The sequence below is a fragment of the Flavobacterium resistens genome (assembly GCF_900182645.1).
GTDB classification, from domain to species: domain Bacteria; phylum Bacteroidota; class Bacteroidia; order Flavobacteriales; family Flavobacteriaceae; genus Flavobacterium; species Flavobacterium resistens.
The window spans coordinates 115343-173013 of record NZ_FXTA01000006.1; the positions used below are offsets into that span (position 1 = coordinate 115343).

37 protein-coding genes (2 of these 37 running past the window's edge) are annotated in these 57671 nt (G+C 34.4%); 31 read left to right on the top strand and 6 right to left on the bottom strand.

All coding sequences use genetic code 11. The features are described 5' to 3' along the window. From FN795_RS19615 to FN795_RS19655, 9 genes are all read left to right on the top strand, one after another. Positions 1-649, top strand: partial view of an MFS transporter gene (locus FN795_RS19615; RefSeq protein ID WP_142452184.1) — the end only. The gene continues 947 nt to the left of window position 1, outside the view; only the last 649 of its 1596 coding nucleotides appear in the window; the start codon falls outside the window, past its left edge; it ends in the stop codon at positions 647-649. A gap of 44 nt (positions 650-693) precedes the next feature. After that, positions 694-2010 carry an MFS transporter gene (locus FN795_RS19620; protein ID WP_142452185.1) on the top strand — a complete coding sequence of 439 codons (1317 nt, stop codon included), beginning with the start codon at positions 694-696 and terminating at the stop codon, positions 2008-2010. A gap of 100 nt (positions 2011-2110) precedes the next feature. Then, the gene (gene kduI / locus FN795_RS19625) at positions 2111-2950 is read left to right on the top strand and encodes a 5-dehydro-4-deoxy-D-glucuronate isomerase (protein ID WP_142452186.1); all 840 of its coding nucleotides are present in this window, start codon (positions 2111-2113) and stop codon (positions 2948-2950) included. A gap of 5 nt (positions 2951-2955) precedes the next feature. Further along, the gene (locus FN795_RS19630; protein WP_142452187.1) at positions 2956-3747 is read left to right on the top strand and encodes a gluconate 5-dehydrogenase; all 792 of its coding nucleotides are present in this window, start codon (positions 2956-2958) and stop codon (positions 3745-3747) included. Positions 3748-3772: 25 nt separating this feature from the next. Continuing rightward, the gene (uxaC, locus tag FN795_RS19635) at positions 3773-5176 is read left to right on the top strand and encodes a glucuronate isomerase (protein WP_142452188.1); all 1404 of its coding nucleotides are present in this window, start codon (positions 3773-3775) and stop codon (positions 5174-5176) included. A gap of 110 nt (positions 5177-5286) precedes the next feature. After that, positions 5287-6309, top strand: coding sequence for a sugar kinase (locus tag FN795_RS19640; protein WP_142452189.1), 1023 nt, complete (start codon positions 5287-5289; stop codon positions 6307-6309). 7 nt (positions 6310-6316) lie between these two features. Further along, a complete protein-coding gene (locus FN795_RS19645; protein ID WP_142452190.1) occupies positions 6317-6988 on the top strand; it encodes a bifunctional 4-hydroxy-2-oxoglutarate aldolase/2-dehydro-3-deoxy-phosphogluconate aldolase in 672 nt (223 codons plus the stop codon). A gap of 215 nt (positions 6989-7203) precedes the next feature. Beyond that, positions 7204-8652, top strand: a complete 1449-nt coding sequence (locus FN795_RS19650) for a tagaturonate reductase (protein ID WP_142452191.1) — start codon at positions 7204-7206, stop codon at positions 8650-8652. Positions 8653-8670: 18 nt separating this feature from the next. Next, positions 8671-10290, top strand: coding sequence for a UxaA family hydrolase (locus tag FN795_RS19655; protein ID WP_142452192.1), 1620 nt, complete (start codon positions 8671-8673; stop codon positions 10288-10290). Positions 10291-10438: 148 nt separating this feature from the next. Here the strand turns inward: FN795_RS19655 and FN795_RS19660 are convergent, their stop codons facing one another. Further along, the gene (locus FN795_RS19660; RefSeq protein ID WP_142452193.1) at positions 10439-11467 is read right to left on the bottom strand and encodes a LacI family DNA-binding transcriptional regulator; all 1029 of its coding nucleotides are present in this window, start codon (positions 11465-11467) and stop codon (positions 10439-10441) included. Positions 11468-11754: 287 nt separating this feature from the next. Here FN795_RS19660 and FN795_RS19665 point away from each other — a divergent pair, with 287 nt between their 5' ends. From FN795_RS19665 to FN795_RS19700, 8 genes are all read left to right on the top strand, one after another. Beyond that, complete coding sequence (locus tag FN795_RS19665; protein ID WP_142452194.1) at positions 11755-13194, top strand: glycoside hydrolase family 28 protein; 1440 nt, start codon at positions 11755-11757, stop codon at positions 13192-13194. A 211-nt stretch (positions 13195-13405) separates the two neighbouring features. Further along, positions 13406-14341 carry an alpha/beta hydrolase gene (locus FN795_RS19670; protein WP_142452195.1) on the top strand — a complete coding sequence of 312 codons (936 nt, stop codon included), beginning with the start codon at positions 13406-13408 and terminating at the stop codon, positions 14339-14341. A 41-nt stretch (positions 14342-14382) separates the two neighbouring features. Further along, positions 14383-15603, top strand: a complete 1221-nt coding sequence (locus FN795_RS19675) for a glycoside hydrolase family 88/105 protein (protein ID WP_142452196.1) — start codon at positions 14383-14385, stop codon at positions 15601-15603. A gap of 170 nt (positions 15604-15773) precedes the next feature. Then, a complete protein-coding gene (locus tag FN795_RS19680) occupies positions 15774-17372 on the top strand; it encodes a glycoside hydrolase family 43 protein (protein WP_142452197.1) in 1599 nt (532 codons plus the stop codon). A gap of 7 nt (positions 17373-17379) precedes the next feature. After that, on the top strand, positions 17380-19380 hold the full coding sequence (gene pelA / locus FN795_RS19685; protein ID WP_142452198.1) for a pectate lyase: 2001 nt from the start codon (positions 17380-17382) through the stop codon (positions 19378-19380). Positions 19381-19404: 24 nt separating this feature from the next. Beyond that, a complete protein-coding gene (locus tag FN795_RS19690; protein WP_142452199.1) occupies positions 19405-20754 on the top strand; it encodes a glycoside hydrolase family 28 protein in 1350 nt (449 codons plus the stop codon). Positions 20755-20823: 69 nt separating this feature from the next. Next, positions 20824-21567, top strand: coding sequence for a rhamnogalacturonan acetylesterase (locus FN795_RS19695; RefSeq protein ID WP_142452200.1), 744 nt, complete (start codon positions 20824-20826; stop codon positions 21565-21567). 404 nt (positions 21568-21971) lie between these two features. After that, on the top strand, positions 21972-22886 hold the full coding sequence (locus FN795_RS19700) for a PorP/SprF family type IX secretion system membrane protein (protein WP_142452201.1): 915 nt from the start codon (positions 21972-21974) through the stop codon (positions 22884-22886). A 283-nt stretch (positions 22887-23169) separates the two neighbouring features. Here the strand turns inward: FN795_RS19700 and FN795_RS19705 are convergent, their stop codons facing one another. From FN795_RS19705 to FN795_RS19720, 4 genes are read right to left on the bottom strand one after another with little or no spacing between them, the layout of a single operon-like run. Beyond that, complete coding sequence (locus FN795_RS19705; RefSeq protein ID WP_142452202.1) at positions 23170-24975, bottom strand: prolyl oligopeptidase family serine peptidase; 1806 nt, start codon at positions 24973-24975, stop codon at positions 23170-23172. Next, positions 24959-27925: a glycoside hydrolase family 2 protein gene (locus FN795_RS19710; protein WP_142452203.1), complete on the bottom strand. Its 2967-nt coding sequence runs from the start codon at positions 27923-27925 to the stop codon at positions 24959-24961. Before FN795_RS19710 ends, FN795_RS19705 begins: the two co-directional genes overlap by 17 nt. Next, positions 27925-29049, bottom strand: a complete 1125-nt coding sequence (locus tag FN795_RS19715; RefSeq protein WP_142452204.1) for a glycoside hydrolase family 88/105 protein — start codon at positions 29047-29049, stop codon at positions 27925-27927. The genes FN795_RS19710 and FN795_RS19715 overlap by 1 nt, the downstream gene beginning before the upstream one ends. 22 nt (positions 29050-29071) lie before the next feature. After that, positions 29072-31870: a glycosyl hydrolase gene (locus tag FN795_RS19720; protein WP_142452205.1), complete on the bottom strand. Its 2799-nt coding sequence runs from the start codon at positions 31868-31870 to the stop codon at positions 29072-29074. Between the two features lie 448 nt (positions 31871-32318). Here FN795_RS19720 and FN795_RS19725 point away from each other — a divergent pair, with 448 nt between their 5' ends. The 14 genes from FN795_RS19725 (at position 32319) to FN795_RS19790 (ending at position 56559) form a co-directional block, all read left to right on the top strand. Beyond that, a complete protein-coding gene (locus FN795_RS19725) occupies positions 32319-35474 on the top strand; it encodes a SusC/RagA family TonB-linked outer membrane protein (RefSeq protein WP_142452206.1) in 3156 nt (1051 codons plus the stop codon). A gap of 41 nt (positions 35475-35515) precedes the next feature. Further along, entirely contained in the window at positions 35516-37615 is a 2100-nt protein-coding gene (locus FN795_RS19730) for a RagB/SusD family nutrient uptake outer membrane protein (RefSeq protein ID WP_142452207.1), read from the top strand. A gap of 453 nt (positions 37616-38068) precedes the next feature. Beyond that, positions 38069-41188, top strand: coding sequence for a SusC/RagA family TonB-linked outer membrane protein (locus FN795_RS19735; RefSeq protein WP_142452208.1), 3120 nt, complete (start codon positions 38069-38071; stop codon positions 41186-41188). 19 nt (positions 41189-41207) lie between these two features. After that, a complete protein-coding gene (locus FN795_RS19740; RefSeq protein ID WP_142452209.1) occupies positions 41208-43151 on the top strand; it encodes a RagB/SusD family nutrient uptake outer membrane protein in 1944 nt (647 codons plus the stop codon). Between the two features lie 315 nt (positions 43152-43466). Beyond that, a complete protein-coding gene (locus tag FN795_RS19745) occupies positions 43467-45002 on the top strand; it encodes a sialate O-acetylesterase (RefSeq protein WP_142452210.1) in 1536 nt (511 codons plus the stop codon). 148 nt (positions 45003-45150) lie between these two features. Next, the gene (locus FN795_RS19750; RefSeq protein ID WP_142452211.1) at positions 45151-46170 is read left to right on the top strand and encodes a family 43 glycosylhydrolase; all 1020 of its coding nucleotides are present in this window, start codon (positions 45151-45153) and stop codon (positions 46168-46170) included. A 2-nt stretch (positions 46171-46172) separates the two neighbouring features. Then, positions 46173-46502: an L-rhamnose mutarotase gene (gene rhaM, locus FN795_RS19755; RefSeq protein WP_142452212.1), complete on the top strand. Its 330-nt coding sequence runs from the start codon at positions 46173-46175 to the stop codon at positions 46500-46502. 42 nt (positions 46503-46544) lie between these two features. After that, positions 46545-47813, top strand: coding sequence for a DUF4861 domain-containing protein (locus FN795_RS19760; protein WP_142452213.1), 1269 nt, complete (start codon positions 46545-46547; stop codon positions 47811-47813). Positions 47814-47843: 30 nt separating this feature from the next. Next, entirely contained in the window at positions 47844-49193 is a 1350-nt protein-coding gene (locus tag FN795_RS19765; protein WP_142452214.1) for a glycoside hydrolase family 88/105 protein, read from the top strand. Positions 49194-49316: 123 nt separating this feature from the next. Further along, positions 49317-50651: a hypothetical protein gene (locus tag FN795_RS19770; protein ID WP_142452215.1), complete on the top strand. Its 1335-nt coding sequence runs from the start codon at positions 49317-49319 to the stop codon at positions 50649-50651. 122 nt (positions 50652-50773) lie between these two features. Beyond that, entirely contained in the window at positions 50774-52108 is a 1335-nt protein-coding gene (locus FN795_RS19775; protein WP_244290010.1) for a family 43 glycosylhydrolase, read from the top strand. 19 nt (positions 52109-52127) lie between these two features. Further along, on the top strand, positions 52128-53456 hold the full coding sequence (locus FN795_RS19780) for a rhamnogalacturonidase (protein WP_142452217.1): 1329 nt from the start codon (positions 52128-52130) through the stop codon (positions 53454-53456). A 261-nt stretch (positions 53457-53717) separates the two neighbouring features. Then, the gene (locus FN795_RS19785) at positions 53718-56159 is read left to right on the top strand and encodes a glycosyl hydrolase 115 family protein (protein ID WP_142452218.1); all 2442 of its coding nucleotides are present in this window, start codon (positions 53718-53720) and stop codon (positions 56157-56159) included. 223 nt (positions 56160-56382) lie between these two features. Next, a complete protein-coding gene (locus FN795_RS19790; RefSeq protein WP_026729959.1) occupies positions 56383-56559 on the top strand; it encodes a histone H1 in 177 nt (58 codons plus the stop codon). A 125-nt stretch (positions 56560-56684) separates the two neighbouring features. Here the strand turns inward: FN795_RS19790 and FN795_RS19795 are convergent, their stop codons facing one another. Further along, a protein-coding gene (locus FN795_RS19795; protein WP_142452219.1) for a rhamnogalacturonan acetylesterase crosses the window boundary here: on the bottom strand, positions 56685-57671 show its 3' portion. The gene runs 522 nt beyond the window's last position; the window shows 987 of its 1509 coding nt (coding positions 523-1509); its start codon lies off the right edge, out of view — the gene reads right to left on this strand; it ends in the stop codon at positions 56685-56687.

A 57671-nucleotide genomic window follows, 5' to 3' on the forward strand; every position in this document is an offset into this window, starting at 1 on the left:
GGCGGCTTGGCCATTGTTTGTTCTTTATGCTATTACGTTGTTGTCAATTATCGGTGGGTGGTTACCGACTTATTTTGTAGAAAAAAAAGGTATGAACCCATATGAAGGAAGGATGAGAGCGATGCTTATTTTTGCCTTTTTCCCTTTATTAGCTTTAGCTGCTCAGCCTTTAGGTTATATTAGTTATTGGGTGCCTGTTATCATTATTGGAATCGCAGGTGCAGCGCATCAGTCTTGGTCAGCAAATATTTTTACTACAGTTGGAGATATGTTTCCAAAGAAAGCAATCGCAACGATTACAGGTATTGGAGGATTAGCAGGAGGAATTGGTTCGACAATTATAAACAAAGGCTCTGGTGTATTATTTGATTTTACACAAAGAAATTGGAGTACTATAAATGGTCAGCCACTATTGGAAAAATATCCGCAATTTCAAAATGCAGTAACAGAAAAGGCTTTTCTGGCTGAAAAAGGAGCAGGAAATTTAGAAGAGTTCTTAAAGTTACTAACAACAGAAGGACAAAATGTTGTAAATGGTATAAACACTGGATATATGATTATTTTTTCAATCTGTGCTGTTTGTTATTTGGCAGGCTGGTTAGTAATGAAATCATTGGTTCCAAAATATAGCCCAATTAAAGATCTTTAAAAAGATTTATACTGACTAACCAACCAACTTAAACCAAACCAACCATGAATCAAGCTAATGCAGCAATAGGAAAATACCGCTGGACTATTTGTAGTTTAGTTTTTTTTGCAACAACTGTCAATTATTTGGACAGGAATGTAATAAGTTACCTTCGACCTTTTTTAGCAGAAGCTTTTCATTGGACACCAGAACAAGAAGTTATTGATTATTCAAATATTGAACTTGCATTTAAAATTGCATATGCTCTGGGAATGCTTGTTGCTGGTGGAATCATTGATAAATTAGGTACAAAATTAGGATATGCAATTGCAACCGGTTTATGGAGTTTGGCAGCAATTGGACACGCATTAGCCACAGGAACAGGAGGTTTTTTAATTGCTCGTGTTTTTTTAGGAGTTACTGAAGCAGGAAATTTTCCGGCGGCAATCAAAGCAACAGCTGAATGGTTTCCTCAGAAAGAAAGGGCTCTTGCAACAGGAATTTTTAATTCAGGAAGTAATATTGGAGCTATAATTGTTCCGTTGACTGTTCCGCATATAGCTGAAAAATACGGTTGGCAATGGGCGTTTATTTTAACGGGTATTGTTGGTTTTATTTGGCTTTTATTATGGTTTTTATTATACGAAGTGCCACAAAAGCAAAAGCGTTTATCTCAAGCTGAGTTAGAATATATTACATCAGATCAAGTTGAAGTTGCTGAAGAAGATTCGAAAGAGAAAGTATCTTGGATAAAATTACTTTCCTTTCGTCAAACATGGGCTTTTGCAATTGGTAAACTGCTGACAGATCCAGTTTGGTGGTTTTATTTATTCTGGCTTCCTGACTTTTTAATGAAACAATACAAACTAACTGCAACTGAGATTATTTGGCCTTGTGCACTTGTATATATGATTGGAAGTGTTGGAAGTATTGGCGGAGGTTGGCTTCCGTTAAAATTAATTAATAATAATTGGCCGGCTTATAAAGCTCGTAAAACAAGTATGTTGCTCTATGCGTTTGCAGTTTTGCCGGTTTTATTTTCACAATATCTTGGAACCATAAATATGTGGTGGGCAATTTTAGTTATTGGTTTAGCAGTTTCTGCACATCAGGCATGGAGCGCAAATATCTTTACAACGGTTTCAGATATGTTTCCCAAAAAAGCCACAGCATCTGTTACCGGAATGGGAGGGATGTTTGGTGCGCTTGGCGGTATATTACTGACTTTATTAGTGCAAAAAAACATGTTCGTTTATTATACTAAAATTGGTAAAATTGAAACGGGATATTTCATTATGTTCTGCATTTGCGGATTCTCTTATTTATTAGCGTGGCTCATCATGCATATATTAGTTCCGAAAATGAAAAAAGTAGAATTATAAAGAAAAAACAACTCTAAGTGAAATATTTTTTTGGTTTCAATTATGGTATTTCAATATAAAAAATTAAATTTGTGCAATCGATTACATTAATTTAGAAATTATGACAAAATATAGTTCAAGATACGCATCAAGCCCCGAAGCAGTAAAAAAATATGATACGCAACAATTGAGAGAAGAATTCTTAATTGACGACTTAATGCAGGAAGATGAAGTGGTGTTGGTTTATTCTCATTACGATAGATACATTGCTGGATCGGCAGTTCCTGTAAAAGGAGATTTGGCTTTAGAAACAATTGATCCGTTGAAAGCACCTTATTTTTTGGAAAGAAGAGAATTAGGAATTATCAATGTTGGAGGAAGCGGTTCTGTTGTTGTTGAAGGAACTACTTATGAGTTAGGTTTTAAAGATGCTTTGTATATCGGTAGCGGAAATAAAGAAGTGATTTTCAAAAGCGCTGATGCTAAAAATCCAGCTAAGTTTTATCTTAATTCGGCGCCAGCTCACACAACTTACCCAACGGTAAAAGTAAGTTTGGCAGAAGCAAACAAACTAAACTTAGGTGCGGTGGAAACTGCAAATCACCGAACAGTAAATCAAATGATTATCGGAAGTGTGGTTACAACTTGCCAATTGCAGATGGGAATGACGGAATTAAATACAGGAAGTGTTTGGAATACTATGCCAGCACACGTACACGATCGTAGAATGGAGGTTTATTTTTATTTAGATATTCCAGAAAATCAGGCGGTTTGTCACTTTATGGGACAGCCACAAGAAACAAGACATATCTGGATGAACAATCATCAGGCAGTTATTTCTCCGCCTTGGTCAATTCACTCTGGTTCAGGAACTAGTAATTATACTTTTATCTGGGGAATGGCTGGTGAGAATTTAGATTACGGAGATATGGATGTTTGTAAAATCACAGATTTAAGATAAGAATTATGACAAACTTATTTGATATAAATGGAAAAGTTGCTTTAATCACAGGAAGTACACATGGACTGGGAATGGCAATGGCAAAAGGATTAGGTCAGGCAGGAGCGACAATTGTGGTGAACGGAAATTCTTCACAGCAAAAAATTGATGATGCTGTTAATGAATTAAAAAGCGAGGGAATAAATGCTGTAGGATATAAATTTAATGTAACTGAAGAAAAAGAAGTTGCAGAAGCAGTTCAAAAAATTGAAAAAGAAGTTGGTCCAATCGCTATATTAATCAACAACGCAGGAATCATTAAAAGAATTCCGCTTCTAGAAATGGAAGTTGCTGATTTTAGAGAAGTGATTGATATTGATTTAGTAAGCCCGTTTATTGTTTCGAAACATGTTGCAAAAGGTATGATCGAAAGAAGGCAAGGCAAGATAATCAACATTTGCTCAATGATGAGTGAGTTAGGAAGAAATACAGTTTCTGCTTACGCTGCTGCAAAAGGTGGTTTAAAAATGCTGACTAAAAATATGGCAACAGAATGGGCAAAATACAATGTTCAAATCAATGGAATTGGCCCAGGATATTTTGCAACAGAACAAACAAAACCTATTCGAGTTGATGGACATCCGTTTAATGATTTTATCATTAGCAGAACTCCTGCAGCAAAATGGGGTGATCCAAGTGATTTGGCTGGAGCAGCTATATTTTTGTCATCAAAAGCTAGTGATTTTGTAAACGGTCACATTTTATACGTTGATGGTGGTATTCTTGCTACTATCGGGAAACCATCAAACGAAGAATAATTCTCAATTTTTATTTAAGAAAGACATGAGCGCGAATACATTCATAAACGATAATTTTTTATTAGAAAATAAATTTGCTGAAGAATTATACCATAATTATTCTAAAAATCAGCCAATTATTGATTACCATAATCATTTAAATCCACAGTTTATTGCAGAAGATAAAATCTTTGACAACATTACTCAGGTTTGGATTAACGGCGATCACTACAAATGGCGTGCAATGCGTACATTAGGAATCAACGAACAGTTTGTAACCGGAAATGGATCAGATAAAGATAAATTCTTAAACTGGGGAAAAACAGTTCCGTACACAATGCGTAATCCTTTGTACCACTGGACACATTTAGAGTTGGCTCGTTATTTTGATATTTACGATTTGTTGAATGAAAAATCGGCTGAGAAAATTTATATCGAAACTTCTGAAAAAATAAATTCGCAAGCATACAGCACGCAAAATCTTCTTAAAAAAGTAAATGCCGAATTAGTTTGTACAACTGAAGATCCAATTGACAATTTGGAATTTCATAAAAAACTGACTCAAAATCCAATTGGAACTAAAATGAGTACAGCTTTCAGACCTGATAAAGCAATTTTAATTTCAAATGACGGATATAATGCTTATGTAGATACTTTAGGAGAAGTGTCTGGCATCGCGATTGAAACTTATACTGATTTACGTGCGGCATTGAGAAAAAGAATTGAATTCTTTAATGAAAACGGATGTAAGTTAAGTGATCACGGACTTGATCAGATTTATTTTGAAAATTTCACTGAAAATGAAGTAAGCGCTATTTTCAAAAAGAAAAGAGAAAACGGAATATTATCTCCAGAAGAAGCATTGAAATTCCAAAGTGCCATTTTATTATTCTTATCTGAAACGTATCATGAATTTGGATGGGTACAACAGTTTCACTTAGGTGCTTTAAGAAATAACAATGCACGTATGCATAGAATTTTAGGCCCAGATACTGGTTGGGATTCTATTGGAGATTATCCGCAAGCGCAAAAATTATCAAGTTTTTTAAATGCTTTAGACAGTAAAGATAAATTATCAAAAACAATTATCTATAATCTAAATCCTGCTGATAATGAAGTAATGGCAACTATGATTGGAAATTTCAATGACGGAAGTGTTCGTGGAAAAGTACAATTTGGTTCTGGATGGTGGTTTTTAGATCAGAAAGATGGGATGACTAAACAGTTAAATGCACTTTCTAACATGGGATTAATCAGCTGTTTTGTTGGAATGCTTACAGACTCTAGAAGTTTTTTATCGTTCCCAAGACATGAATATTTCAGACGTATTTTATGTAATCTTCTTGGAGATGAAATCAAACGTGGTGAACTTCCAAATGATATGGAATGGATTGGGAAATTAGTTTCTGATATTTCATATAACAATGCTAAAGAATATTTTAAATTTTAAATAAAGTCTAACCGCAAGGTTCGCAAAGATTTATGCAATCCCGATAGCTATCGGGAGCAAAAGTAAAATCCTTATAATCTTTGAAATCTTTGGCAAAAAAAATATAAATAATGAGTAAAGTAGTTTCATTTGGAGAAATTATGTTGCGTCTATCGACAGAAAGGCATTTACGTTTTTCGCAATCTACAGCATTTGGTGCTACGTACGGAGGCGGAGAATTTAATGTAGCAGTTTCTTTAGCAAATTATGGAGTGAATGCAGAATTTGTTACAAGATTGCCAGAAAATGAAATTGGTTTTTCGGCATTAAAAGAAATCCGAAAAATGAATGTTGAATCTAAAAACATTGTTTACGGAGGAGAACGTTTAGGGATTTATTTTCTTGAAACAGGTGCAGGAACCCGAGGAAGCAATGTGGTTTACGACCGTGCACACAGTTCGATGGCAACTATTCAAAAAGGAAATATTGATTGGGATAAAGTTTTAGATGGTGCCGAATGGTTTCATTGGAGCGGTATAACGCCAGCAATTTCTGAAAGTGCTGCCGAAGCTTGTTTAGAAGCAATTAAAGTCGCTCACAAAAAAGGAATTACTATTTCATGCGATTTAAATTATAGATCAAAATTGTGGCAATACGGAAAAACGCCAAGCGAAGTAATGCCAGAAATGCTGAAATACAGCAATGTGATTTTAGGAGATATTGATACAGCGTATTTTATGTTGGGAATTCCTAAAGTAAATCCTAATTATCAGGACGAAAAAACACTCCCGGCAGTGTACAATAAATTGTTTGAAGTGATTCCAAATCTTAAAGTTGTGGCAACAACACTGCGTTACTCTGTTAGTGCTTCTCATCAAAGAATTGGTGGGATTTTATATGACGGAAAAGCAATTTATAGTGCAGCAGTTAAAGAAGTAACGCCAGTAGTTGACCGTGTAGGAAGTGGAGATGCTTTTATGGGAGGTTTGATTTATGGTTTGCTTCAGTATAAAAATAATAATCAAAGAGCTTTGGATTTTGCAGTTGCAGCTTGTTGCTTAAAACATACAATTGCCGGTGATTATAACTTGGTAACATTAAAAGAAGTTGAAAATATGATTGATGGCGATGGTTCGGCATTAGTTTCAAGATAAAATAAAAATGGCAAAATATTCAAGAATTGAAGTAGCACAGCAAATGAAAGAAAACGGTATGGTTCCGCTATTTTTTCATTCTGATATAGAATTAAGCAAAAAAGTGCTGAAAGCTTGTTATGACGGTGGTTCACGATTGATGGAATTTACAAGTAGAGGTGATTTTGCTCATGAAGTTTTTGGTGAACTGAACAAATATGCTTTGGCAGAATTGCCAGGAATGATGTTGGGAGTTGGTTCAGTAACAGATGCAGCTTCAGCTTCACTTTATATGAGTTTGGGCGCAAATTTTATTGTAACTCCAGTTTTTAGAGAAGATATTGCAATTGCTTGTAATCGTCGTAAAGTGTTATGGTCGCCAGGTTGCGGAACGCTTACTGAAATTGCAAGAGCAGAAGAATTTGGTTGTGAAATTGTAAAATTATTTCCAGCTGATATTTATGGACCAGAGTTCATCAAAGCGATAAAAGGACCATGTCCGTGGACGAACATTATGCCAACGGGCGGTGTTTATCCAACGGTTGAAAGTTTGAGTTCATGGTTAAATGCTGGAGCAACTTGTGTTGGTTTAGGTTCGCAGTTAATTTCAAAAGATATATTGGATAAACAAGATTTTGACGGTTTAAAGGTTAAAGTAAGTCAGGTTTTGGAGATCATTAAAAATATTAAAAATAAATAGGGAATAATCATACCAGTTCCTTATTTGGCATGCGGTTTTTTTTAGAGTTTTAGATGTTGTAATTGAACATTACGCTTGCAAAATAAATCTTGTCACTCCTCACAGCAGGATTTATTTTACTCTTTCAGGTGTAATGTTTCTTTTACAATATAAAGCCGAGAAAAAATGAATAAGGTATTGAAGTTGGTTATTTATAACGCTCAAATGAATTTATAATGGAAAAAATTAACAGATCAAATACGGAGTTTTCACATAGACTTCCGATAAAAATAGTGCAGTTTGGAGAAGGAAATTTCTTGAGAGCTTTTGTAGAATATGCTTTTCAGGAATTAAATAAAAAAGCAGATTTCAATGCTGGAATTGCAGTTGTACAGCCTATTGACAGAGGATTAGTGAACATGATTAATGATCAGGATGGTCTGTATACTTTATTCATGAAAGGCGTTAAAAAAGGTGAGGAAATTCAGGAAAAGGAATTAATTACAAATATTGTAAAAGCGGTTGATCCTTATGCTTCTTTTCAGGAATTTTTGGCTTTAGCCAAAGAAGAAGAATTAGAATTTATTATATCTAATACAACAGAAGCTGGAATTGAATACATCGAGTCAGATAAACCTTCTATGCAGCCTCCAGTTTCTTTTCCTGCAAAATTAACTGTACTTTTGCATGAAAGATTTAAGCACTTTAATGGTGATAAATCAAAGGCTTTAACAATTATTCCTTGTGAGTTAATTAATTATAATTCAGATACTTTAAAGGAAATTGTTTTGAAGTATAGTAATGAGTGGAATCTTGGAGAAGATTTTAAATCATGGCTAACAAATGATTGTTCTTTTCATAATACTTTGGTAGACAGAATTGTTCCAGGATATCCAAAAGACCAAATCGAAGAATATAACAGTCAGCTTCTTTACAAAGATGATTTGATTGTAAGCGCTGAAAGTTTCTTTTTATGGGTGATTGAAGGAGATGATAAATTAAAAGCGAAACTTCCGTTTGAAAAAACAGATTTAGATGTAAAAATTGTGGCTGATATGCAGCCGTACCGCACACGTAAAGTTAGAATTCTGAATGGTGCACATACTGCAATGGTACCGTTTTCATTGCTTTACGGAAACGAAACTGTAAAAGAAACTGTTGACAATGCTTTTACTGGAGAATTTGTAAATAAAGCAGTTTTTGATGAGATTAATGAAACTTTAAATATGGATAAAGCTGAACTAAACAGTTTTGCTGAAGAAATATTAGATCGTTTTAGAAACCCTTTCATTAAACATTTATTGTCTTCTATTGCTTTGAATTCAATTTCTAAATTTAAAGTTCGTGTATTGCCAAGTTTAACAGGATATGTTGATGTTCATCATAAATTGCCAGCTCATTTAACTTTTGCATTTGCGTGTTTGATTCGCTTTTACAAAGGTACTTGGAAAGGTGAAAATCTTCCAGTTCAAGACAGTGAAGATATTGTTTCGTTCTTTAACGGACTTTGGACATCAGATGATTATAATAAAATAGCGAGATTGACTTTGCAAAATAAAAGCTTCTGGGATGAAGATTTGACTGAAATTCCTTCTCTTACAGAATCAATTGCAAAAGCTTTAGAAGAAATTGATGCCAATGGCGTAGAGCAAGGCTTCATCAATTTTCAAAAACAATTAAATTAAGAATTACATACGATAGTTATGGCAACTCAAAAAAAGTTAATAAAAGTCAACCCAGCAGATAACGTAATTGTCGCTTTAACCGATTTGGTACAAAACGAACAAATTATGTTTGAAGGAGCCACTGTCTCACCAACAACGGATGTTAAAGCAAAACATAAAATCACTGAGAAAGATTTTGCAATCGGTGATGATATTATAATGTACGGCGTTTTGGTTGGAAAAGCTGCTAAACCTATAAAAAAAGGAGAAGTAATTACTACCGAAAATGTAAAACATCAAAGTGAAAAAGTTTTTGGTAAAAACGGAAATTTAGGTTGGACTCCACCAAATGTAGATCGTTGGAAAGACAAAACTTTCAATGGATACCACCGTACTGATGGGCAAGTTGGAACCAAAAACGTTTGGTTGTTTTTTCCATTGGTTTTTTGCGAAAACAAAAATATCGAAAAACTGAAAGATATTTTTGAAAACGAATTAATGCCCAAAAAAGAAGTTTCTTATAAAAATTTGTTACGCTCTTTAATTGAAGAAAAAAGCGTAGAAGAAGTTTCGGATAAAAATTTAAATGAAAATCTTTTAGATAATGTCGAAGTAAAATTTATCAATCATCAAGGTGGTTGTGGAGGGATTCGACAAGATTCAGAATTGTTGGCAAAACTGCTTGCAGGATATGTGAATAACCCAAATGTTGCAGGTGCAACTGTTTTAAGTTTAGGTTGCCAAAATTTGCAAGTTGATATTTTTAAAAAGGCATTGAAAGAAATGAGTCCGAATAGTGATAAAGAAATTTTGATCTATGAGCAACAACAAATTGGAACTACTGATCAAATGTTTCAAATGGTGATTAAAGATTCTTATGAAGCCATTAAAAGAGCCAACAAAATTGAACGCAAACCTGCTCCTCTTTCAAAGCTAAGTATTGGTTTAGAATGTGGAGGGTCTGACGGATTTTCCGGAATTTCTGCTAATCCGGCATTAGGAATTGTTTCAGATATTTTTGCAGCTTTGGGAGGGAAAACAATTTTGGCAGAGTTTCCAGAATTATGTGGCGTTGAGCAAGAATTGATGAATAGATGTGTGGACGAAGAAAAAGCAGATAAGTTTTTAACTTTAATGAAAGCTTTTGAAAAATCAGTTGTAGATGCAGGTTCAGGGTTTGATATGAATCCATCTCCGGGAAACATCAAAGACGGATTAATTACAGATGCAATGAAATCTGCTGGCGCAGCTAAAAAAGGTGGAACTTCACCTGTTGTAGATGTTTTAGATTACGGAGAATATATTTCAAAACCAGGATTAAATCTTTTAAATACGCCAGGAAATGACGCAGAATGTACCACAGGATTGGTTGGATCGGGCGCAACAGTTGTTTTATTTACCACAGGTTTAGGAAATCCGATGGGAAATCCGATTGCACCTGTTGTAAAAATTTCTTCGAATACGGCATTAATTAATAGAATGTCTGATATTATCGATGTAAATGCCGGAACGGTGATTACTGGTGAAAAAACCATTACCGAGGTTGGAGCAGAAATAGTAGATTACATTATAGAATTGGCGAGCGGAAACGTGGAAACAAAAGCAGACCAGTTGAAACAAGATGTATTTATTCCTTGGAAAAGAGGAGTTTCATTGTAGTTTTTTAGGTCAAAGTTGCAAAGATACAAAGTGACAAAGTTTTATATGTAGAGACGCACGATAGTGCGTCTTTTTTTTTTGTCAATATGTAGATAAAAAAATAAGTCCATTTTTAATTGGACTTATATAACTTATATGGTGAAAAAAATTAGAAGTTTGTTCTCGAAGAAGACTTACGAATATGTAATTCTGGTGCAAGAACTACCTTTTTCTCAATTTTGATTGTTTCTGTTTTATCTACTTGTTCTAAGAAAACTCGGGCTGACATTTTTCCCATTTCAAGAGGCGATTGATCTACAGAAGTGATTGATAATTCCATGAATTTAGTAAAAGGCTCGTTACTGAAGCCCGCCACACAAAACTCTTTAGGGATGCTGATATTTCTTTCTTTTAACTCTTGAATTGCTCCTAAAGCTGCAAAATCACTGGCAGAAAATAAAGCATCGGGCGGAGTTTCTAATGCTAATAAAACATCAATTGCTTCTTTTCCGGCATCAACACTACTTTTTGTATGAATTACATATTCTTCTTTAAAAGTCATGCCATTATCTAATAAGGCTTGCTTATAGCCTAAAAACCTGTTTTTAAAAATCTCAAGAGACTGATCTCCTGAAAAGTGAGCAATTGCACGGCAACCTTCATTTATTAAATGTTTGGTGGCAACATATCCTCCTTTAAAATCATTAATAGTTACAGAGCTTACACCATCTATATGTTTACTTCGGTCAAAAAAGATTAATGGTACATTTTTTTCTAAAACATAATGAAAAGCACCGTCGTTTTCATCGGTAACATCAGTAACTGACATCATAATACCATCAACCTGAGCATCAATTAAAGTGTATAAATTTTCATTTTCTCTTTTCGGACTTTCATGCGTCTGGCAAATGATAACCTGATAACCATGTGGATGAAGTTCTTCTTCAATTCCTCTAATGACAGATGCGAAAAAGTTACTGTCAATACGAGGAACAATAACACCGATATTATTGCTTCTTCCGCTTTTTAATGCTAAAGCAAGTTTGTTTTGCTTATAGTTCATTGATGCAGCGGTTTTAATAACCAGTTCCCTTGTGCTTTCCTTTATTTTTGGATTATTATTTAAAGCTCTGGAAACAGTGGCGGCAGTGATATTCAATTTCTTGGCAATATCATAAATGGTTATTTTTTCGCTCATTCAAAAAGGTTTTCAGAATTAATTTAAGACAAAAATACATTTTTTTTATATATCTCAATATTTTTTGTTATCGATTACATAATTAATAACTAAAACGTTTGCAACTCTGTAATGATAAAAAATTATGTGTTTTTTTAGCATAACTGTAAATATAATTGCAAATAAAAATTAAATATATAAATTATTTCTAAATAAATTTGTTCTGTAGAAACAAATTTTATACTTTCGTGTAATCGATTACATAACACGAGGCTATTTACTCGCTTAAATTATAAATTACTGTGTAAATGATTACAAATAAGAATATAGCGTTAAAAACAATCTCCTTTCTTGGAGTATTCTCTTTGCTTCTACTATCATGCGGAAAACAAGTTTCGAGCGTTTCTGAAACAGATCCATGGAAGAAGATGGAATTAATTGTAAAAAGTATTCCGGAAACACGATTTGTAAATAAGACTTATAATGTAAATGATTTTGGAGCCATTGCTGACGGAAAAACAATGAATACGCAAGCTTTTGAAAAAGCAATCAAAGAATGTGCTGCAAATGGCGGAGGTAAAGTTTTAGTTCCAAATGGAAAATATTTGACTGGACCAATTCATTTAGAAAGCAATGTGAATTTGCATTTAGAAGATCAGGCAGAAATTCTTTTTAGTACAAATCCCAAAGATTATCCTTTGATTCACACGTCATGGGAGGGAACAGAATTAATGAATCATTCACCTCTTATTTATGCGAAAAATAAAACGAATGTTGCTATAACGGGAAAAGGAACTTTAAACGGACAAGCAAATAATACAAATTGGTGGCCTTGGTGTGGAAGTAAAAGATATGGTTGGGACAAAGGACAGCCATCGCAGCATGATCCATTAAATCGTGATAATTTGGTTGAAATGGCTGAAAAAAATGTTCCGGTTGCAGAACGTATATTTGGCGAAGGACATTATTTACGCCCAAATTTTATTGAGTTTTTCGAATGTAATACGGTTTTAGTAAAAGACATCACGGTTGTTAATGCGCCATTTTGGATTTTACACCCGCTAAAATCGAATAATGTAATTATTGATGGCGTTACAGTAAACAGCCACGGACCTAATAACGACGGCTGTGATCCTGAATATTCTCAAAATGTAATTATTAAAAACTGCACCTTCAATACTGGCGATGATTGTATCGCAATTAAATCGGGGAGAGATGCTGATGGTCGAAGAGTTGGAATTCCGAGTAAAAATATTATTGTTCAAAATTGTAAAATGATCGACGGCCACGGCGGTGTTGTTATGGGAAGTGAAATTACAGCTGGAGTAAACAATGTCTATGTTGAAAATTGTGTGATGGATAGTCCGGAATTGGATCGTGCCATCAGAATCAAAACAAATTCGAAGCGCGGTGGAACGACAGAAGATATTTATGTTAGAAATATTGAAGTTGGAACCGTAAAAGAATGTGTTTTGAGAGTAACTATGTTCTATGATATATACGGCAGTCAAGTTGGAAATTATATTCCAGCAATTAAAAATATCAGCCTTGAGAATGTCAAGGTTAAAAATGGCGGAAAATTTGGGATTTTAGCCGATGGTTATAAAGAATCTCCAATTGAAAACATAACATTTAAAGATGTCACAATCGCAAAAGTAGATTCTGTTTATTCTCTGAAAAACGTGAAAGGTGTAAATTTTATAAATACCTACATCAACGGAAAAAAAATGGAATCCATTAAAAATTAAACCACTTAATTATACTTTATAACCAAACCAATTTGTAAACTTTCAATAATTATCAAATGAAATAAAAAGCAGTTTTGTTTTTTTATTTTTCGAAAATCTTGGTTAGTAATGATTTGATAATTTTTTTCGAAAGTTGTTTTTTGAAGTTGTTAAAAAAGGAGTTTGGTCAAGTACCGAGCTCCTTTCTTAACTAAAAACTAGAAGCTTAGAAATGAAAAAGAAAATATTGTTTTTATTACTGCTTTTAAATGCTGCAACGGTTCAGAGCCAATACAGTATTGACACTTCATATACGGTGAAAAGTACTTACAATAAATTGATTAAAAAATATCCTTTTATTACGATTGCAACTAAAAAAAAGGATAATAACATTAGTCAGATTAATGATCTTGTTTATAATCAAATAGCGAAAAGAGATTTGCATTTAGATGCTTATTTTTATACTTCAAAAAAAGCAAATCCAGCTATAATTATGATACATGGCGGTGGTTGGAGATCTGGAAATAAAAGTCAAATGCAAATTATGGCGCAGGAAATTGCAGCAAAAGGATATTCATGTTTTCCAGTTGAGTATCGATTATCATTAGAAGCAAAATATCCAGAAGCAATTTATGATGTCAAAAATGCTATAAAGTTCATAAAAGATAATGCGAAAAAATTCCATGTTGATCCTAATAAAATTGCAGTTTTAGGATGTTCTTCTGGCGGCCAAATGGCAACTTTGATTGGTACAACAAACAACAATACAGCTTTTGAAGATTCAATTTTTAAAAGTAAATCTTCTTCAAAAGTAAATGCTATTATTGATGTTGATGGAATTCTGGCTTTTAAGCATCCAGAATCTCAAGAAGGAGAAATGGCATCGTTTTGGTTAAAAGGAACTTATGAAGATAATCCTGAAAACTGGAAAAACGCTTCAGCTTTGACTCATACAGATAAAAATACGCCTCCAGTTCTTTTTATTAACAGCAGTTTTGATAGATTTCATGCCGGAAGAGATGATATGATTGCGATTCTAAATCAGAATAAAATTTATAACGAAGTAAAAACGATTAAAGATTCTCCACATTCATTTTGGTTTTTTCAGCCTTGGTTTGATGAAATGATGAATTATACAATACCATTTTTAGACAAAATATTTAAATAATAATAAAACGAATGATAGCAAAAATTAAAATATATTTTAAAATGGAAAATAATAGAAAACTTAAATATTTAGCATCGGCTGCAATGGCTTGTTTTATGCTTTTTACAAGTTCAAAAGCAATTTCGCAAGAAACCGCTCCTAAAGATATTGTGATTTCAAAAAACGCAAAATGGTCAGATAAAATGGCTTTGACTTTGATGAAGCGCCATCCAGAGGCGTATATGATTGATGATTCGAAAGGGCCGAAATGGGATTATGTACACGGTCTGGTTTTACATGGTTTTGAAGAACTTTACAAAAAAAATCCAGATCCAAGATATCCAATTTATGTAAAAGGATATGTTGATGCACTAGTTCAAAATGACGGAACGATTAAGTCGTATGAATTAGATAAATACAATATCGACATGGTTGTTTCTGGCCGTCTGCTTTTTAATATTTATGAAACAACAAAAGAAGAAAAGTATTTAAAAGCGATGCAGCTTCTTCGCAAACAATTATCAGAACAACCAAGAACACCTGAGGGCGGATTTTGGCATAAAAACATTTATCCAAATCAAATGTGGTTAGATGGTTTATACATGGGCGAACCATTCTACGCTCAATACACAGTAACTTTTGAGAATGGAAAATATTTAGATGATGTTGCAAAACAATTTGAAGAAATACAGCTTCACGCTACAGATTCAAAAACAGGATTATTATACCACGGCTGGGATTCAAGCAAAAAAATGCCATGGGCAAATAAAGAAACTGGAAATTCACCAAACTTTTGGTCAAGAGCTTTAGGCTGGTATGTAATGGCACTTGTTGATGTTTTAGATTATTTTCCAAAAGAGCATCCAAAACACAAAGAATTAGTTGGATATCTTAATAATGCTTCAGCAAGTATCGCAAAATTTCAGGATAAATCTGGTTTATGGTATCAAGTGACTGATAAAGGAAATAAAGAAGGAAATTATTTAGAAGCTTCTGGGTCTTCAATGTTTGCTTATGCTTTTGCAAAGGGTGCAAATAAAGGCTATTTACCAGCAAAATTCAAAAAAATAGCCAACAAAGCTTTCGACGGATTAACTACAAAATTAATAAAAGTTGATGCCGATGGTGGTATTACTTTGACTCAGGCTTGCCAGGTTGCTGGTTTGGGAGGAACCCCTTACAGAGATGGTTCTTATGAATATTACGTGAAAGAGAAAAAGAAAGATAATGATCCAAAAGCAACTGGACCATTTATTTTAGCAGCTTTAGAATTAAACAGATAAGTATATAAAAATCAGTTTTTAATAATTAGGAGCTGTTTCCCGCTTTCGCCTATATCTTTTTGTCCCGCGGTGGCGGGGCAAAAAGGATACCGGCTCTATCGGGGCTAGGGCATTCGGTTTCAAAAGAAAGTTTTTGAATTAAAAAGATGCATAAAAAAATCATATTAAAAATGAAAAATATAAAATTCCTCTTTCTTTTATTATCGACCATGTCTGTACAGCAAAATTTTTCGCAGGTTTGGATACCAGACAATGGGGACGGAACTTATACAAATCCAATCATACATGCTGATTATTCAGATCCAGATGTAATAAGGGTAGGAGATGATTTTTATATGACGGCATCGTCGTTTAATTGTATTCCAGGATTACCAATTTTGCATTCTAAAGATTTGGTTAACTGGAAAATTATCGGGCATGCGCTTATCAAACAAACGCCAACAGAAATTTTTGATAAAGTCCAGCATGGAAACGGTATTTGGGCGCCAAGCATAAATTTTCATAACAATGAATTTTATATTTATTACCCTGATCCAGATTTCGGAATTTACATGATTAAAGCCCAAAAAGCAGAAGGACCTTGGTCAGAGCCGGTTTTGGTTAAAGCCGGAACAGGACTTATAGATCCGAGTCCGCTTTGGGACGACGACGGCAAAGTTTATTTAGTTCATGCTTTTGCCGGAAGCCGTGCAAAAATTAAAAGTTTACTCGTAGTCTGCAGCATGAATGCCGAAGGAACAACTACAAACAATGATGAAGTAATGGTGATTGACGGTCATGATGGAGAAGGAACAATTGAAGGCCCAAAGTTTTATAAGCGAAACAATTATTATTACATTTTTGCGCCGGCTGGAGGAGTTTCTACAGGCTGGCAGACGGTTTTAAGATCAAAAAATGTTTTTGGCCCGTACGAGAAGAAAAAAGTTTTAGAACAAGGCAAAAGCAATATTAACGGTCCGCATCAAGGCGCATGGGTGCAGACGCAAACCGGCGAAGATTGGTTTATACATTTTCAAGATAAAGGTGCTTACGGGAGAATCGTTCATTTGCAACCAATGAAATGGGAAAATGACTGGCCTGTAATGGGACAAGATTTTGATAAAAATGGAATTGGCGAACCCGTAACGACTTTTAAAAAACCTAATGTTGGAAAAAAATACCCTATTGAAACTCCAGCAGAATCAGATGAGTTTAATTTGCCAAAATTGGGATTGCAATGGCAATGGCAGGCAAATCCTCAAAATAATTGGGGATTTCCAACAAGTTTAGGTTATTTAAGTTTGTACTGTGTTCCTACAATTAAAGACAGTAAGAAAATTTTTGAAGCGCCAAATTTGCTTCTTCAAAAATTCCCTGCGGAAGAATTCACCGCAACGACAAAAATAACTTTGAACACAAGATTAAATGGAGAGAGTACAGGCTTAATTATTATGGGACTAGATTATAGTTATTTGAATTTAAAAAATGATAATGGTAAATTGTATTTGAATCAAAAAACGGGAACTTTCGATAAGAAAATTGAGGAGACAGAAACAAATCCAGTTTTGATTCCGAACAATATAATTTATTTGAGAGTCAAAATAAAAAAAGGAGGAATTTGCAGTTTTTATTATAGTTTGGATGATAAAAAATATCAAGCAATAGGAAATGATTTTATTTCAAAAGAAGGAAAATGGATTGGTGCTAAAGTTGGTCTTTTTGCCTTGAGTGAAAAAATTACAAATGATTCCGGGAATGTCGCAGTAGATTGGTTTAGAATTACTAAATAAGATGAAAATGATTCAATTTAGAAAAACAATAGCATTTCTTTTATTCGCATTAAGTTTTGGTTTGAATGCGCAAAGTAATTATAAAAGCTGGCCGGATGTAATTCGTAAAAATGATGCTTCTTGGTTTGGAACAGATGAGGCTAAAAAAGTAGCGGAAAATGTATTGCTTTATCAAAGAAATATTGGTGGATGGCCAAAAAATATTGCCATGCAGGATGAGTTAACTCCACAGCAAAAAAAAGATTTAATTGCACTCAAAAAAACTGCTGTAGAAACTACAACTGATAATGGCGCAACCTGTCAGGAAATGCTTTTTATGTCAAAAATGTATGCTCAGGTAAAAGATGAACGTTATAAAGAATCATTTTTAAAAGGATTGAATTATTTGTTAGAAGCACAATACAATAATGGTGGCTGGCCTCAGTTTTATCCGCTTAAAAAAGGTTATTATACACATATTACCTATAATGATGATTCGATGGTAAACATTTTAAATGTGATGAAACAAATTAGTGAAGAAACTGATTTTTATAGCATTAAACCATCAAAAGAAGTTGTTCAGAAAGCTAAAAAAGCATTTGACAAAGGAATTGACTGCATTTTAAAAACGCAATACAAGCAAAAAGGAGTTTTAACAGCGTGGTGTGCCCAACATGATGAATTTACTTTGGCTCCGGCAAATGCTAGAGCTTTTGAACTTGCTTCATTAAGCGGTTATGAGTCAACCAAAATAGTATTGCTTTTGATGTCAATTGAAAAACCTTCAAGAGAAATTGTTACCGCTGTAAAAAGTGCTGTGGCTTGGTTTGAAAAAACAAAAATTACGAATTTAGAAGAAAAGAGAGTTTTAAACGAGGAAGGAAAAATTATAGATAAAAAGATGATTCCAGCCATAAATGCAGGACCTATTTGGGCAAGATTTATGGATTTAGAAACAAATGAACCGTTCTTTTGCGATCGCGACGGAATCAGGAAAAAATCGTTAGATCAAATTGGTTCCGAAAGGAGAAATGGCTATTCCTGGTATTCTGACGCACCAAAAGAAGTACTAAAAAAATATCCTGCTTGGGCAATCAAAAATGGAACAAAAGTTTCCTCGGCGGATAAAAAAAATGTTACACTGATTACCGTTGCACAAGATGGTTCGGGTGACTTTACAAAAATTCAAGATGCCGTTTATGCTTGTCCTGCATTTCCTTATGAAAGAGTAACTATTGCAGTAAAAAATGGAATTTATAATGAAAAAGTGCGAATTCCAGAATGGAACACAAACGTAGTTTTACAGGGAGAAAGCAAAGAAAAGACTATTATTACTTTTGATGATAATTTTTCGAAAATCAACTTAGGACGCAACAGCACTTTTTATACTTATACTGTTTTGGTAGAAGGAGATGATTTTTCTGTTTCAAACTTAACGATAAAAAATGCTTCTGGTGATAATGGGCAAGGAATTGCTTTATCAGTTGTTGCCAATCGTGCCAAAATTTCAAACTGCAATATTCTTGGAAATCAGGATACTTTATATTTGTCGGGAAAAGAAGCAAAGCAATATTTTGTAAATTGTTATATTGAGGGCACGACAGATTTTATTTTTGGAAGTGCAACTGCCTTTTTTGAAAATTGTGAAATTCACAGCATAAAAAATTCCTATGTAACTGCCGCTTCAACGCCTGAAGGAACTCCTTTCGGGTTTGTTTTTAAAAATTGTAAATTAACTGCTGAAGGATCTGCCGATGCAGTTTATTTAGGAAGACCTTGGCGTATTTATGCCAAGACGGTTTTCTTGAATTGTGAACTGGGCAGACATATTAAGTCAGAAGGTTGGGAAAACTGGTCGAAACCTGAGGCTGAAAAAAATACTTTTTATGCCGAATACAATTGTAGTGGAGAAGGATTTCAGCCTACTAAGAGAGTTTCATGGTCGCATCAGTTAAAAAAGAATGAAGCTGAAAAATACACATTAGAAACTATTTTGAAAGATGACATTCCAACTTGGTATTCAAAGTAAATTCTAATTATAAAATGTTTTATTATGAGTTTTAAAGTGCTTTTAATTTTATTAATTTCTACTGTTTCTTTTGCTCAAAACAGCGAATTTCCATCTGCAAAAGTAGATTCAATTGTAAAAAGTATTCAGTTGCCAATTATTCCATCATATCAGATTAATATTCTAAAACTTGGAGCAAAAGGCGATTCAATTTCAAATAACAAATCAGTTTTTGACAAAGCGATGGCCCTGTGCAGAAAGAATAATGGTGGAACTATTGTTGTACCAAAAGGGATTTATAAAATTAACGGCCCAATTCATTTTGTCAGTAATGTTAATCTTAAAATAGAAAAAGGGGCAAAAATAAAATTCAGTGATAACCCGAAAGATTATCTTCCAATGGTTTTAACAAGTTGGGAGGGGACAATGTTGTATAATTATAGTCCGCTTATTTATGCTTATGAATGTTCAAATATTGCAATTACAGGCGAAGGAACTATTGATGGTGAAGGGGGAAATATTTGGAAAAGTTTTAAATCAAAAGAAGAAGCAGGCAAAAATAGAAGTCGTGAAATGAATCATAATAACGTCGCATTAAAGGACAGAAAGTTTGGTGAAAGCTGCTTTTTGCGTCCGCAGATGATTCAATTTTTTAATTGCAAAAATTTATTAATTGAAAATATCAGAATTGAGAATTCCCCATTTTGGTGCCTGCACTTATTAAAATCGCAAAGTATTACAATTCGTGGAATAAATTATAAATCCTTAAATTATAATAACGACGGTATTGACCCGGAATATTCTAAAAATGTTTTAATCGAAAATGTAACTTTTAATAATGGTGATGATAATATAGCTGTCAAAGCAGGCAGAGATCATGAAGGGCGTGCCAATACAACAACGCCAAGTGAAAATATTATAATCAGAAACTGTAACTTTAAAGGACTTCATGGTGTTGTGATAGGTAGTGAAATGTCAGCTGGAGTTCAAAATGTATTTGTAGAGAATTGTAAAACTATTGGTTACTTAAAAAGAGGTATTTATTTGAAGACAAACGCAGACAGAGGAGGTTTTATTAAAAATATTTTCGTTAGAAATATTCAGTTGGATGAAGTTGAAGATTGTATATATATTACGGCTAATTATCATGGAGAAGGAAGCGGTTTTCAATCGGATATTTCAAATGTACATTTCTCTGATATTGTTTGTAATAAAGCATCAGAAAGTGGAATTGTAATTCAGGGATTTCCAAATAAAAAAATTAGAAACATATCTTTAAAGAATATTGAAATAAAATCAGCTAAAAATGCATTGTCAAACGAAAATGCTGAAAATGTTTTGATGACTGATGTTTTTATTGGTAAAAAAGCATCAGTGCCAACAGCGGCAAAATAAGTTTTAAAGATGTTCAGATTCTAAAGTTTTTGAAATCAGCACATACTGACGATAATTAAAAATAAAAAAATGAAAAAATATCTTCTTATAGCATTCCTAATCACATCGATAAGTTTTGGACAAAAATCAACGCTTTATTGCATTGGCGATTCAACAATGGCAAATAAAAAAGATCCAGATAGTAATCCAGAACATGGCTGGGCGCAGGTTCTACAATCTTTTTTTAAGGACGATATTAAAGTTGTAAATAAAGCAGTAAACGGCCGAAGCACAAAAAGTTTCATTAACGAAAAACGCTGGGATTCTATTTATAAAAAACTTAAAAAAGGAGATTATGTTTTTATAGAATTCGGACATAATGATGAAAAAATTGAAGACTCGACTCGTTACACTAACCCTCATACTGTTTATCGATATAACTTGATTAAATTTGTTAATGAAAGCAGGGAAAAAGGTGCAATCCCAATTTTATTGACTTCAATTGCAAGACGTAATTTTAATGAGAAAGGTGTATTGGTTCCTACACACGGCGATTATCCATTAGAAACTAGATTGGTTGCGCAAGAATATAAAGTACCTTTTATAGATTTAGAATATTACACAGAATTGTTAGAGCAGTCTTATGGACCAGAAAAATCAAAATTGCTCCATTTGCATTTCAAAGCTGGAGAAGTACCTTATTATAAGGATGAAAAAAAAGACGATACGCATCTCTCTTTGTTAGGGGCAAATAAAATTGCACAAATTGTAATAAATCAGATTAAAACATCAAAAGATTCTTCTCTCATTACACTTCAAAAAGGAATAAAATAAGTTCAAAGCACTTTTTATTTAGAAAAAATAGAAATATTTAAAGTTAATTTGTTGATTTTCAGTAAATTTGATGTTTTTTTAACAGGTTGAAAATTTATATTTTAAATTTCTTAATTTGAGTGTATTTGACTCTATCTTCTTTATTTGCCATAATATTTCAAAATTAAAACTCCTATATTTTAGTATTTGCCATTATTTAGTTTGGATATTGTTTTGAATTAAAAAAACAAGGTCGGAGCTTTCAGCGAAAGTTGAATAGTGATTTTTAAGATCGAACTATAAAGATTGAATTATGGCCTTAAAGATCAATTCTTAAAAGACTATACTGTATTAGTATAAAATTTCGATAAGGAAAAGAAGTTTTATACGGTTTAAAATCATTAATTAATATAAAGTCAGTGATTATGAAAATAACTGTACTTGTATTTTTTATTTTGGTTTCTTTTCATCGATGTTATTCCCAGCAGCAATCGCAGTACACACAATATATGTACAATACGATGAGTATTAATCCGGGATACATAGGAACACGCGGTGTGCCAAGTGTATTCGGACTCTATAGGGCACAATGGGTAGGATTAGATGGAGCGCCTGAAACAGCAAATTTTTCAATTCAGAGTCCAGTTGCACAAAACGGACAAGGCGTAGGACTGTCTATTATTAATGAACAAATTGGGCCTTCTACAGAAACAATATTTTCAATTGGTTATTCTCGCCCCATACAACTCTCAGAATCAATCACAATGTCTTTAGGTGTTAGTGGATCTATTGATTTCTTGCAAGTTGACTTTAATAAACTGAATGTTTATGACCCTGACGATCCATATTTTACTGGAATTCTCAGCGAGGTTTCTCCTAACATAGGCGCTGGAGTTTACTTTCATTCTAGCAGTTGGTATTTTGGTTTGTCTGTTCCCCAAATTTTAGAAACTAAATTTTATGATGATGTGAAAATATCAGTAGCATCGCAAAAAATGCATTTTTACGCTATTGGCGGTTATGTTTTTAAATTAAATGAAAATATTCAATTTAAACCCGCATCAATGGTTAAAGCAGTAAAAGGCGCCCCACTGGCAGTAGATGTATCTGCTAGTTTTCTTTTTATGGATAAATTAACACTCGGAATAGCATATAGATGGGATGCTGTCGTGAGCGGAATGGCTGGGTTTCAAATCAATCAAAGTCTTAATATAGGGTATGCTTACGATTATGATGTAACTAATATTGGAAATTATAATGGGGGCTCTCATGAAATTTTTCTTCGTTTTGATTTACGTGCCAGAACAAAATCCAGAATAATTACACCAAGGTTTTTTTAATAAAAAGTTCGATAAGTTTATTTATTCCAAAAATATATCTGTAATAGTTTTCAGTTAAGAGATAAAGATTTTTTTGTCTTTTATACGGCTTTAATTATTTGATAATAAGTTACTTATGTAGTAGTTTTTATAAATGTCTTAACTTGTTGGTTTTAAAACTTTTGCAGACAGAAATAAATCAATTTTTAAAAGAAATTTGGATGTTTAAGTTTAAAAGTCTGATTTTTAAAGCAGGATATAAGTTGCTCAATATCCTGCTTTTTTATTTTCAAATGAATGAATGTTACTCTTTTTTTAAAGTATTGATTTCTTCAGCAGAAATTTTTATAACTGTTCCATGACGCGTACCTGTCGGAAAACTGATTTGCTCTGAAATATCTTCCCAGCCTTTTGAAGTTTCCTTAACAGCTCCATATTTTTTTTGCGTGTATTTATCAAAATAAACAATCCAATTGTTGTCTATTTTTATTGCTGTGGGGCCTTCTGCCCAGTAATCACCGGTAATGGCTTTGCTTGCTGAACTATATGGGCCGGTTAAATTTTTGCTGAATGCAATTTTGATATTTTTCTGAACCGGATTACGAGTTTCATCTTTCAAATACATTACATATTGCTGCTCTTGTTTTACAATAGAAGCATCAATTACATTAAAGCCTGGTTCATATAATAATTTTGTTTTTGTGAACTTTTTAAAATCTTTGGTTGTGGTATAATAGATTCTATGATTATATCCTTTTTCTTCCTCTGATTTTGTTTCCAAAAATTTACCTTCAATTGTAGAAGCCCAATAAATCATATATTCTTTTGATTTTTCATCATAAGTAATTTCTGGTGCCCAAGTATTTCTTGCTTTTTCTTCATGAGCCATTACAGGAATAAATTCTTGTTTTGACCAATGAATTAAATCTTTTGAAGAAGCATAACCAATTCCTTTATCTGTCCAGCTGACTGTCCAGACCATATGATATAATCCATCTCCGCCTTTGATAACGCACGGATCTCGCATCAGTTTATCTTTTCCTACTTCTGGCGTTAAAAATGAAGTGTCATTTTTTAAAGCAGTCCATTTATAGCCATCTTCGCTGTAGGCTAAATGTAGCCCGTCTTCACCATTTCCTTTAAAATAAGTAAATACATAACCATCTGTTTTTAAAGTGTAATTGTTTGCTGTTAGCCATTTTTCGCAGTCTTTTGGCCAGTTTGCATTTGTTCCTTTTACACCTAATCCGAAACCGTGGCCACCGTTTTCATACAAATGCATTTCTGCAAGAATTTTTTCTTTTTTCAGTGCTAGATAATAATTTATACTGTTTTCAACAGGAACTGCTTTGTCATCTGTAGCATGAACTAAAAATGTTTTTGGACTTTCTGCGGTTATTTGTTTTTCATTTGAATATTTATCGGCTAATTCACTGCCAGCATTTTTTCCTAACAAATTATCTTTAGAACCTTGATGCGTTACACCTTCCTGCATAGAAATTACAGGATAGATCAAAATCGAAAAATTGGGTTTGGCACTAGTTGTGTCTGAAGACGTATAAACTTTATCGTTATAATGTGTCGACAGCGTAGATGCTAAATGTCCTCCAGCAGAAAAGCCCATAATGCCTATTTTGCCAGGGTTTAGTTTCCACTTTATGGCATTTCTTCGAACGAGTCTTACAGCTTCCTGTGCATCTTGAAGTGGTCCAACAGTTTTATTTTTCATGATTAAATCGCTAGGTAATCTATATTTCAAGACAAAAGCATTTATTCCTAAACTGTTAAGCCATTCGGCAACTTTAAAACCTTCTTTGTTAATTGCCAACATTCCGTAACCGCCCCCGGGACAAATAATAACAGATGTTCCGTTTGATTTTTCTGGATCTGCTAAATAAACAGTTAGAGTTGGTAACGTTACTTTTCTAACTCCTTCTGAAAGTTCGTTTTTGTGATCTACTTCTTCAGAATATTCTTTTGAAACAATTTCATCTGGAATTTTATCCCATAACGGAATTTCTTTTTTCTGCGAAAGCGCTGGAATTGTCAGCGATAAAGAAATGAAAAGCAATGAAGCTTTCAGACGGTTTAAATTATTTGATTTTTTCATAAAATTCTATTTCAACAATGCGTAATTGTCCGGTCGCATCAACCGATGTTTTATCTTTATATAAATCTAGTTCTTTTGTTGGATCTACTTCAACAATTTTTGAAAATCCGTCTTTTTCGGTATTAGCACCAATTAATTCAATTGTAATTTTTTCAGCTAAAACTGGTTCTAGTGGAATAGTAATGTAACCCAAACTTTGAGTTGTATTTCCTTTGAATACTTCTTTTCCGTCGGCTAAAATTCGAATTGGATAAATTTTAGTTCTCCAGCCTGTAAATTTTATAACAGCTTCATTTACAATTGAAGGTTTTGAAAGCGTGTAAGTTATAGATCCTGTAGCAATGTTTCCATTATTTCTCCATTCCGTTAATTCGTTGTCGTCATAACTTTTGTAAGTGTCATTATTGTTTGAAGGAGAAACAGCATTTAAGATATTTACCGGAATTCGTTTTTGTGCATAAGAAGGCGTTTTCGGAGTTGGTCCGCGTTCTAAATTTGAAGCCAGATTATTTCCAGGTAATTCTATTGAAAGACCGTTTTTTGTCTCTGCAGTTTTAGTTTCAAATGATAATTCGGTTTGTTTTAATCCTAGAGCTTGCGCTGAAATTGTTATTTTTCCGGCTTTCGCCAAAGACTGAATCATAACTCGGTTGACGCCGTTTTCGACGGGAATTTCTTTAGAAAGAATATAATTTTTTGGCCCCTGAGCAATACCACCAAGCCAAGAAGCGGGACCATTTAAAGAAAACGAAATCATATCATTGCTGATAGGGCATCGATTTCCATTTTTATCGATTAATTCAACTTCAATCAAGGCAGTGTCAGCGCCATCGGCGAGCATTCCTTGTGGTTGTGTAATTAATTTCAGTTTGATTTGAGAAGGTTCTCCAGCAGTTATTTTTTGATCTTCACTTAAAATAGTTCCATTTTCATTATAACCAATTGCTTTTATTGTACCAGATTTCCACGTAATATTTTCAAATGTGAATAAAAATTCACTGCTTCTTTTTCCAAAACCTTGAGAAATTCCATTTACAAAAAGTTCAACTTTAGGAGCTGTAGAAACCACGTAGATATTTTTAACCACGTTGTCAGTATAATTCCAATGTCCCATAATATGTGTACGATGTTTTTCAACATCAACCCAACCATCCCACATAACCTGATGCGCCCAATAACCATCTTTAGGAATACGCATAGCATCAACTTCACCACTGGTTCTGTAATTCGATTCGCCACGATGATGTGTATTGGAATCAGAGAAAATAATATTTACACCGCCAGAATTTACTCTTTTTCCGGTTCCGGGTCTTTCTCTGTAATAATCATACCAGCGAACTACATTTTCAATAGCATGACGATCTTGATTGTGATTATAATCTGATGCGGGAGTTCCGCGATATAAAGGTCCGTCTCCTTCTTTATGAAAGGGAGGTGAAAATTCGTCCCAATATTTACGCATTCCTTCGTCTCGTGAATATTCGGTAGCCCATAATGGTTTTCGTGCACTTTTGTTGATGTAAAGCATTTCCCCGCCGTATTCAGCTTCTTGGCTGTCCAGCATTTCACGGGAACCGATTGCTCGTCCGCCAAAAGGATCATAAGTCTCTCTCAGGCTTTTCATTTCGTGCATATGCGCTTCGCTGATGGATTCGTTGCCGCTTTCATAAAAAATAATACTCGGATTGTTTCTATTGTAAATAATGGCATCGCGCATCAGGTTTACACGCTGTTTCCAAGTATCGCCTTGTGCATCTTTTTCGGCGTCACCGGCAGGCATGGCTTGTAATAATCCAACTCGATCACAGGATTCTATATCTTGTTTCCAAGGCGTAACATGCATCCATCGAACTAAATTTCCATTTCCTTCTACAATTAATTTATTACTGAAATCACTCATCCAAGCCGGAACAGACATTCCAATTGCCGGCCATTCATTGCTGGTTCTTTGTGCATACCCCTTTATTTGTAAAACTCTATCATTGAGCCAAAATTGTCCTTCGGCGAAAGCTGTTTTTCTAAAACCGGTTTTGGTGGAAACCTCGTCAACAATTTTTCCGTCAACTTTTAAAATGGTTTTTACAGTGTATAAGTAACCGTATCCCCAGCTCCAAAAATGTAAATTATTAAGAAGAGAATTAGCTTTTAAAAGTTTAGTTTCATTTGGAGCAATTGTTGTTTTTTCGCCAGAAAAATAAGCGACTTTTTTTCCTTCTAAATCTTCAATTATTACATCATATTCAACTGTTTTTGCCGATTCAAATTCGTTACGTATTTCAGTTTCTGCATTGATAACAGCACTTTCAGCCTGAATGTCAATTTTAGAAGGATAAATATAAACTCCTGTAGTTTTTAGATTGGAATAGAGTGGAAGTGTCTGATATAATTTGCTGGTTATATGAAGAAAAACATTTTTTGGAATACCGCCGTAATTTGCGTTGAAATTAGTGTTATTCCATTGATAAGGAACTCCAGTTGACTGTTCTTTGTATTTCCAGTCATTATCAATTCGTAGAGCAACAATATTTTCTTGGGGAAAAGGCTTAATTAAATCTGAAATATCAAAGCCAAAAGCCATTACGCCGTTTTCATGCATTCCAACTTTATGACCGTTGATGTAAATGATTCCAGCTTGTCGGATTCCTTCAAATTCTAAGAAGATTTTTTGGTCTTTGATTCCTTTTGGGAGTTTGAATTTTTTTCGGTACCAAACAATTCCAGTTGTAAGATGTTCAATATCTTTTTCAAAAGCTTCTTCTTGATTGTAAGCGTGCGGAAGCGTAATTTTTTTCCATGAATTATCATTAAAACCAAGAGACTCTGCATTTTTAGAGTCTCCGGTTTTTAGTTTCCAGTCTGAATTGAAGTTGTATTTTTCTCTCTTAAATTCCTGAGAAAATATCGAGGTTTTAAAAAGAATTAAAACAAGAAATAAGAGCGTTTTTTTCATTATTTCATTTTATAAATTTCTGAGCCTGCAAGTAAAAAACAACCTAAACCATAATCCTCAAAATCAGGAAATTTATCGTATGAAAGTGGTTGGCCATCTTTAGGTTCTTTACCTGTTGATTGTAAAAAACCTAAAGCACCATTAGTGTGAAGACTTTCTTTTATCATAGCATCCCAAGCTTTTTGAACAACTGGCAAATACGTTTCTTTTTTCAAAATACCACTGTTGATTCCGTAAGCCATTCCATAAACGAATAAAGCTGTTCCTGAAGTTTCTTTTTCACCAAAATTTGTTGGGTCATGCAAACTTACATTCCAAAATCCGTCAGCTCTTTGAATTGGGACTAATGCTGCAGCCATTGCTTTTAAATCTTTTACATATTGCTCCCTGTGTGGTGCGTTTTCAGGAATAATGGTAAGTACTTTTGCCAATGCGCCAATAACCCATCCATTTCCGCGGCTCCAGTAACAATCTTCTCCGTTTGGCTCTTTGTAAGGCGGATCAAAATCGGCATCGCGCCACCATAAACCATCTTTTGGATTAAATAATCCGTTATCGCCGTGTTTGTTTCTTGAGTACATGTACATTTGGTACATTTTTTCGAAATAACGATTATCTTTTTCTAAAACGCCCAATTTTGCAAAAACTGGCATTCCCATTTGAATGGCATCAATCCAAGACCAATCGTCTAATTGAGGTGTATTTAAAAGCATGTTGATGTTTGCTTTTGTATTTTTTAGTTTCTTAGCATCTGGTTCTAAATTGTACAAGTCAATGTAAGTCTGTGCGGCACAATAATTATCAGCATTTCGGGTTGTGTTACCTTTATCGAAACCCCATTTGTGAAACTCTGACCATGAATAGGCATAATCATAATAAGCTTCTTTTGGAAAAATTTCATGAAGCGCCATTAATCCTTCATAATAAACACCACGTGTCCAAATATTACTTGGGCGTTCTTTGTTTGTGATGATTGTTTTTCCTGTTTCTGGCCATTTTTGCATAAAATAATCATTAGCCAAAATCATTTGTTTTAGAACTAATTTTTTATCGAATGGCTGTTGCGCACTTATTGTACAGGTGTACAAAAAGCATATTGAGAAGAATAAGGATAATTTTTTCATTTTTTGTATTCTTAGTTAATAGTTAGTTTTGCTGTTTTAATGGCGTGATTGTGATTGGGCCTAAAAGTCCTGATGGCATTGGAGCCCATTTTGTAGCGTCGAATTTTTTATAATCTTTGTCAACCATATTGATTTCATAAAAAACCTTCCATTCTTCGCCTTTTAATTCCTTGTCGCGAATTCGGTTTGCAGAAAGATTTGTAACCTGAATTTTTAAGATATTTTTCCCTGATTTTAATTTTCCGATATTTAATTGATAAGGAACAGACCATGCAGTACCAATGAATTCGTCATTTAGCCAAACTTTTGCGCTTTCGCGGACGTCACCCAGATTTAAATTCCAATGTTCAATTTTGGCATTTGGATTGTTAAATTCCAAAGTATAAGTGGCTGATCCCGAAAATGCTTCGGCTTCCGGTCCTAATTTTGTCCAGGATTCTAAATTTGAAATAGTTGCGCTTGGAGGCAATTGTGGCCCGCCTTTGTTGAAATTAATTTTCCAGCTTCCTTTTAACGGAATTGCATCTGCAGTTGCTTCATAGTAATTCCATTTTTTCTGCGAAGCTGTATTTTCAGTCTTTAAAAAATAAGATTCACCCGGAGCTATTTTAATTTTCACCAAAGTTACATCAGCTGATTTTTTTACAATTGCATTTCCAAATTCTCTAGTTAACGGATTTAAGATTATAACTTCTTTATTTCCAGCCTGAATTGGGACGAAATCATCAATAGTTTTGGTCGTGTGGTTAACTAAATAATAGATTTTTTCACCGTCAACATTTCTTCTTATGAATTTCAAACCTGTATTTACAAGCGTTTCAGGATAAATTTTAGCACTTTCTAACGTTTTTAAGACATCTGAAGTTGGTTTTACAATTTCACTGTTTGCTGTTAAAAAGTTTTGAAGTTCTTGTTCTTGTTTTCTATAATCATTGAAACCAGGAACAGATTCTGGAAGGCTTTCGAAAATGATATTTGCTCCCGATTTTTTCAATTCAATCAATTTCTGCAAAGTAGCAAGAGGCATTTTTTGTGTTGGAGGAATTACTAAAGCTTTGAAAGTTGTGCCATTAAGATTGATTTTTCCGTCAATAACTTTGGCTTCAGCAATAAAATTATCAGAGATAAAATCTACGCCATAACCTTTATTCATTAACTTTTTGGTAGAAGCATAGAAAGAAGTAGGGTGAAGCCATTCCTGAAGCGAATGTATTTTGAATTCAAAAAATAAAGTTCCTTTTTGGTATTTGTCCCAAGTATCAAAAATTGGCCAATAAAGCAGAATTTCATTGTCTGATTTTCCTTGCTGCAACATGGATTGACAGTTTGAAATATATGAGAATAGAGAAGGAGCATCTTCCCAAATACTGTTATTGGCATTAAAATTTACCGAAGCATAAAATTGCCATCCCGGCCATGCAGCTCTATCTGGCGAATAAGTCGAACCATGAAGAAAAATATGATTGATGCCACTTAGCATTAAATCCTCAGCTTCTGGTTTACATTGCGATAAAGCCGCTTTGAAATGTTCGCGAAGCCATGTAAAAGTCTCAGATGAAACTAGATTTTTTCCCGAAATATGTGCGGCAGATGATGAAAATTTAAGCATTACAGGATCAGCATCTCCTTCACGGATGTCTTCTTTTTCTCTTCTAAATCCCGGAATGTCAAAAGGCATCGAACCAAAAGTTTCACATTCTGGAATATCTGCAGCAGCATATAAATCAATCAGATTTCCTGGAGATCCATGCGCCTGAAGCTTGGTTTTGAAATTTTTCGAATGCGCCCATTCTGTCCACGGCTTGTCAAATTTATTCAGCAATAAATCGCCGATTGTTTGTCTGTAATCGCTTCTAATTCGGTTACCAATTTCACTATCAGTTTCATTCAATAATAAAGGCAATTCCTTTTTTAAATCATAACCGCGCAGTTTTTGAAATTCTTCGAAAAATTTAGGAGTAAAATCGGTACCATAAACTTCATAACTGTCATTAAAAATGGCTCTTATTTTGCCTTCTCGACCTTTAAAAGCATTATTAAACGGAACTACATAAGCGTCTAATGCTTCTGTAGAATAATGGTCTAAAGTAAAACCGTTTCCGCCCGGCGCCGCTCTTTTTACTTGTTGTCCAGTTTTTCCGCTAAAAACAGCATACAAAGTATAATCTGTTTTTTTTGCCTTCCACTTTAATTTATTTGGTTCGGTCTGATCTGGAATTGAAATCGATTTTCCATCAATTCCTTTATCTTTTATTTTTGTCTGGTTCTTTTTAAGTTGATCTGTTAAATTAATATAGGAACCATCATTTCCGTAAGCGACTACATATAATAGTTCGGCCGGATTTTTTTCTTTTTTGTTTTCGACAGAAATATTTCTGTCAAATGTTTCGTCTTTTTTTAGCGGATATTTTTCAATAATCAATTTTGTTGCAGCGTTCGCAACCGTTACATGCGATCCTCCATATGGCCATCCTGTTCCCAAAACCATATCAACTTGCATGTGCAGACTATCTGCAACATGAACTGTATAGTCGAGCATTTCCATCCATTTTGGAGATAGATAATCTATGAAATTATTTTCTTCGCCTTTTACTCCATATATAGGAGTAATTTCTACACCTCCAATTCCTGCATTATGAAAATCTAAGAGTCTTTTTTTTAAGTTTGGCTTATCTACAGCGCTTCCCATCCACCACCAGCGCGCCCATGGCTGATTTATATTAGTAGATTTTGGCCAAGGTGATTTTGTTTCCTGAGCCGAAGAACTTAAAATCCAGCAAAAAGACAGGAGGATAAGACAATTTGATTTGGTTATTTTCATTGGTTGTGGTTCAATAGTTTTATAAAACGGTTACTAATTTACTTACTTCACATATGTATAGAATCATGTAATAGTAACTTTTTTAATAGTTGTAATAAGGTAAAAGTAATGGCAGGAACTCAATTTGCTATCCTGTAGCGTCCTGTTTTCTATCATTTTATTAAAAATCAAAAGAGTAATAATTTGTGGTATTTTTTTCTCAATTCGCATTTTTAAGCAAGAATAAGTATGAATTACAAAAAAAATATTAAAGAAAATTTCATATCGTTTATTTGTAAATTCTACACTTATTCAGCCTTGTAAATCAGATAGTTGAAGTTTTTTTAAGTTAATAAAAACATAAAAGTAATTATAAGAACCTGAAAGTTAACAGGATACTACAGGATGCTGTGCGATCTGCTTCTAAATAAATTTGGATGAACTAATTAATTAACCAAATTAAACTTTTATGAAAAACAAATTTAGTCTTTTGCTGATTTTGGTCATGTTTGCGCTGTTGCAGACAGCAGGTTATGCGCAGAACAAAGTGGTTAAAGGTACAATCACTGATGCGGCAGGACTGCCAATACCAGGAGCAAATGTACTTATTAAAGGAACAAAACAGGGAACAAGTACTGATTTTGATGGTAAATACTCTATCAGTGCAAATACAGGACAAGTATTAGTATACTCGTCTACTGGTTCAAAATCTGTTGAAAGAACTGTTAGTACTTCTTCAGAAATTAATGTAAAACTTGTTGAAGAAGTATCTCAACTTAATGAGATTGTTGTTGTTGGTTACGGAACTGCAAAAAAATCAGACGTAACAGGAGCAGTTTCAAGTATAAATGCGCAGCAATTAATGAATAGACCTGTTTCAAGTGCAACTGAAGCATTACAAGGTAAAATTGCCGGAGTTGATGTAAAAACTAGCGAACGCCCAGGAACGCTTGGGGAAGTACGTATTCGTGGTAATCGCTCAATAACAGCAGGTAATGAACCTTTATATGTTGTAGATGGCGTGCCTTTGTTGTCAGCATCTGCAATTGAAACATTAAATCCAAGAGATATTGAAACGATGGATATTCTTAAAGATGCTTCAGCAACAGCTATTTATGGATCACGTGGTGCAAATGGAGTTGTTATCGTAACAACTAAGCAAGGAAAATCAGGCCGATTTACCTTAAATTATGCAGGTACAGTAACGACTTCTGATATTGTTGACAGATCGCCATCAATGAGCGCGGCTGATTTTATTACATACAGACGTTGGGCTGCATACAATCTTGATCCAGCTAAATATGCTAATCCAGCAACGCCAACTCTTGCTAATGACAAGTTAATTTTTGACAGTGCATTAGATGGTCAAACATCAAGGGATAATGTATTAAAAGGATGGGCAAGCGGTACTTGGGATGCTTCAAAAGTAACTAATACAAACTGGACTGATTATGTAACTCAAACAGGAGTTAGTACAGAGCACGTTCTTAGTGCTAGTGGAGGTTCTGAAAAAGTAAATACTTATGGGTCTATAGGTTATTTAGATAATCAGGGTACTCAAAAAGGACAGTGGTACAAACGTTACACTGCAAAATTGACTTCAAATATTACTCCGGTTGATTGGTTTAAAATGACTGCTTCTTTCAATGCTTCATGGAGTGAGCAAGATTATGGTATGTCAACTTTAAGTGCAAGAAGTGGTACATCGCCAGATGCTATTTATGGTGCCGCTAAGCAAATTTATAATATTGCTGTTCCTTATGATGCAAACGGTAATACAATCATTAATCCGGGAGGTGAATCAGGTGTTTATACGATTATGGATGAGTGGGAGAAAAGTACTCAACAATCGCAAACAATGCGTGTTTTAGCTAATTTTTCTGCAACTTTGGATTTTGGTAAAATGACAAAGTCATTGGAAGGACTTAGTTACAAGATAAATTTCGGACCTGATTTCCGTAATTGGAGAGAAGGTGTTTATGTCGATGGTACATCATCATTAAAAGTTAACGCCAACGGTAGTGCAGGTAGTAATTTTGCACGTCTTAAAAACCGTCGTGACCTTTCATGGACTCTTGATAATATAATTAGCTATGACCGTACATTCGCGGCTAAGCATAAAGTTGGTGCAACTTTGTTACAGACAGCATCATCATGGGATTATGAAACTTCTGAAATGAGTGCTAATAATATTCCTAAGCCTTCTTTTTTATGGAATGCAATGGGTTCAGTAGATGCTACAAATGCTGCTAATAATGCACGTATGAGTTCTGGAATTAATCAGCGTGCCATAACGTCATACATGGCTCGTGCAAATTATGGTTATGATAACCGCTATTTATTGACCGTGTCAGGACGATGGGATGGAGTTACGCAACTATCTGAAGGACATAAATGGGACTTTTTCCCGTCTGCAGCATTAGCATGGCGTATTAACAATGAAGAATTCTTGAAAAATGTTGATTGGATTAAAAATCTTAAACTTCGTTTAGGTCTTGGTACTTCTGGTAACTCTTCTGTGCCACCTTATGGAACATTAGGAAACATTAGCCAAATATTCCTTCCTTTTAATGGTCAGAGCAATGCAATAGGTTTTACTACAAATGAACCTTATTATACAGATACCCAAACAGGAATGGCTAACAAAAACTTGGGTTGGGAAAAAACAACGCAATACAATCTTGGTATTGATTTTAGTTTCTTGAACAACAGAATCAGCGGTACTATTGATACTTATAAATCGGATACTAAAGATTTATTATTAAAAGTAGATATACCACCAGTATCTGGTTATCCATTCATTGTTTCGAATATTGGTGAAACAAAAAATCATGGAGTTGAGGTAACGCTTAATCTTATTCCAGTACAAACTGCTAGCGGATTTACATGGGAAAGTAGTTTTAACAGTGCTTGGCAAAAAGATGAAATTGTGAATTTAGCAAATGGTGCACAAGACATGGTAAGTAACTCATGGTTCATTGGACAATCTATTGCTGTTCGTTATGGGTATGATAATAATGGTCTTTGGCAAAATACTCCAGAGGATCTTGCTGAGATGGCTAAATGGAATGCTAACGGTTATAAATTTACTCCAGGTAACGTGAGACCAAAGGATCAAAATGGCGATTACAGAATGGATGCTTCTGACCGTGTAGTTGTAGGTAACAGTAATCCTCGTTGGACAATGGGATGGAATAATAACTTTAGTTATAAAGGTTTTGATTTGGGAATAAATCTTTACGGACGTATGGGATATACTGCATCTTTAGGCGGAGAAGCTTTAACAGCTCATGCTAATCAGCGTGAAACTGATTACTGGACTCCAGATAATCCAAATGCTGAATTCCAAAAACCGATTTTAGGTCAAGCGACTTCAGGTTCAGCAGACCCTTTTTCAGGACTTCTTGGTTTCCAAAAAGCCTCTTTCGTAAAAATTCGTAATATTTCTTTGGGTTATAATTTATCTAAAGACGTTGCAAATAAATTTGGATTAGCAAACATGAAACTTTATGTGCAAGCTGTAAATCCAGGAAGTATTTATCAATCTTTAGATTGGTATGATTATGACACGGAGAAAACGTATTACAACCGCAGTTTTGTTATGGGTATCGAAGTTGGGTTTTAATAAATTATGGCGAATTGAAGTATAACAATAAAAGTAAAAAAATGAATAATATAAAAAATATAGGAATCGGTCTTTTATTAACGGCGGGGTTGTTTTTTACTTCGTGTTCGAAAGACTTTCTGGACGAAGAACAAACAAATGCATATTCGACAGCTTATTTTGATACACCTGAAGGTCTTCAGGCGCTAACAGTGTCTCTTTATGGTAATATTCGTTGGCATTTTGGTTTTGAATGGTCTTATGGAAATACACTTTATGGTACTGATGAGTTTACAAATGCAAACGACCTTACCAATGAAATGTGGAATACCTACGACAATCGTTTTGGACCAGTAGGAGCTTCAACAGCAACAGGAGCAGCAAATGGAAATGCAACAAATCCAAACGCGCTTTGGGATGAGATGTATTATGGTATTGCATCTTGTAATACGATTATCGCTAAAGCAGAAAAAGTAATTCCAGATGTAAAAATCAGAAATCGCTGTTTAGCTCATGCTTATTTTTTAAGAGGATATAACTATTACAGACTTGTTGCACAATACGGAGGTGTTGTTCTTCAGACTAAACCTATTGAAGGAGTTGTTCGTAACTATGAGCGTGCTTCAGAAGAGAAATGTTGGGAACAAGTAATATCTGATTTCCGTCAGGCTTACAGTCTTTTTGAAGGAGAAGTTTATACTTATGGAAAAGGAGTTACTTGGACAAAAGCAACTGCTGCACACTTTTTAGCAAAATCATTATTGTTCCGTTCTTCAGAGCGTAATGATGCTTGGAATGCTTCTTACAAAGATGCTGACCTTAAGGAAGCAATCGATGCATGTTCATATGCAATTACAGCTCGTGGACCATTGACTCCTAATTACAGTGATTTATATGCAAACTGGACAGGAATTGATTGTCCGAATGAGCAACTTAATGAAATTTTGATGGCTGCTGGTCATAATGGTGATGCAGCTACAGTTGGTCGTTTTGGAAACCGTACTTATAGCTATTTTGCTCCTCAGTTTTCTAGTTTTTCTGGAGGATGGGTAAAACGTGGTGTTTGGATCGGAAGTATGGATTTTCAGCGTTGTCGTCCTACAGAATACACATATGGAGTGTTTGATCACGTAAATGATGCTCGTATGTGGAAAACTTTCAGAACTGTTTACGGTGCTAATACTGTAATCACGCCTAATCCATCAGGAGTAAAAATTGGAGATCCGGCAATTGTTATGATTTTAAATACTAAAAATGACAATACATATGACGGTGCTAAATTTGGTGCGAGCGTTCAGGCTCCAACTTGGACAGATGCAGCTGGTCGTTTACCAGAATGGAATACAAGACAAACAGCTACAAGTGGAACTTTAACAGCAAAAAAAGGTCAATATGTTCCTAACTCTTCTGTGTTGTACCAAAATGGAACTTACGTTGCCCCAACTTTCAAAAATCAGCCAATTTGTAACTTCTTCGCAGGTATCAATAAAACAGAAGATGGTTCACGTACTGCTGAAAGAGGTGATGCGCACCGTGACGTAATTATGGCTCGTCTTGCTGAGACTTATTTAATACGTGCAGAATGTTATGTTCGTCTTAACCAGTATGGAAATGCAATGCAGGATATCAACGTAGTAAGAGCTAGAGCACAATGGAAAGCTGGAGAAAACAGATCTTATTATAATGATGGTTCTCAGGCATTTAAAGTGAATCCTTTAAATACAGGAAGCTCAGCTACAAACTTTACGGCTTCTAATTTAGATATGAATACGTATTATTTATCTAATCCAACAGTTGCGGTTACAACTGCAGCTTCAGATTTAAGATTAACTTCATTTCCTAATAATTTACCAGCTGAAGACGAAGCAGTTATTGCTAAAGTTGGAGCTACAACTGATAAAGAACGTGCTATCAACTTCATTCTTAACGAGTCTACTCGTGAGCTTTTAGGAGAATGGCAGCGTTGGGAAACACTTTCTCGTACTGGAATGCTTATCAAGCGTGCAAAAGCATTTAATGCTGAAGCGGCTCCTAATATTAAAGTTGGTAAACACGAACTTCGTCCTATTCCTCAAACATTTATTGATGGATTACTAAACGATGATGGTTCTAACTTATCAGCATCACAAAAAGCAGCTTGGCAGAATCCAGGTTACAATTAAACTTTTTTTAATTTTTGTTTTTGAAAACCGTCTCATTTTTGAGACGGTTTTTTTTGGTTTAAACTGAAATTTTAGTTGCTAACTAAACGTAAAAGACGTTTGGAAAAGCATTTGTTCAAACAAAAAAATGCAATCGATTACATTTTTTTGTTTGAAATTATCATAATTTTCGCATATTTGTTTTTTATTAGATAAAAAATTTTGAATAAAATTACAGTATGTGAAAAAAAAATATTGTTTAATTCACATATTCGCATTTAGAAGTTTTTTCCTTAATTCCCTTTGAAAATCAAGGGTTTGAAGGATTTTATGGTTAAAAAAATCTTAAATTGAACTTGTAAAACTCTGTAAATTAGAACGGTACTAAATTACTTTACAGGACACTACAGGACAGTACGAAATTAACTTCTAAATAAATTTGAGTAACTAATTAATTAACCAAATTTAACTTTTATGAAAAACAAATTAAATGTGCTGCTGCTGATAGCCATGATTGCATTATTCCATGCATCTGGTTACGCGCAGAACAAAGTAGTCAAAGGTACTATTAAAGACGCTGCAGGATTGCCAATTCCGGGTGCCAATGTACTCATCAAAGGAAGCCAGAATGGAGTAAGTACGGATCTGGATGGTAGTTACTCTATTAATGCAGCTTCTGGAAATGTTCTTGTTTACAGCTTTATTGGCTTTAAAAAACAAGAAATCACGGTAGGCGCCGCAAGTGTTTACAATGTTGTACTTAAAGAAGATGACAATTCTCTTGAGGAGGTAGTTGTAGTAGGTTATGGTACAAAAAAGAAAAAGGATCTTACCGGATCAATTGTGAGTGTAAATGCCGAAGAAATCGCGTCAAGACCGGTAGTTAATGCCGTACAGGCTATGCAGGGAAAAGCTGCGGGTGTAGATGTTTCTTCAAATGAGCGTCCAGGAAGTGTGGGAAATATTACCATTCGTGGAGCTCGTTCTATTTCTGCCTCAAATGCACCGCTTTATGTAGTTGATGGAATTCCTTTAAATTCAAGATTGGTTACTGATGCTTCAACAGGTAAAATTAGTGTTGATGCTAATTCTGGAGGTATCGACTTCTTAAATCCAACTGATATTGAAACAATCGACGTTTTAAAAGATGCTTCTGCAACGGCTATTTATGGTTCTCGTGGTGCGAATGGAGTTATCATTGTTACGACAAAAAAAGGTAAAAACGGAAAATTTACGTTGAATTATGATACTTCTCTTATGACAGAAACGATTCACGAAAATGCTCCAATGATGTCTGCAGGAGAATATATTGAATTCCGCCGTTGGGGAAGATATTATTCTAATCCATCTGCTTTTCCAAAAGGAGATGCACCTACAATAGAAAATGATAAGTTAATTTTCCTTGCTTCTGCTGACCCTGCTGCATGGGCAAACATCGAGAAAGGATGGGCTGGCGGAACTTGGGATGGTTCTAAAGTTGCGACTACAGACTGGACAAAATTTGTAACCCGTACCGGAATCACACAACAGCATACTATTGGTGTAAGCGGTGGAACTGAAAAAATGAAAGGTTACGGTTCTTTTGGATATTTAGATAACACAGGAACTTTATTTGGACAAAGTTATGTGCGTTACAGCGGAACTGCCAATGTTGATATTACACCAACAAAATGGTTTTCTATGGGTGTGAGTCTTAATACAAGTTATGGTATAAATGAATATGGGCAATCAAACGTAGGTAGAACTGCCGTTACAAGTTCAACAGGAATTTATGCAACAGCACGTACAAACCTTCCTTATGCAGTTCCTTATGATCTAAACGGAAACCGAATTGACAGTCCAGGTGGAGATTCAACTATCAGAACTCCTGTTGATGAATATAAATTGTCTCAAGATCAGCGTATAACTTTGCGTGCTTTTGGTAGTTTGTATGCTCAGTTTGATTTAGGAGCAATTTCTTCAAAACTTGACGGTTTAAAATACCGTATCAATTTTGGTCCTGATCTTACATCATTCCGTGATGGTGTTTATTTGGATGGTAAATCGGCTATTCGTTCAGGAACTAGTTTTGCTTCTCTAGCTAAAGAACAAACAATTTCATATACATTAGACAATTTGATTTTTTACAATAAAACATTTGGAAATCACAGTTTTGGCGGAACATTGTTAATGAGTCAGACAGAATATCATAATGAAAACAGCTCAATGTCTGCAAATGATATTAAAAACCCAGAAAACAAATGGAACGCTTTAAATCCTGCTAATGTTACACTTGCTGGTTATTCTTCGGGTTTGACTGATACAGGTTTATTGTCTTACATGGGAAGGGTAAATTATTCGTATGCTGATAAATATTTATTCACAGCTTCAGGACGTTATGATGGGGCTTCTCAATTGGCTTCAGAAAACAGATGGGCATTTTTCCCGAGTGCGTCTGCAGCATGGGTTATCAACAAAGAAAAATTCTTAGAAAATGTTTCCTGGGTTAACCAATTAAAAATGAGAGTTGGTTATGGAGTTACTGGAAATGCTGCTGTTCCGGCATACGCAACCCAGCCGCCATTAATTGGTATTGTTTATCCTAATGGATCTGGTGTTGTAAACAATACATCTTTAGGAAATGTTGATTTAGGATGGGAACAAACGGCTCAGTTTAACTACGGTATTGATTTCGCATTGTTTGGCAATAGAGTTTCTGGTGCTTTAGATTATTTTACAAGTAGAACAACCGACTTATTATTAAAAAGCAGTGTGCCAACGGTTATCGGGGTTAAAGATACTTACCAAAACGTTGGAGAAACAGAAGGAAAAGGTGTCGAACTTACTTTGACTACTGTAAACGTTACAAGTAAAGATTTTGAGTGGACAACTAATATTAGTGCTTCTTACCAGCAAAATAAAATTGTATCGCTTCAAAACGGAAAATTTGACGATATCAACAACAATTTATTTATTGGAGATTCTCAAAACGTAATTTATGGTTTCGAATCAAACGGAATCTGGAAACCTGAAGATGCAGCCGAAATGGCAAAATTTAATGCAGCAGCAGGTTCAAACATTTTCTCTTTTGGTAATGCAAGACCAGTTGATCAAAATGGTGATTATAAAATTGATGCAAATAATGACCGTGTAATTATTGGTTCAAAAGATCCAAAATATATCTTGGGTATGACAAATACTTTCAGCTACAAAAATTTTGAATTATCATTCTTTGTATATGGACGTATGGGGTATTTATATGATACTTTAGGTGAAAATGAAGGAGCAAAAGGAAGCCAGAGATCAATTAATTATTATACGGATAACAATACAAATGCAGAATATCAAAAACCTATTTATTCTGCAGGTACAGGAGATCCTTATTATCCAATTTTAGGATATCGTAATGGTTCATTTTTGAAAATGCGAAATATTTCTCTAGGATATCATTTCGATAAAGAATTAGTGCAGAGCCTTGGACTTTCTAAATTGAGAATTTATTGTCAGGCTACTAATCCGGGTATGATTTTTACAAAAGTAAAATGGACTGATTTGGATACGCAGACAACGGCTTCAAACAGAGGTATAACTTTAGGGTTAAATGTAGAATTCTAAATAATTAAAAAACATCATTATGAAAAATTATAAAAAACTATATATCAACTTAATGCTTGTTGCAGCGCTGACTTTGGGAAGTTCTTGCAGCAAAGATTTTCTTGACGAAGAGCTGACAACGGCTTACAGTTCAGATTATTATAAAACCGAGGCTGGAATTCAGGCATTGGCAGTCGGAACTTATTATCAGGTATTTGCCGCAGAATTTCAAGGTGAAGTACCGCTTACTGCAACAGAATCTGGAACTGATGAATTTCATGCTGGAGGTGACCCTTCAAACTGGATTTGGAATTCTTATTCTTCTGGTTTTAAGGCTTTCGTGACGGTTTCTAATGCGAATACTGTTGCAGCAAATACACACTGGGATAATTTATATATCGGAATTGGTAATGCAAATCAACTTATTGAATCGGCTACAAATATCGTTTCATCAAATGATGCCATCAAAAAAACGGCTTTGGGCGAAGGTTACTTTTTAAGAGCTTTTAGTTATCTGCAATTAGTAAGTCAATATGGCGCTGTTCCTTTAAAATTAAAAACAAGTTCTACTGTTGAATTAGAATTTACAAGAGCCGCTCCACAAGAAGTTTTAGCTCAGGTTATTGCTGATTTTACTCAGGCTTATAATTTATTAGGAAATGCTGGTGCTCCTGCAAAAATCACTAAAGATGCTGCGGCTCATTATTTGGCAAAAGCATATTTAACTCGTGCTAGCGAAATTAACGACAGCTGGAATGGAACTACAAAAACTGCCGATTTGCAGCAAGTTGTAGCTTTATCTGATGAGGTAATTTCGCGTCACCCATTAGCAGCTAATTATGATAATTTATGGTCATACACAACTGCTGATGGTGCTAACGAAAAACTTCCGGAGTTAATTTTATCTGCACAGTTCAATGCGAGTACATTAACAACTGGAGGAAATCAGCAGCATTTATATTTCCTTTCTACTTACGACCAATTGCCCCAAATGAAGCGTAACCTTGCCGGCGGAAGACCTTTTAGCCGTTTGGCCCCAACTTATTTTGTATATGATGCTTTTGATCATGTAAATGATTCTCGTTTCTGGAAAAGTTTCCAAACAAAAAGTATTGTCAATAATGCATCAGGAGCTGTTTATAAAAATGGTGATTTAGGTATTATGTATGTTGTAAATACAGCTGCAGATACTCGTTTTGCTAAAACTAAAAATACAGATGTCATTATTTATCCAAAAACAGGAAAAACAATTCCGAGTGTATATGTGGCTTACGCTGCAGATAAAGTGGGTTTAATGGCCGATGTGAGATTTCCTTCTTTAAGTAAATATATGGATGGAAACAGAATCGATTTGAGTAATATTAAAGGATCTCGTGATATTACATTGGCGCGTTCTGGTGAAACTTATTTAATGGCTGCAGAAGCAAAAATCCGTTTAGCAAAAGCCGGCGGAGCTACATTTGCAGATGCATTGCCTTACATTAATGCGGTTCGTGCCCGTGCTGCTTACAAAGCTGGAGAAAATCGTGCAGCTTACGCCGATGGTTCAGCGGCTTACACAACTACAGGTCAGGCAGGAATTCCTATTTCATATATTCCTGAAAACTCGTATTATGAGTCAAATAATATTGCGGTTGCAACAACTGCAACAAACTTAGCAATTAGTAGTGTTACTGCATTGCCAGCAGAAGATATGGCTGTAATTGCAAAATTAGGATACGGAACTGATTATGACAGAATGTTGTGTTTAGTACTTAATGAGCGTACTAGAGAATTGTGCGGAGAATTTCACCGTTGGGAAGATTTAAGCCGAACTAAAACATTAGTTGCCAGAGCAAAAGCGTATAATATTGAAGCTGCGGCAAATATTCAGGAATACCATAATTTGCGACCAATTCCGCAGACTTTCCTTGATGGTGTTTACGCAAGCGGAAAACCTTTGACTGCAGAACAAAAAGCCGCTATGCAGAATCCAGGGTATTAATATCAAACTTATTTTTTGGTTTTTTATGTTAGGAACCGTCTCAATTTTTGAGGCGGTTTTTTTTATTATATAGCAGGGTACAACAGGATAGTTTTCAGTTATTTAATATTTAAATTTGATTATCATTTTAAGGATATTGGTTTTCGTTAATATGGTAATGGTAAAATTAAGTGGTTTTGATTTTACGAAGGCAGTAACTTCTTGTTGCTGCCTTTTTTGTTTTTTATATTTCTGAACCAAAACAGGGAAGCACAGGATACCGATATCGTTTTAGTGCTTTATCTTTAAAGTTTTAGTACTAAAATTATATTCCGAATGATTTATTTAAAGAAACTGTTGTTATTATTCATCGTTTTAGGATTAAAACTGACAGCTGTTGGTCAGGTAAAACTGCCTGCGTTAGTTGGTGATAATATGGTTTTACAGCAAAATTCAAAAGTGAATTTATGGGGATGGGCTTCTCCAAACGAAAAAATAAAAATCCAATTGGGCTGGCAAAATAATCCTGTAGAAATTACAGCAAATCCTGATGGAACTTGGAAAACATCTGTCAATACAACAGCCGGAAGCGAAAAACAATATGATATTACAATTGATGCTTCAAATAAAATCATTCTTAAAAATATTTTGATTGGAGAAGTCTGGATTTGTTCTGGACAATCTAATATGTATTTTCCTGTTGGAAAAGAAGAAGGAACTTGGAAAACCGGAGTAAAAAATTATGAAGAAGAAATCCAAAATGCCAATTTTCCATCGATACGATTATTTACTGTACAGACAAAAGCGTCTCAAAAACCTTTAGAGGATGTCACTGGAAATTGGAATATTTGCTCACCTTCAACTATAAAATCTTTCTCAGCTGTAGCTTATTTCTTTGGCAGAGATTTATACCAAAATTTAAAAATCCCAATCGGGTTAATTTCAACTTCTTGGGGAGGAACCAAAGCAGAGGCATGGACTTCGCAATCAGTTTTAGAAAGCAATCCGGATTTTCTTCCAATTTTAGAACAAGATGCAAAAAACGAAAAATTGTTTCAGGAAAAATTAGAAAATTATTATGCAGATTTAGCAAAAGAACGTCTTGCAAACAATAATGATATTTCAAAATCTCAGCTTAAAAAGCCAAAAAAAGAAGAAAATAAAACTTCTTATGTTTTATATAATGCAATGTTGCATCCGGTAACTAATTATACGATGAAAGGTGTGATTTGGTACCAAGGTGAAAGCAATGCAGAAAAGGCATTTTTGTACAGAAGTCTTTTTCCGACAATGGTAAAAAGTTGGAGAAGCGAATGGAATCAAGGCGATTATCCGTTTTATTTTGTTCAGATTGCACCACACAAAGGACAAAATCCTTACATCAGAGAAGCACAATTAATGTCCGCAAAAGTAATTCCAAACAGCGGAATGGTCGTTACAACCGATATTGGAAATTCAGAAAATATTCATCCAATTGATAAACAAACTGTTGGTTATCGTTTAGCTTTAATAGCGAAAGCAAAAACATACGGAGAAAGTAAGTTAGTATATTCTGGACCAACATACAATCATATGGAAATCAAAAAACAGCGTATTCAATTATTCTTTGATGATGTTCCTAACGGATTTAAAAAGAGCAACGAAAATTTAAAAGAATTTGAAATTGCAGGAAACGATAAAGTTTTTTATCCGGCAACAGCTAAAATTGATAAAAAAACAATTGTAGTTTCTTCATCAAAAGTAAAAGAGCCTGTTGCAGTTCGTTTTGCATGGAAAGCCGTTCCAGAGCCAAATTTATTCAATGCTGAAAATTTGCCTGCATCACCTTTTAGGACAGATGATTGGATGATAGAAAATGAGAAGAAAAATTAATTAAGAAAAGCTTAAACATAAAGTTTTTCATTCCTCGTTCCTCGGAAAGATAAAAATGAGAGAAATGAAATTATAAAATAAAAATCTATTAAATCTGCTCCCCATAGCTATCGGGACTGCGAGAAAAAAAATAACAACAAAAATCAAAATGAAAATTAAACCAAAATATCTTTTTGCAATCCTAATAACTTCATTGTTCAGCCTAACAATGATAGCGCAAAAAGGCATTCAAAAAGATAAAAAACATATTGCTCCAAAACCATTATTCCGAGATCCAATTTATGATGGAGCCGCCGATCCAACGATTATTTGGAATGAAAAAGAGAAAAAATGGTTTATGTTTTATACCAATCGAAGAGCAAAAGATTCAACAGCAAAAGGAATTACATGGGTGCATGGAACAAGAATTGGTGTTGCAACTTCTGAAGATGGTGCAAAATGGACCTATAAAGATACTTGTAATATCAATTATAAATTAAAAGATGTAACTTATTGGGCACCAGATGTCATTAAATACAAGAATAAATATCATATGTATTTGACTATTGTTCCCGGAATTTTCAATGATTGGTATCATCCGCGCTCAATTATTCATTTGACGAGCACGAATTTAATGGATTGGAATTTTGAATCAGAATTAAAACTAGCTTCGGAACGCTGTATTGACGCTTCGGTTTTTCAATTGCCAAATGGAACCTGGAGAATGTTTTATAATAATGAAAACGACGGAAAATCAATTTATTATGCTGATAGCAAAGATTTGTACAATTGGATGGACAGCGGAACGAAAATTGTAAAAGATAGAGGAGAAGGCCCAAAAGTTTTTGTTTGGAAAGGAAAAAACTGGATGGTAACAGATTCCTGGAAAGGTTTGAATATTTATTCTTCTGAAGATTTTTTAAATTGGAAGCGACAAGAAAAAAATATTCTTCAAACTCCCGGAACAGGTGAAGATGATAAAGTGATTGGCGGACATCCTGATGTTGTTGTAAATGGAGATCGAGCGTATATTTTTTATTTCACACATCCCGGCAGAACTCCAGAAAATAAAGGAGTTGATAGTTATGAAACAAAAAGAAGCTCTATTCAAGTAGCAGAACTGGAATATATAAATGGCGAAATTATCTGTAATAGAGATCAGCCTGTTCAAATAAATTTAAAGCATTAAAAATGGCAAATAAAAACACAATCCGAAACGCTTTCAAAATGAAATTAAAATCAGGTTTTGAAACGGAATACAAAAAGAGACACGACGAAATCTGGCCAGAATTATCGGCTTTGCTTTCAGAAACGGGAATACAGGATTACAGCATTTTTTTAGATGAAGAAACACTGATACTTTTTGCAGTACAGAAAATCAGTCCGGATTTTGATTTTGATTATTTGCCAAATCATCCAATTGTAAAAAAATGGTGGGCATATATGGGAGATATTATGGAAACAAATCCAGATAATTCGCCAATTTCGGTTTCATTAAAAGAGGTTTTTCATTTGGACTAAACCTAAAACTTTAAACAAAGAAAACCTGAAACAAAAAGAAAAATGAAAACAAAATATTATTTATCAATAGCTTTTGCAACAGCAATTTTAGCGAATTGCAATGCACAAAAAGTTACTTTAAAAAACACATCTGATATAGCAGTGCCACAAAAAGCAATCAGTATAAAAAGAAGCCAAATTGCATCAAAATATGTTGCAAATAGCTTTCCAATTTTGATCACTAAAAATGACACAATTCCAGCGCAGTTAAACGATTTGGACGGTGACGGAAAATGGGACGAACTTTTCTTGGTAACTGATTTTGCCGCTAACGAAAAGAAAACAGCAACATTAAGTTGGTCGTTAAAAGATCCAAAATTTCCAATAAAAACTAGTGTAAGATTTGGAAAAAGAGAGGCTAAAGATTTGCCTGTTCAGCCAGTAACGGAAGAAGTTTTAATGGCCAATCAAGTACACAAAAAATTGGGTTTCCAGAAATATCAAACGGACGGCCCAACTTGGGAAAACGACAAAGTTGGTTTCAGACATTATTTGGATGGAAGAAATTCAAAAGACGTTTTTGGAAAAAAAATACCTGCGATTACGCCAGAAAATGTTGGAATAAACAGCAAAGGTGCCGTTGAAGACAATTATCACGTGATGTACGATTGGGGAAGAGATATTTTTCCTGTTGGAAATTCTGCAGGTTTGGGCGGTTACGCTTTATTGATAAATGACAAAATCAACCGACTCGGAATTTTGACAAACGATACTTTGAATAATGTCGAAAAAACAACTTTCAAAATTGTAAGCGAAGGTCCGGTCAATTCGGTTTTAAGTTATAAATATGAAAATTGGAAAGCTTCTGGAAATAATTACCAAGTTCAGGAAACGACTTCAATCTGGCCGGGAATGTACGGTTATGAAAACACAGTTTCTATCAGCGGACTTAAAGGCGGAGAAACTTTTCTTGCAGCTATTTCAAACATAAACAATAAAAATCCGCTTCAGGTTGTTGAGGCAGGCGAGTGGGTTTGCTTTATTCAGCATGATAATTTGACATACAATCGCGAGTGGATTTTAGGAACTGCAATTTTAGTTCCTAAAAAAATATACAAAGGTTATATCGAAGCACCAAAAACAGGTCAGTTAACCGATTCTTATTTGGCAAAATTATCAATAGAAAACAATAAAAAAATCAGTTACTATGCCATTGCAGGGTGGGAATTGAGTGCCGATAAAAACTTTAAAGATGCAGCATATTTCAGCAATTATGTAACCACTTTGGCAAAACAACTTTCTGCCAAAATAACGGTTGAAATCAGTAAATAAAACAAAATGTAAACTAACACACTAACCATTATGAACTATAAATCAACCATTTTAGCAATGTTCGTCTTTGCATCAATTACAAATGCGAACGCACAAAAAACAGATGCAACAGCGCCATTACATCTAATACAACCTGATTATCCAACGCCATATGTTATTCCACAAAAGGAAAATATAAAAGCGGTTTTGGACAGAGTTTATAATTTCTTAGATAAAAATTCGGCTTCAAAAATTGTCGATGCTAATACTAAAACTGTTGTTACAGATTATAAAAAAGGCAATCAGGATATTGTTTTTGAGCCGGGCGCTTTCAGATTAACTAGTTATGAATGGGGTGTGACGTATGCCGGAATGCTTTTGGCCTCAAAAGCAACTGGTGAAAAATATTATGCTGATTACTCCAATAAAAGAATACAGCTGATTGCAGATATTGCCGAAAATTACAACGAAAAAAACATCAAGGATAAAGACATGCTGAAAACGCTTCATCCTGAAGCATTAGATTTTGCCGGTGCGCTTTGTGCAGCTTTTATTAAAGCCAAAAAAGACGGTTTAAAAGCCAATATTGATCCTTTGGTAAACAACTACATCGACTTTATCAGCAATAAACAATTCCGTTTAAAAGATGGGACTCTGGCAAGAAACAGACCACAGGATAATACACTTTGGTTGGATGATATGTTTATGAGTGTACCTGCTTTGGCACAAATGGGAAGTTATACCGGAAACACAAAATATTATGACGATGCCGTAAAACAAGTAAATCAGTTTTCTGAAAGAATGTTTAACAGCCAAAAAGGAATTTATATGCACGGCTGGGTAGAATCAATGACGGTTCATCCTCAGTTTCATTGGGCGAGAGCAAACGGCTGGGCAGTAATGACAATGGTAGAATTGTTAGAAGTTCTTCCAAAAAATCATCCGGGTTATAATCAAGTTTTAACTCAATTGCAAAAGCACATTGCAGGATTGGTTCAATATCAAGACGGAACTGGTTTTTGGCATCAATTGTTAGACAGAAATGATTCTTATTTAGAAACTTCGGCAACTGCTATTTATGCGTATTCAATTGCCAGAGCTATAAATCGCGGTTATGTTGATAAAATGACCTATGCACCAGCAGTTTTATTAGCTTGGAATGCAGTCGCTACAAAAGTAAATGACAAAGGTCAAGTCGAAGGAACTTGCGTAGGAACCGGAATGGGATTTGATCCTGCATTTTATTACTATCGCCCTGTAAATGTTTTTGCTGCTCACGGTTATGGTCCGGTTTTATTGGCTGGAGCCGAAGTGATTATGCTTTTGAAAGACAGTCAATTTCAAATAAACGACAGTTCAATTCAATTGAAAATCGAAGGGAAAGATAATTTGCATAAATAAGTTTAGGAGTTATTAATTATGAGTTATGAGTTTTGAATGCACTTGTAACGCTCTATTTGTCAGGATGACAAAAAATAAAAACTTCGCGTCTTAGTGCCTTAGCGGCAAAACATACATCATTATATGAAATCAACAATAAATATATTTTTCTTATTACTCGGCACAATTGCTTTTGCCCAGATAGGAAAACGATTTCCATCAGAAAAAAAGATAATTAAAGATCCTGTGACAGGAATTGATTTAATCTTTTTAACTACAAAATCTGCTGGAGATTCTAAAACATATCCAACGCATCCACAATGGACTTCCGATGGCGAATGGCTTATCTTCAGAACTAAAAGAGCTAATGGAGAAGCAATGGCGGTCAACGAAAAATCAGGTGTAATGGTTCAGGTTACCGAAGGCGGCTATACGGGAACGTTATGTATGGCACAAAAATCAATGAAATTGTATTTTATGCGCAAAGGCGAAGGTGAGAAAATGCAGATTATGGAAGTAAATCTCGAAGCCGTTTTTGCAGATAGTGAAAAAGGAAAAATGAAACCAATCTCGGCTTATGAACGCATTTGCGGAACTACAAATCCAGAAATGGGCGCTTCGGGAGATATGGCTTTGGATGCTGATGAAGACCGCGTTTATTTTAGAATTGGAAAAGAAGAAGCGGCTCGTCATTTGGATCCAAATATTAAAATTGAAAAGAGTTTTGGGCCAAGAAATATGGGCGCAGGACCTGGCGGAATCAGTAGTATGAATATTAAAACTGGTGAAATTAAGCATGTAGTTTCAGTACCTTTTCAAGTTGGACATATTCAATCGAATATTTGGAATCCGGGTGAATTGGTTTTTTGCTGGGAAACTGGAGGGAAATCTCCACAACGTACATGGACAGTAATGGCAGACGGATCAGGTTTGAGACCTTTGTATCCCGAATCTGATTTTGAATGGGTGACACATGAAGTTGTAATTTCTAAAGATGAGGTGGCGATGGCAATTATGGGACATCGAAAAATTGATATTCAGAAAGAAGCTCCCGTTGAAATTACAACAAGTACAGAAGTCAGAAATCCTCAAAATCCTGGTCAGGAAAGCAATTGGGGAAATTCTGGAACACGTGAAAAACCTACAGGTTTAGCAATTGTAAATTTAAGAACCCGCGAAATGATTATTGCCGGACAAACTAAAAGCGGTAGCGGTTTATGGCATGTTCACGGTTCGTCTGACGGAAGATGGGCTGTTGGCGATGATTTCTCAAGAAGTTTATATTTAATTGACAGAAAAACAAATGAAATGATGATGCTGACAACCGGACATAAAGAAACGGCAGCTGATCATGTTCATCCAACTTTCAACAGAGACGGAACAAAAATTGAAATTCAATCGGCCATGCTTTCAGAAGATAATAGAACGTTGAATATCTGTATTGTAAATGTTCCGAAAGAATGGCTGAAAAGGAAGTGATTAGTAAAAAGTGAAAAGTAATTAGTAAAATGTTTAAAAAGAATTATCTGGTTTTGTGTCGCTTAATTTTTATTCTTTTTATTAGCAATGTGGCAATTTCTTTTGCGCAAGAATCAGGAAAAATGGATGCGATTTATTCTGGAGTTCCTTGGCTTGACCAAAACAGAAATATTGTAAGCGCGCACGGAGCCAATATTATAAAAGAAAAAGATACTTTTTATTTGTTTGGAGAAGCCCATAGCGATACCAGCAATGCATTTGCAGGATTTAATTGTTATTCTTCAAAAGATCTTTATAATTGGAAATTTGAAAAAGTAGCGCTTCCGTTGCAGGAATCTGGAAAATTGGGGCCAAATCGTGTTGGTGAACGAGTAAAAGTGATGAAATGCCCAAAAACCAATGAATTTGTAATGTACATGCACGCCGATACTTTAACGTATAAAGATCAGTTTGTGGGTTATGCTGTTTCAAAAAATATTGAAGGACCATATACTTTTAAAGGACCACTTTTATTGGATGGAAAACCAATCAAAAAATGGGATATGGGAACTTTTCAGGATACTGATAATTCGGGATATATTTTAGTTCACGGCGGTGAAATTTACAAATTAAATGATGATTATAAATCGGTTACCGAAAAAGTAAATGAAAATATAACGACAGGTTTTGAGTCGCCAACAATGCTGAAAAAAGATAATATGTATTACTTTATCGGTTCGCATTTAACGAGTTGGGAGAAAAATGACAATTATTATTACACCTCAAATTCACTAAAAGGCCCTTGGGAATTTCAAGGTTTAATTGCACCAAAAGAAACGCTTACGTGGAATTCGCAATCGACTTTTGTTTTGCCAATTCAAGGTTCAAAAGAAACGACATACATGTTCATGGGCGATCGTTGGTCGTTTCCGAAACAGGCTTCATCAGCAACTTATGTTTGGCAACCTTTAACAATTTCAGGAAAATCGCTTTCAATTCCGGTGTATCAGGAAGCTTGGAAAATAGATGTTTCTACAGGAATTATTTCTATTTCGGATAAGAAAGATCAGATTATCAACAACAGAAACAAACAAATTCGATATAAAGGAAATTGGAAATATGTAACCAATGGAAATATGGTTTATGAAAGTGAATCAGATGATAAAGATGCTTCATTTTCGATAAAGTTTAAAGGTCAACAAATAGGTTTGACGAGTTTTGTTGGTACAGAAAATGGTTATGCAAAAGTTGTTTTAACCGACAAAAAAGGAAATACAATACTTACAGCAATTATTGATATGTACAGTAAATATTCAGATTTGATGCAAGTTTTTAAATCTCCAATTTTAAAAAAAGGCACTTATAAATTGACTGTTTCGGTTACAGGAGAAAGACCAAATTGGTCAGATAAGAGAAAATCAAATTACGGAAGTACAGGATATAATATTTCGGTTACTCAGATTGAAATTAGAAAATAAAGAAATAAAAATAGATACAATGAAAAAGTTTTTCACTTTGGTTTTATGTGTTTTGGGAATTTCCCAAAGTGCATTTTCGCAGAAATACAGCAACGATAAATTTCCTGACGGAACCGAAATTACATCTTGGTTTAAAGATTATAAAAAGCTTCAATTAAAAGATTTAGGAAAAAAATATACCATAACTGATTTTGGGGTAAGTAAAGACAGCACAAAAGTTCAGACTGTTGCAATTCAGAAAGTGATTGATAAAGCTGCAGCAAATGGTGGAGGAGTAATTGTAATTCCGAAAGGTGTTTTCCTGAGTGGTGCTTTATTTTTTAAGCCAAAAACAGCTTTGTATATAAGCGAAGGTGGAGTTTTAAAAGGTTCTGATGATATTGCAAATTATCCAATTATGCCATCAAGAATGGAAGGTCAGAACCTAGATTATTTCCCAGCTTTAGTAAATGCTTATGGCGTTGATAATTTTTCGATTTCGGGAAAAGGAACAATCAACGGAAATGGAAGAAAATATTGGGATGCTTTCTGGGCGCGCCGAAAAGAAAACCCGAAATGTACTAATCTTGAAGTTTCAAGACCGCGATTGGTTTTTGTATGGAATTCAAACAATGTGCAATTTCAGGACGTAATATTCATTAATTCAGGTTTTTGGACGAATCATTTTTACAAATGCAATAACATAAAAATACTGGATGCTTATATTTTTTCTCCGCATCAAAAAGGCGATGCTCCAAGTACAGATGCAATTGATCTTGATATTTGTAGCAACGTTTTGATAAAAGGATCTAATATGTCTGTAAATGACGATGCCATTGCGCTAAAAGGAGGTAAAGGGCCTTATGCAGACCAAGATAAAAACAATGGAGCAAACACCAATATTATTATTGAAGACTGTAAATTCGGATATTGTCATTCGGCGTTGACAAACGGAAGCGAGGCGATTCATAACCGAAACATTATTATGCGTAATTGCGAAGTTGATGGACCGTCAATATTGCTGCATCTTAAAATGAGACCTGATACACCGCAGCTTTACGAATACATAAGACTTGAAGACATTAAAGGGCAAACCAAAAACGGTCTGGCTATTTTAGCATGGAAACAGTTTTTTGATTTGAAAGGTCGTCCGGATGTTCCATTATCGTATGGAGATAACGTTACTCTAAAAAATATTGATCTTAAATGCGAAATGTTTTATAAAGTAGAAAACGACCCAAATGTGCGTTTGTCAAATTTCACTTTCGAAAACTTAAATATTGAATCTGCTAAAGCTGATATTGATAAAAGTTTGATAAAAGGAGTGTCTTTTAAAAATGTTTATGTGAATAAGAAGGTTTTGGAATAGGTTCAAAGTTTCAGAGTTGCAAAGGTTCAAAGGTTCAAAGGTTTTTGTAGAGGCGCACAGCAGTGTGTCTAACACAAAGTAACCATAAAGTTTGTCATTCCGAGGAACGAGGAATCTCCACAAGTAGCTCTACAAAGATTGTTGATTTAGATTGCGGAGTTTCTTGGGGAGATTCCTCGTTCCTCGGAATGACAAAACTCCATAAACCCGTTCAATCAGTAAAATCCGTGGCCCAAAAAACACCAATAATATAATCCGAAAATGAAAAAAATACTGCTATTAATTTTCTCGATTTTATCCATAAATGTTTTCTGTCAAAGCAAAAACACAAGTGATTTTGTAATCGCAGATTCAAATCACGCAGTAAACATTTTCATCGATAAAAATACAGATCCTTTAATTCTCTGGGCAGTAAATGAACTAGCAGATGATATTAGAGAATTAACCGGAAGACGACCAGAAATACTTCAGACAAATTCATTTTCTAAAAACGGAATTTATATTGGAGAAGTTTCAGATAAACTTTTTAATTCGCTTAAAGATAAAAAAGAATTGTCTGGCCAATGGGAGAAATTTTTGATTCAAAAAGAAAATAATAATCTTGTAATCGCTGGCTCTGATGTTCGCGGAACCGTTTATGCGATTTTTGAAGTATCGGAACGTCTAGGAATTTCTCCATGGAAATGGTGGGGAGATGTTCATCCAATAAAACAAGAAAAACTCGTTTTAAAACTTTCACAACAAAAAATAATTTCATCGCCTTCGGTACAATATCGAGGCATTTTTTTGAATGATGAAGATTGGGCATTACAACCTTGGGCAGCCAAAACTTTTGAACCAGAAACGGGAGATATTGGTCCAAAAACGTACGAAAAAATCTTTCAATTATTGTTACGTTTAAAAGCCAATACGATTTGGCCAGCGATGCATCCGTCAACAAAAGGATTTTTTACCATTGCAGGAAATAAGGAAATGGCGCAAAAATATCATATCGTAATTGGTTCATCGCATGCTGAACCCATGCTTCGAAATAATGTCGACGAATGGAAAACAAAAATCTACGGAGATTACAATTATTTTACGAATAAAACTCAGGTAGATAAATATTGGCAAGATCGATTAGATGAATTAAAATCGGCGCAAAATGAAACGATTATGACGCTTGGAATGCGAGGCGTTCATGACAGTAAAATGGAAGGTGCAAAGGATTTGAACGAATCGATTTCGATGGTGGAAAAAATTATTGTCAATCAGCGTGATATGCTTTCTAATACTTTCAAAAAGCCTTTAAAAGACATTCCGCAAGCTTTTGTTCCATATAAAGAAGTTTTAGAATTATACGATAACGGACTCAAAGTTCCGAGTGATATTACGTTAGTCTGGCCTGATGATAATTACGGCTACATTCGCCGTTTGAGCAATGAAGAAGAGCAAAAAAGAGCAGGAGGAAGCGGTGTATATTATCACATCAGTTATTGGGGAAGACCGCACGATTATCTTTGGCTGAGTACGATGCAACCTGGTCTGATTTGGTACGAAATGAATAAAGCGTATGAAAACGGTGCAAAAAAAATGTGGATTGTAAATGTTGGAGATATAAAGCCTGCCGAATATGACACGGAACTTTTCCTAGATATGGCTTGGAACATCAATTCTATTAAATCGGACGGACTTAATCAATATTTGAAGAATTGGGCTTCAAGAGAATTTTCGCCTAAAATCAGTTTTGAAGTAAGCACTATTTTTGAGGAATATTATCGTTTGGCTTTTCTTAGAAAACCAGAATATATGGGCTGGAGCCAAACCGAACCGACAACACAAGTAAAATTATCCGATTTTTCAGAAAAGGAAATTTGGAACAGAATAAAAGCTTATGATAAACTTATTGAAAAAGTAGACAGTCTTTCTGAATTTATTCCGCAAGAGCGAAAAAATGCTTGGTTTCAATTGGCTGTTTATCCTGTAAAAGGAGCCGCTTACATGAATCATAAGTTCTTATATTGGAATTTGGCAGCAATTGCTTCAGATGAAAAGGAAAAGGCAAAATACGAACTTTTAGCTTCAGAATCTTTCCATAAAATTGAAGCACTTACAGATTTTTACAATACTAAATTAAGTGACGGAAAATGGAATAAAATGATGTCGATGCATCCTAGAAATCTTCCTGTTTTTGATTCGGTTAAAAAGCCTGAATCAATTGTAAAAGTGCAAAAGGAAAAAGGAAATAGAATTGCGATTCAGGCCAATAATTTTGTTTCTCAAAAGAGTTTTAAAAATTACAATTGGAAAACAATCAACGGATTAGGATATAGTAATAACGCTATAACTTTATTTCCCTTGAAACAACAGTATTTCAAAACAGAAAAACCTTTTGTAATTTATGAATTTGAAATTAAGACTGCTGGAGAATATGAAATAGAAGTTCGTTTGCTGCCAACACACGCTAACAATTTTGATCATGAAATTGGTGTTCAATTGGATAAAAATGTCTTACAAAATTTTAAAACAAATACGAGAGACAGAGATAAAATCTGGAAAGAAAATGTTTTACGAAACAGCGCCATTGTAAAAATTCCTGCATCGAATTTAGAGAAGGGAAAACACACAATCAAAGTTGAGGTGAATCAGACAGGCATTGTGCTAGATCAATTGGTAGTTTATCCGTCAAGCGAAGGAAGTTCCTACGAAATACCATTAAAATAAGCATTAAATGATGATTATGAAGCAGTAAGAGTTGACAAAAGGAGAAAAAAAATAAAAAAAATAATTTTTTAAATTTTTGTAATCTGTTGATATAGAGATTTAAAGAAAACAGGTTAAATAATTATTAACTCAAATAGCCAAAACAGTTATAATTTTAACATTAAACGTGCGTTATAGTTCCAGCAAACTTTTATTTTTGCGCCTTAATTTAACAAGTATAAGCATGAAAGATCTATTAGTAAAAATCAACGCCGAAATTGACACATTTAAAGCAGAAGCTGAATCTTTAACTGAAAAAGGTATTAAAGCTGCTGGACCAAGAGCTAGAAAAGCTACTTTAGAAATTGAAAAACTTTTGAAAGAGTTCAGAAAAGTTTCTATCGAAGAATCAAAAAAATAATACACTTCGTATTTCAAAACAAAAACCTCGTTTAAGTAATTTAAACGAGGTTTTTTAATTTTAGTCGAAAGTCGAAAGTCAAAAGTCAAAAACGAAATTTACAATTCACCATTATCAATTATCAATTATTTCGAAATCTCAATATAGTCTTTCAGATTACAGTCTTTCAATTTTTTAAGGCTTTCTGCAACTGAGAGTGCATTAAATGCTGCGCCTTCAGCTCCTGTATGCGTATGATCTTTTGGGAAAAAAGCTTTTACTTTTTCTTTTCCTAATGCTTCATATTTTAAAGCCACAATATCATTTAAATCGATAAAAGGAACATTTTCTTTATCTGCAGCTATTTTTGACCAATTTACATACGTATCCGTTCTGCGTTCTGCTTTTTCATTTGGCCATTCGTTTCTTGGCGTCAAGCTTATAACTATCGGAATAGCGCCTTTTTCTTTGGCTTCTCTGATGAATTTCTCCATATACCACCCAAAAGTATGTACGATTTCTTTTGAGCCGTTTGGACGCGTTACTTCTTGCGTTTCGTCTCCATTTCCTTTCAATGAACCTCTGAATTTTTCTTTGTCAATATCGCCCGCATCATTATGTCCAAACTGGATAATTACAAAATTCCCTGGTTGTAATTGATTTTTTACTTCGTCCCAAAGGCCTTCGTAGACAAAAGTTCTGGTGCTTCTTCCACCTCTGGCTTTATTGATTACTTCAACTCTCGTTGTGTCACAATATTGAGGGAATGGAACTCCCCAGCCAACTGCATCAGGATTATTGTTGTTATTGGCCATTGTTGAATCGCCTATTAAAAATAATTTTTTCTTTGGCGGAAGCACAATTTTTGGATTTGGCAAAATGTAGTTTTTTAAAGAATTTTTGCTCGCCTTCAATTCATTGATAATAACAGAAGCAGAAAGCACTGCGCCTTTAGCTGAGGTATGTGTATGATCTTTTTTATAGAAATAAGTTCCGGTTACTTTTGCTTCGCCGAATTTCTCCATTTCCACAGCCATTTTTTCATTCAAATTGATGAAAGTAACTTTTTCTTTTTCAGCAATTTGTTTCGCCCATAAACCGTAAGATTTGTCGTTTCTCGGAACTTTTCCTTC

What these genes read in the sequence shown, in the direction of transcription:
- FN795_RS19730 (WP_142452207.1), top strand. Translation starts at nt 35,516, where the DNA reads ATGAATAATATAAAAAATATAGGAATCGGTCTTTTATTAACGGCGGGG.
- FN795_RS19670 (WP_142452195.1), top strand. Translation starts at nt 13,406, where the DNA reads ATGAAAAAGAAAATATTGTTTTTATTACTGCTTTTAAATGCTGCAACG.
- FN795_RS19735 (WP_142452208.1), top strand. Translation starts at nt 38,069, where the DNA reads ATGAAAAACAAATTAAATGTGCTGCTGCTGATAGCCATGATTGCATTA.
- FN795_RS19655 (WP_142452192.1), top strand. Translation starts at nt 8,671, where the DNA reads ATGGCAACTCAAAAAAAGTTAATAAAAGTCAACCCAGCAGATAACGTA.
- FN795_RS19620 (WP_142452185.1), top strand. Translation starts at nt 694, where the DNA reads ATGAATCAAGCTAATGCAGCAATAGGAAAATACCGCTGGACTATTTGT.
- FN795_RS19745 (WP_142452210.1), top strand. Translation starts at nt 43,467, where the DNA reads ATGATTTATTTAAAGAAACTGTTGTTATTATTCATCGTTTTAGGATTA.
- FN795_RS19680 (WP_142452197.1), top strand. Translation starts at nt 15,774, where the DNA reads ATGAAAAATATAAAATTCCTCTTTCTTTTATTATCGACCATGTCTGTA.
- FN795_RS19715 (WP_142452204.1), bottom strand. Translation starts at nt 29,049, where the DNA reads ATGAAAAAATTATCCTTATTCTTCTCAATATGCTTTTTGTACACCTGT.
- pelA (WP_142452198.1), top strand. Translation starts at nt 17,380, where the DNA reads ATGATTCAATTTAGAAAAACAATAGCATTTCTTTTATTCGCATTAAGT.
- FN795_RS19630 (WP_142452187.1), top strand. Translation starts at nt 2,956, where the DNA reads ATGACAAACTTATTTGATATAAATGGAAAAGTTGCTTTAATCACAGGA.
- FN795_RS19725 (WP_142452206.1), top strand. Translation starts at nt 32,319, where the DNA reads ATGAAAAACAAATTTAGTCTTTTGCTGATTTTGGTCATGTTTGCGCTG.
- FN795_RS19690 (WP_142452199.1), top strand. Translation starts at nt 19,405, where the DNA reads ATGAGTTTTAAAGTGCTTTTAATTTTATTAATTTCTACTGTTTCTTTT.
- FN795_RS19710 (WP_142452203.1), bottom strand. Translation starts at nt 27,925, where the DNA reads ATGAAAAAAACGCTCTTATTTCTTGTTTTAATTCTTTTTAAAACCTCG.
- FN795_RS19770 (WP_142452215.1), top strand. Translation starts at nt 49,317, where the DNA reads ATGAAATCAACAATAAATATATTTTTCTTATTACTCGGCACAATTGCT.
- FN795_RS19765 (WP_142452214.1), top strand. Translation starts at nt 47,844, where the DNA reads ATGAACTATAAATCAACCATTTTAGCAATGTTCGTCTTTGCATCAATT.
- FN795_RS19640 (WP_142452189.1), top strand. Translation starts at nt 5,287, where the DNA reads ATGAGTAAAGTAGTTTCATTTGGAGAAATTATGTTGCGTCTATCGACA.
- FN795_RS19705 (WP_142452202.1), bottom strand. Translation starts at nt 24,975, where the DNA reads ATGAAAAAATCAAATAATTTAAACCGTCTGAAAGCTTCATTGCTTTTC.
- FN795_RS19720 (WP_142452205.1), bottom strand. Translation starts at nt 31,870, where the DNA reads ATGAAAATAACCAAATCAAATTGTCTTATCCTCCTGTCTTTTTGCTGG.
- FN795_RS19675 (WP_142452196.1), top strand. Translation starts at nt 14,383, where the DNA reads ATGGAAAATAATAGAAAACTTAAATATTTAGCATCGGCTGCAATGGCT.
- FN795_RS19645 (WP_142452190.1), top strand. Translation starts at nt 6,317, where the DNA reads ATGGCAAAATATTCAAGAATTGAAGTAGCACAGCAAATGAAAGAAAAC.
- FN795_RS19785 (WP_142452218.1), top strand. Translation starts at nt 53,718, where the DNA reads ATGAAAAAAATACTGCTATTAATTTTCTCGATTTTATCCATAAATGTT.
- FN795_RS19665 (WP_142452194.1), top strand. Translation starts at nt 11,755, where the DNA reads ATGATTACAAATAAGAATATAGCGTTAAAAACAATCTCCTTTCTTGGA.
- FN795_RS19700 (WP_142452201.1), top strand. Translation starts at nt 21,972, where the DNA reads ATGAAAATAACTGTACTTGTATTTTTTATTTTGGTTTCTTTTCATCGA.
- uxaC (WP_142452188.1), top strand. Translation starts at nt 3,773, where the DNA reads ATGAGCGCGAATACATTCATAAACGATAATTTTTTATTAGAAAATAAA.
- FN795_RS19740 (WP_142452209.1), top strand. Translation starts at nt 41,208, where the DNA reads ATGAAAAATTATAAAAAACTATATATCAACTTAATGCTTGTTGCAGCG.
- FN795_RS19660 (WP_142452193.1), bottom strand. Translation starts at nt 11,467, where the DNA reads ATGAGCGAAAAAATAACCATTTATGATATTGCCAAGAAATTGAATATC.
- FN795_RS19650 (WP_142452191.1), top strand. Translation starts at nt 7,204, where the DNA reads ATGGAAAAAATTAACAGATCAAATACGGAGTTTTCACATAGACTTCCG.
- FN795_RS19780 (WP_142452217.1), top strand. Translation starts at nt 52,128, where the DNA reads ATGAAAAAGTTTTTCACTTTGGTTTTATGTGTTTTGGGAATTTCCCAA.
- FN795_RS19790 (WP_026729959.1), top strand. Translation starts at nt 56,383, where the DNA reads ATGAAAGATCTATTAGTAAAAATCAACGCCGAAATTGACACATTTAAA.
- kduI (WP_142452186.1), top strand. Translation starts at nt 2,111, where the DNA reads ATGACAAAATATAGTTCAAGATACGCATCAAGCCCCGAAGCAGTAAAA.
- FN795_RS19775 (WP_244290010.1), top strand. Translation starts at nt 50,774, where the DNA reads ATGGATGCGATTTATTCTGGAGTTCCTTGGCTTGACCAAAACAGAAAT.
- FN795_RS19695 (WP_142452200.1), top strand. Translation starts at nt 20,824, where the DNA reads ATGAAAAAATATCTTCTTATAGCATTCCTAATCACATCGATAAGTTTT.
- FN795_RS19760 (WP_142452213.1), top strand. Translation starts at nt 46,545, where the DNA reads ATGAAAACAAAATATTATTTATCAATAGCTTTTGCAACAGCAATTTTA.
- rhaM (WP_142452212.1), top strand. Translation starts at nt 46,173, where the DNA reads ATGGCAAATAAAAACACAATCCGAAACGCTTTCAAAATGAAATTAAAA.
- FN795_RS19750 (WP_142452211.1), top strand. Translation starts at nt 45,151, where the DNA reads ATGAAAATTAAACCAAAATATCTTTTTGCAATCCTAATAACTTCATTG.